45 protein-coding genes and 4 pseudogenes (1 of these 49 running past the window's edge) are annotated in these 57671 nt (G+C 53.7%); 23 read left to right on the top strand and 26 right to left on the bottom strand.

Features of this window, described 5'->3' with window-relative positions:
- The 5 genes from atpD to ACHZB8_RS16565 all read right to left on the bottom strand — a co-directional run.
- Window positions 1-47: the 5' portion of a F0F1 ATP synthase subunit beta gene (atpD, locus tag ACHZB8_RS16585; RefSeq protein ID WP_316861947.1), read on the bottom strand. Its footprint begins 1381 nt before the window's first position; the window shows 47 of its 1428 coding nt (coding positions 1-47); its start codon is at window positions 45-47; the stop codon falls past the left edge of the window.
- Between the two features lie 23 nt (window positions 48-70).
- Entirely contained in the window at window positions 71-958 is an 888-nt protein-coding gene (locus ACHZB8_RS16580) for a F0F1 ATP synthase subunit gamma (protein WP_316861945.1), read from the bottom strand.
- A gap of 31 nt (window positions 959-989) precedes the next feature.
- A complete protein-coding gene (atpA, locus tag ACHZB8_RS16575) occupies window positions 990-2519 on the bottom strand; it encodes a F0F1 ATP synthase subunit alpha (RefSeq protein ID WP_316861942.1) in 1530 nt (509 codons plus the stop codon).
- Window positions 2519-3079: a F0F1 ATP synthase subunit delta gene (locus ACHZB8_RS16570; protein ID WP_316861941.1), complete on the bottom strand. Its 561-nt coding sequence runs from the start codon at window positions 3077-3079 to the stop codon at window positions 2519-2521. The genes atpA and ACHZB8_RS16570 overlap by 1 nt, the downstream gene beginning before the upstream one ends.
- 255 nt (window positions 3080-3334) lie before the next feature.
- Window positions 3335-5551: a primosomal protein N' gene (locus tag ACHZB8_RS16565; RefSeq protein ID WP_316861939.1), complete on the bottom strand. Its 2217-nt coding sequence runs from the start codon at window positions 5549-5551 to the stop codon at window positions 3335-3337.
- Between the two features lie 167 nt (window positions 5552-5718).
- On the opposite strand from ACHZB8_RS16565, the gene fsa reads away from it, so the two are divergent.
- From fsa to ACHZB8_RS16550, 3 genes are all read left to right on the top strand, one after another.
- On the top strand, window positions 5719-6372 hold the full coding sequence (gene fsa / locus ACHZB8_RS16560) for a fructose-6-phosphate aldolase (protein ID WP_316861938.1): 654 nt from the start codon (window positions 5719-5721) through the stop codon (window positions 6370-6372).
- A gap of 166 nt (window positions 6373-6538) precedes the next feature.
- Complete coding sequence (locus ACHZB8_RS16555) at window positions 6539-7498, top strand: tyrosine recombinase XerC (protein ID WP_316861937.1); 960 nt, start codon at window positions 6539-6541, stop codon at window positions 7496-7498.
- Between the two features lie 331 nt (window positions 7499-7829).
- The gene (locus tag ACHZB8_RS16550; RefSeq protein ID WP_316861936.1) at window positions 7830-8240 is read left to right on the top strand and encodes a hypothetical protein; all 411 of its coding nucleotides are present in this window, start codon (window positions 7830-7832) and stop codon (window positions 8238-8240) included.
- A gap of 212 nt (window positions 8241-8452) precedes the next feature.
- Here ACHZB8_RS16550 and lpdA read toward each other — a convergent pair whose 3' ends face one another.
- The 18 genes and pseudogenes from lpdA to ACHZB8_RS16460 form a co-directional block, all read right to left on the bottom strand.
- Window positions 8453-9853, bottom strand: coding sequence for a dihydrolipoyl dehydrogenase (lpdA, locus tag ACHZB8_RS16545; RefSeq protein ID WP_316861935.1), 1401 nt, complete (start codon window positions 9851-9853; stop codon window positions 8453-8455).
- 101 nt (window positions 9854-9954) lie between these two features.
- Window positions 9955-11184 carry a 2-oxoglutarate dehydrogenase complex dihydrolipoyllysine-residue succinyltransferase gene (gene odhB / locus ACHZB8_RS16540; protein WP_316861934.1) on the bottom strand — a complete coding sequence of 410 codons (1230 nt, stop codon included), beginning with the start codon at window positions 11182-11184 and terminating at the stop codon, window positions 9955-9957.
- A gap of 33 nt (window positions 11185-11217) precedes the next feature.
- The gene (locus ACHZB8_RS16535) at window positions 11218-14208 is read right to left on the bottom strand and encodes a 2-oxoglutarate dehydrogenase E1 component (protein ID WP_316862073.1); all 2991 of its coding nucleotides are present in this window, start codon (window positions 14206-14208) and stop codon (window positions 11218-11220) included.
- Window positions 14209-14331: 123 nt separating this feature from the next.
- Window positions 14332-15243, bottom strand: a complete 912-nt coding sequence (gene sucD, locus ACHZB8_RS16530; RefSeq protein ID WP_316861933.1) for a succinate--CoA ligase subunit alpha — start codon at window positions 15241-15243, stop codon at window positions 14332-14334.
- Window positions 15244-15247: 4 nt separating this feature from the next.
- Window positions 15248-16445, bottom strand: a pseudogene (gene sucC, locus ACHZB8_RS16525) (ADP-forming succinate--CoA ligase subunit beta).
- A gap of 263 nt (window positions 16446-16708) precedes the next feature.
- Window positions 16709-17674: a malate dehydrogenase gene (gene mdh / locus ACHZB8_RS16520; protein WP_316861931.1), complete on the bottom strand. Its 966-nt coding sequence runs from the start codon at window positions 17672-17674 to the stop codon at window positions 16709-16711.
- Between the two features lie 148 nt (window positions 17675-17822).
- Window positions 17823-18971 (bottom strand): cell division protein ZapE, encoded by a 1149-nt coding sequence (zapE, locus tag ACHZB8_RS16515; protein WP_394706212.1) that lies wholly within the window; start codon window positions 18969-18971, stop codon window positions 17823-17825.
- 196 nt (window positions 18972-19167) lie between these two features.
- Window positions 19168-19758: an AprI/Inh family metalloprotease inhibitor gene (locus ACHZB8_RS16510; RefSeq protein ID WP_316861928.1), complete on the bottom strand. Its 591-nt coding sequence runs from the start codon at window positions 19756-19758 to the stop codon at window positions 19168-19170.
- A gap of 94 nt (window positions 19759-19852) precedes the next feature.
- Window positions 19853-20497, bottom strand: coding sequence for an AprI/Inh family metalloprotease inhibitor (locus ACHZB8_RS16505; protein ID WP_316861926.1), 645 nt, complete (start codon window positions 20495-20497; stop codon window positions 19853-19855).
- A 308-nt stretch (window positions 20498-20805) separates the two neighbouring features.
- Window positions 20806-21891 carry a class II fructose-bisphosphate aldolase gene (gene fbaA / locus ACHZB8_RS16500; RefSeq protein WP_316861924.1) on the bottom strand — a complete coding sequence of 362 codons (1086 nt, stop codon included), beginning with the start codon at window positions 21889-21891 and terminating at the stop codon, window positions 20806-20808.
- Between the two features lie 308 nt (window positions 21892-22199).
- Window positions 22200-22652 (bottom strand): hypothetical protein, encoded by a 453-nt coding sequence (locus ACHZB8_RS16495; RefSeq protein ID WP_316861922.1) that lies wholly within the window; start codon window positions 22650-22652, stop codon window positions 22200-22202.
- 331 nt (window positions 22653-22983) lie between these two features.
- On the bottom strand, window positions 22984-23766 hold the full coding sequence (locus ACHZB8_RS16490) for a succinate dehydrogenase iron-sulfur subunit (RefSeq protein ID WP_316861920.1): 783 nt from the start codon (window positions 23764-23766) through the stop codon (window positions 22984-22986).
- A gap of 106 nt (window positions 23767-23872) precedes the next feature.
- Window positions 23873-25720: a succinate dehydrogenase flavoprotein subunit gene (gene sdhA / locus ACHZB8_RS16485; protein WP_316861919.1), complete on the bottom strand. Its 1848-nt coding sequence runs from the start codon at window positions 25718-25720 to the stop codon at window positions 23873-23875.
- A gap of 7 nt (window positions 25721-25727) precedes the next feature.
- Window positions 25728-26102, bottom strand: a complete 375-nt coding sequence (gene sdhD, locus ACHZB8_RS16480; protein WP_316861918.1) for a succinate dehydrogenase, hydrophobic membrane anchor protein — start codon at window positions 26100-26102, stop codon at window positions 25728-25730.
- A 17-nt stretch (window positions 26103-26119) separates the two neighbouring features.
- Window positions 26120-26524 carry a succinate dehydrogenase, cytochrome b556 subunit gene (sdhC, locus tag ACHZB8_RS16475; RefSeq protein ID WP_316861917.1) on the bottom strand — a complete coding sequence of 135 codons (405 nt, stop codon included), beginning with the start codon at window positions 26522-26524 and terminating at the stop codon, window positions 26120-26122.
- A gap of 432 nt (window positions 26525-26956) precedes the next feature.
- The gene (locus ACHZB8_RS16470; RefSeq protein ID WP_316861915.1) at window positions 26957-28006 is read right to left on the bottom strand and encodes a MaoC family dehydratase; all 1050 of its coding nucleotides are present in this window, start codon (window positions 28004-28006) and stop codon (window positions 26957-26959) included.
- 195 nt (window positions 28007-28201) lie between these two features.
- Entirely contained in the window at window positions 28202-28420 is a 219-nt protein-coding gene (locus ACHZB8_RS16465; RefSeq protein WP_316861913.1) for a DUF1737 domain-containing protein, read from the bottom strand.
- A 2-nt stretch (window positions 28421-28422) separates the two neighbouring features.
- Window positions 28423-29312: pseudogene (locus tag ACHZB8_RS16460) on the bottom strand (HpcH/HpaI aldolase/citrate lyase family protein).
- Between the two features lie 132 nt (window positions 29313-29444).
- Here ACHZB8_RS16460 and ACHZB8_RS16455 point away from each other — a divergent pair.
- The 5 genes from ACHZB8_RS16455 to ACHZB8_RS16435 all read left to right on the top strand — a co-directional run bounded on the left by ACHZB8_RS16455 (window position 29445) and on the right by ACHZB8_RS16435 (window position 32331).
- Window positions 29445-30272, top strand: coding sequence for an FAD-dependent oxidoreductase (locus tag ACHZB8_RS16455; RefSeq protein ID WP_316861911.1), 828 nt, complete (start codon window positions 29445-29447; stop codon window positions 30270-30272).
- Window positions 30196-30612, top strand: a complete 417-nt coding sequence (locus ACHZB8_RS16450) for an FAD-binding oxidoreductase (RefSeq protein ID WP_316861908.1) — start codon at window positions 30196-30198, stop codon at window positions 30610-30612. Before ACHZB8_RS16455 ends, ACHZB8_RS16450 begins: the two co-directional genes overlap by 77 nt.
- Window positions 30613-30634: 22 nt before the next feature.
- Window positions 30635-30883 carry a hypothetical protein gene (locus tag ACHZB8_RS16445; RefSeq protein ID WP_316861907.1) on the top strand — a complete coding sequence of 83 codons (249 nt, stop codon included), beginning with the start codon at window positions 30635-30637 and terminating at the stop codon, window positions 30881-30883.
- 170 nt (window positions 30884-31053) lie between these two features.
- Window positions 31054-31482, top strand: coding sequence for a hypothetical protein (locus tag ACHZB8_RS16440; protein ID WP_316861905.1), 429 nt, complete (start codon window positions 31054-31056; stop codon window positions 31480-31482).
- A gap of 324 nt (window positions 31483-31806) precedes the next feature.
- On the top strand, window positions 31807-32331 hold the full coding sequence (locus ACHZB8_RS16435) for a carbonic anhydrase (protein ID WP_316861904.1): 525 nt from the start codon (window positions 31807-31809) through the stop codon (window positions 32329-32331).
- 83 nt (window positions 32332-32414) lie between these two features.
- Here ACHZB8_RS16435 and ACHZB8_RS16430 read toward each other — a convergent pair.
- Window positions 32415-33459: pseudogene (locus ACHZB8_RS16430) on the bottom strand (aspartate-semialdehyde dehydrogenase).
- Between the two features lie 444 nt (window positions 33460-33903).
- On the opposite strand from ACHZB8_RS16430, the gene ACHZB8_RS16425 reads away from it, so the two are divergent.
- The 4 genes from ACHZB8_RS16425 to leuB all read left to right on the top strand — a co-directional run bounded on the left by ACHZB8_RS16425 (window position 33904) and on the right by leuB (window position 37225).
- A complete protein-coding gene (locus tag ACHZB8_RS16425) occupies window positions 33904-34176 on the top strand; it encodes a hypothetical protein (protein WP_316861902.1) in 273 nt (90 codons plus the stop codon).
- A gap of 90 nt (window positions 34177-34266) precedes the next feature.
- Complete coding sequence (gene argC, locus ACHZB8_RS16420) at window positions 34267-35223, top strand: N-acetyl-gamma-glutamyl-phosphate reductase (RefSeq protein ID WP_316861901.1); 957 nt, start codon at window positions 34267-34269, stop codon at window positions 35221-35223.
- Between the two features lie 22 nt (window positions 35224-35245).
- Entirely contained in the window at window positions 35246-35851 is a 606-nt protein-coding gene (leuD, locus tag ACHZB8_RS16415) for a 3-isopropylmalate dehydratase small subunit (protein WP_316861900.1), read from the top strand.
- A 267-nt stretch (window positions 35852-36118) separates the two neighbouring features.
- Window positions 36119-37225 (top strand): 3-isopropylmalate dehydrogenase, encoded by a 1107-nt coding sequence (gene leuB / locus ACHZB8_RS16410; protein ID WP_316861898.1) that lies wholly within the window; start codon window positions 36119-36121, stop codon window positions 37223-37225.
- A 97-nt stretch (window positions 37226-37322) separates the two neighbouring features.
- Here the strand turns inward: leuB and ACHZB8_RS16405 are convergent, their stop codons facing one another.
- Window positions 37323-38564 carry an MFS transporter gene (locus tag ACHZB8_RS16405; protein WP_316861897.1) on the bottom strand — a complete coding sequence of 414 codons (1242 nt, stop codon included), beginning with the start codon at window positions 38562-38564 and terminating at the stop codon, window positions 37323-37325.
- A 110-nt stretch (window positions 38565-38674) separates the two neighbouring features.
- Here ACHZB8_RS16405 and ACHZB8_RS16400 point away from each other — a divergent pair, with 110 nt between their 5' ends.
- Together ACHZB8_RS16400 and ACHZB8_RS16395 are read left to right on the top strand one after the other, a co-directional pair.
- Window positions 38675-39601 (top strand): LysR family transcriptional regulator, encoded by a 927-nt coding sequence (locus tag ACHZB8_RS16400; RefSeq protein ID WP_316861896.1) that lies wholly within the window; start codon window positions 38675-38677, stop codon window positions 39599-39601.
- Window positions 39602-39838: 237 nt separating this feature from the next.
- A complete protein-coding gene (locus ACHZB8_RS16395) occupies window positions 39839-44668 on the top strand; it encodes an NAD-glutamate dehydrogenase (RefSeq protein ID WP_316861894.1) in 4830 nt (1609 codons plus the stop codon).
- Window positions 44669-44698: 30 nt separating this feature from the next.
- Here the strand turns inward: ACHZB8_RS16395 and ACHZB8_RS16390 are convergent, their stop codons facing one another.
- A complete protein-coding gene (locus ACHZB8_RS16390; RefSeq protein WP_316861892.1) occupies window positions 44699-44872 on the bottom strand; it encodes a hypothetical protein in 174 nt (57 codons plus the stop codon).
- A gap of 189 nt (window positions 44873-45061) precedes the next feature.
- Here ACHZB8_RS16390 and ACHZB8_RS16385 point away from each other — a divergent pair, with 189 nt between their 5' ends.
- The 9 genes and pseudogenes from ACHZB8_RS16385 to ACHZB8_RS16345 all read left to right on the top strand — a co-directional run.
- On the top strand, window positions 45062-46264 hold the full coding sequence (locus ACHZB8_RS16385) for an aminotransferase class I/II-fold pyridoxal phosphate-dependent enzyme (protein WP_316861890.1): 1203 nt from the start codon (window positions 45062-45064) through the stop codon (window positions 46262-46264).
- A 147-nt stretch (window positions 46265-46411) separates the two neighbouring features.
- Window positions 46412-49168: a DNA translocase FtsK gene (locus ACHZB8_RS16380; RefSeq protein WP_316861889.1), complete on the top strand. Its 2757-nt coding sequence runs from the start codon at window positions 46412-46414 to the stop codon at window positions 49166-49168.
- 503 nt (window positions 49169-49671) lie between these two features.
- Window positions 49672-50367 carry an outer-membrane lipoprotein carrier protein LolA gene (locus ACHZB8_RS16375; RefSeq protein ID WP_316861888.1) on the top strand — a complete coding sequence of 232 codons (696 nt, stop codon included), beginning with the start codon at window positions 49672-49674 and terminating at the stop codon, window positions 50365-50367.
- A gap of 170 nt (window positions 50368-50537) precedes the next feature.
- A complete protein-coding gene (gene xth / locus ACHZB8_RS16370; protein WP_316862071.1) occupies window positions 50538-51350 on the top strand; it encodes an exodeoxyribonuclease III in 813 nt (270 codons plus the stop codon).
- A gap of 163 nt (window positions 51351-51513) precedes the next feature.
- Complete coding sequence (locus ACHZB8_RS16365; protein WP_316861887.1) at window positions 51514-52860, top strand: transcription antitermination factor NusB; 1347 nt, start codon at window positions 51514-51516, stop codon at window positions 52858-52860.
- Between the two features lie 305 nt (window positions 52861-53165).
- On the top strand, window positions 53166-54815 hold the full coding sequence (locus tag ACHZB8_RS16360) for a heparinase II/III family protein (protein ID WP_316861886.1): 1650 nt from the start codon (window positions 53166-53168) through the stop codon (window positions 54813-54815).
- Window positions 54816-55003: 188 nt separating this feature from the next.
- On the top strand, window positions 55004-56617 hold the full coding sequence (purH, locus tag ACHZB8_RS16355; protein WP_316861885.1) for a bifunctional phosphoribosylaminoimidazolecarboxamide formyltransferase/IMP cyclohydrolase: 1614 nt from the start codon (window positions 55004-55006) through the stop codon (window positions 56615-56617).
- Window positions 56618-57014: 397 nt separating this feature from the next.
- Window positions 57015-57116: pseudogene (locus ACHZB8_RS16350) on the top strand (hypothetical protein); the annotation flags it as partial.
- A gap of 118 nt (window positions 57117-57234) precedes the next feature.
- Window positions 57235-57671, top strand: a 437-nt coding sequence (locus ACHZB8_RS16345) for an AEC family transporter (protein ID WP_316861881.1), incomplete at its 3' end; no start/stop codon positions are given.

Raw genomic sequence — 57671 nt, 5'->3', positions numbered from 1 at the left:
GCGCCGATAACCTGCGTGATACGTCCGGTAGCTTCAGTTGCTGCCATTCGTCTGTCCTCATCAATCGCCGTCAAAGCGCCTCAGCACCCGAGATGATTTCAATCAGTTCACCAGTGATCTGAGCCTGACGCTGACGGTTATATGAAAGTTCCAATTTCCCGATCATATCCCCGGCATTGCGTGTCGCATTGTCCATAGCGGACATACGAGCACCCTGCTCAGAAGCACCATTTTCAAGAAGCGCACGGTAAATCTGCACCGACACGTTTCTTGGCAAAAGATCCAAAAGGATTTGTTCCTCATCCGGCTCATATTCATAGATTGCACCGGATGATTCAGACCCATCGCCTTCATTCTCTTCAAAAACAGCCGGAATGATCTGTTGCGCAGTCGGCACCTGTGAAACCACAGACTGGAACCTCGCATAAAAGAGCGTGCAAACATCGAACTCGTCAGTCTCATATCGTGTGAGAACGGGACGTCCAATGCGTGCTTCGGCATCAGTAAACCGGATCGTCTTGACGTCGCGCATATCCACGACCTCAATAATATCCTTGCCGAATTCACTTTTAAGCGCGTCGTAGCCTTTGCTACCGACGCAGATCATCTTGACTGTTTTGCCCTCAGCTTTCAAAACGCGAGCCTTATCGCGCGCCAAGCGAGCGATAGAAGAGTTGAAGCCGCCACAAAGACCACGTTCAGCCGTGCAAACCAGAAACAGATTGGTCTGATCAGACCCGGTTCCAGCCAACAGCTTGGGTGCGTCATTGTCGATTGCACACCTGGAAGCCACGTTGGCCAGCACCTCTTCCATCCGTTCGGCATAGGGCCGCGCATTTTCCGCCGCGCTTTGCGCACGGCGGAGTTTGGCAGCCGCAACCATTTGCATGGCTTTGGTAATCTTCTGCGTCGCCTTAACCGAGGCGATACGATTTTTGAGGTCCTTAAGGCTTGGCATAATAGCCTCCGTTCCCCGTCAGTCTCAACATTTACGCGAAATTCTTCGCGAATGCGTCAACCGCCGCCTTCAGTTTGGATGTAATTTCGTCGTCCAGTGCTTTCTTCTCGCGAATCATATCGAGCACATCCTTGTGCTCGTTACGCATCACGGAAAGAAGACCTTCTTCGAAATCGTGAACCCGACCCACTTCAACATGATCCAGATAACCGTTCACACCGGCATAGATCACAGCAACCTGCTCTTCCACCTTGAGCGGAGAGAATTGCGGCTGTTTCAGAAGCTCGGTAAGACGGGCACCACGGTTCAGCAGGCGCTGGGTGGTTGCGTCCAGATCGGAGCCGAACTGCGCAAAGGCAGCCATTTCGCGATACTGGGCCAGCTCACCCTTAATGGGACCGGCAACCTGTTTCATAGCCTTGATCTGCGCAGAAGAACCCACGCGGGAAACCGACAGACCAACGTTCACAGCAGGGCGAACACCCTGATAGAACAGGTCGGTTTCAAGGAAGATCTGACCATCGGTGATCGAAATCACGTTGGTTGGAATAAAGGCCGAAACGTCGTTCGCCTGGGTTTCAATCACCGGCAGAGCGGTCATGGAACCAGCGCCGTTATCTTCATTCAGTTTCGCTGCGCGTTCAAGCAGACGGGAATGCAGATAGAAAACGTCACCAGGATAAGCTTCACGTCCCGGTGGGCGGCGGAGCAACAAGGACATCTGGCGATAGGCGACAGCCTGTTTGGTCAAGTCATCATAGACAAGGAGGGAATGCATCCCGTTGTCACGGAAGAACTCGCCCATTGCACAACCGGAAAATGGAGCCAGATACTGCATTGGAGCAGGATCGGACGCGGTCGCGGCAACAACGATGGAATATTCCAGAGCGCCATTTTCTTCGAGCGTTTTCACGAACTGAGCTACAGTCGAGCGCTTCTGGCCAACCGCGACATAGACGCAATAAAGCTTCTGGGACTCATCATCGGTATCGTTGACCGATTTCTGGTTCAGAATGGTATCGAGCGCAATCGCGGTCTTGCCGGTCTGACGGTCACCAATGATCAGCTCGCGCTGACCGCGACCGATCGGGATGAGCGCATCAACAGCCTTGAGGCCGGTCTGCATTGGTTCGTGAACGGATTTGCGCGGGATGATACCCGGTGCCTTCACATCCACACGACGGCGTTCATCGGCCTCGATTGGGCCTTTGCCGTCAATTGGGTTACCGAGCGGATCAACGACACGGCCCAAAAGGCCCTTGCCGACAGGTACGTCAACGATGGCGCCGGTCCGTTTGACCACATCGCCTTCCTTAACGCCGCGGTCGTCGCCGAAAAGCACGACGCCGACATTGTCCATTTCAAGGTTGAGCGCCATACCGCGCATTCCACCAGGGAATTCCACCATCTCACCAGCCTGGACATTATCCAGACCATAGACGCGGGCGATACCGTCACCAACAGACAGAACCTGACCAACTTCGGAGACTTCTGCGTCTGAACCGAAGTTTTTGATCTGCTCTTTGAGGATTGCGGAAATCTCCGCGGCCCGAATATCCATCAGCCGACCTCTTTCAGTGCAATCTTGAGCGAGTTGAGTTTAGTGCGCACAGAGGAGTCAATCATCTGCGAACCTACTTTGACGACAAGGCCACCCAGAATTTCTGCGTCAACCTTGGCATGAATTGCAATTTCCTTGCCCATTGCTTCCTTGAGCGACGCGGTCAGCGTCTTCAGATCGGCATCATCAAGAGGCTGCGCCGATGTGACTTCAGCCACTTGCTCACCACGATGACGGGAAAGAATTTTGCGAAAAGCTTTGATAATGCCGGGCAGGGAAGAAAGCCGGCGATTATGAACAACGACACGAACGAAATTTCCGACGATGCCAGTAATTTCAGCCTTCTCCAACAAAGCGGAGGTTCCGGCCAGTTGCTCGTCGGCAGTGAAGACCTGACTTTCGATCAGTCGCGCGAAATCTTCACTTTCATCGATGATGGCACCAACGCGAGCCATGTCTGCCTCGACCGCATCGATTGCCTTTTCTTCAAGAGCGAGATCAAACAACGCTTTTGCGTAACGATCAGCCACTCCTGATATCTCTGAATTAGTATCTGTCACTTGGTCGCTCTCTGACATTTGGAGAATGCTCCCAACATTCAATTTAAGGCGAAGACCACTATGAGGACCCACTGCCTTACTGGGAGTATGTCTCATCTGTCCGGGGATGTTTAACCCTGAAACCGCTAGCTCGTCTAGCACAAGCAATGAGCATGCGCAACATTGGGATCAAAGTCAAAAGTCTTAAATCGTGCCTAAAACACGATGGACAAAGCATTTTGTACACTAAAATCCTTATTCTGCAATCCGCATTTTCTAAACGAAAGACACCGGGTCTACATCAATTTGTATACGTAAAGATCCTGTGGTTTTGGGGCAGTCTTGAAGCCACTGACGAAGCCATTGAGACAGCGGAAAATTTCTGGGAGCACTGACAAGCAGACGAAAGCGAAAACGCCCGCGAAGCACAGAAAGCGGGGCTTCCGCAGGCCCAAGCACCCTCACGCCTTCGGTGTGAGGAACCGCCCGGATCATATCCCGACCATAGGCCAGAGCGGCCTCCCTGTGCTCACAGGACAAGATGACGGACGCCAGTCTTCCAAAAGGTGGCATGGCTGCTTTGCGACGTTGGTCTAATTCATATGTGTAAAACTCTTCCCGATCGCCCTTCGCAAGCGCAGCAATAACTGGATGATCCGGTATATAGCTCTGCAAAAAACCGCGTCCTTGTCCATGCAAGCGCCCGGCCCGACCCGTCACTTGGGCTAAAGTCTGAAAGACTTTTTCACCAGCACGCAGGTCGCCATGGGCAAGCCCCAAATCCGCATCGATCACCCCCACAAGGGTCATTGCCGGGAAATTATGTCCCTTTGCAACCAATTGTGTGCCTATTACGATGTCTGCCTTGCCCGAGGAAACCAGCTCCAATTCCGCTCGCAGCTGTTGCACACCATGGATGAGATCGCTTGAAAGAATCACGATACGTCGATCCGGCCACCGGCTCGCGGCCTCTTCGGCAATTCGCTCGACTCCGGGACCACAGGCCACGAGACTATGCTCATCGCCACACTGTGGACAGACAGGTGGGACCGCTTCCGTATGGCCGCAATGGTGACAAACCAATTGCTTGCGAAATCGGTGTTCGACCAGCCATGTCGAGCAATTCGGGCACTGAAAGCGATGCCCGCAGGTGCGGCACAGCGTCAGAGGCGCATAGCCTCGCCGATTGAGGAACAGCAGGCTCTGCTGCTTCGCCTCAAGCGTTTCATCAACCGCCTGCACCAGAAGAGGCGACAGCCAGCTACCCTTCTCGGGAGGATCGGCTCTCATATCGATGAGCGTGATGTCCGGCATAGACTGCCCACCGAAACGGCTGGGCAGCCTTATATGCTCATAGCGTCCAAGATCGGCATTGTTACGGCTCTCGACCGAGGGAGTCGCACTGGCCAGAATGACCGGAAAACCGGACAAGTGCCCCCGAACAACAGCCATGTCGCGGGCATTATAGATCACCCGGTCTTCCTGCTTGTAGGCGCCATCATGCTCTTCATCGACGACAATCAACCCCAGATTCTGAAAGGGCAGCATCAGCGAAGAGCGCGCGCCGACAACAACCCGCACGTCTCCTGTCGCAACGCCACGCCAGATCAGATTCTTGTAGCGCTGGGACTGACCGGAATGCCACTCACCGGGGCATACACCGAACCGCGCTTCGAAACGCTTGAGGAATGCATCGGTCAGGGCAATTTCAGGCACCATGATCAGCACCTGCTTGCCCTGGTCCAGCACCTCGGCCACCGCCTCGAAATAGACCTCCGTCTTGCCGGAACCCGTCACACCATCGAGCAGCACTCCGGCAAATTGCTGCTCTTTGACGATTCGGCGCAGCTCCGCAGCCGCACTGTCCTGCATTTCGGACAAGGAAGGTGGCGAGAAATTCGCCTGCGGAGGCTCCATGAGAACAGGGGCAGGCAGTTCACACATGGAGAGCGTGCCGGATTTGACCAGTCCATCGATGACGGAAGCAGACACGCCGCACCGCTCGGCAATATCAGACTTGGTCTCTGCCAATCCCCCCGCCATCGCCTCAAGAACTCGCGCACGCGCCTTTGTCATACGCTCCGGAGCATCTCCGATAAAGCGTAACGCCGAAACGGGTTTGGGAGGCAGAAGCGCGTCTTCCCCTCGCAGAACCATGCGTAGAACCATACCGCGCTGGGCAAGCGTATATTGCGCAATCCAATCGATGAATTTTCGAAAATCGCCGCTCAGGACCACGCCATCATAAACATGCTCGATATCCTTGAGTCGCGATTCGTCGGAGAATTCGCTCGCGTCATCCCACACCACACCAAGCACGGATCGTGGTCCCAAAGGCACCCTGACCACTTGCCCCGGTTCGATCCTGACGTCTGTCCCCTCTCCCGCCGCTTCATCAAAAAGTTCCAAACCCCGTGCACGAACGCGATAGCTGTAGCAACTATCCACATAGACAGGCACAAGAACTGAGACAATTTGGCATATTAACGACAAGATGATCCCTTTTATTTATTTCATCATACAAAATAAATGACTTATACCTTTGAACGGGGCTGACGCACCTAAAACTTTGGTTTATGGAACATATGACATTCCGTCTGCGATTTCCAATTCGGTTCTCGCAAGTATACATGGCTAACGGAAACGGAGCACTGAGGACAATGAAATTCTTCGTCGATACTGCTGATACCAAAGATATTCGCGAACTGGCATCCACCGGTCTTATTGACGGTGTTACCACCAACCCATCACTGATCGTCAAGTCCGGACGTGATTTCAAAGAAGTTATCGCCGAGATTTGCGGGCTGACCGACGGTCCGGTTTCCGCAGAAGTGACTGCACTGGAAACCGAAGCCATGCTCGCCGAAGCAAAGGAATTGCTGAAAATCGCAAACAATGTGGCGATCAAGGTTCCTTTGACACTGGATGGTTTGAAAACCTGCAAGGCTCTGACCGATGAAGGCCACATGGTCAATGTGACTCTCTGCTTCTCTGCCAACCAGGCCCTTCTGGCTGCAAAGGCCGGTGCCACCTTCATCTCCCCATTCATCGGGCGTCTGGACGACCTCAATATCGATGGCATGGAGCTGATCGAAGACATCCGCACCATTTATGACAATTACGGTTTTGAAACCGAAATTCTGGCAGCGTCCATCCGTACCGCCAACCACGTGAAAGAATGTGCATTGGCAGGTGCCGACGTGGCAACCATTCCACCAGCTGTCATCAAGGGTCTTGCAAACCATGCCCTCACCGACAAAGGCCTTGATGCCTTCATGAAAGACTGGGCAAGCACGGGTCAATCGATCCTGTAAGAAACACCATGGGCGTCAAGCAATGATGCGAGCGACTGCCAGAGGCCACAAAAGCGCCGCAAAACAATCAAATTGACGCCTTAAAGATTAAGTAAATCTTCTCCCCGATGCTGAATACAGCATCGGGGTTTTTATATTTCATTCCAGTTTGAAAGCGAGCTGAACCATGTCCAAAAAGCCGCTCACAGACGATTCGCCATTGATCATTGCAACACCATCCCTGCGCAAGGAACAGCAGGGCTGGCTCAAAAGTCTTGCCAATGAAAGACGGCTGTCCGATGCAACACTGGAAGCCTATGATCGCGACCTCGACCAGTTTTTTTCCTTTCTGACCATGCATATGGGTGAAACCGCTGATCTTGCGCTGTTTCCAGGATTGCGCCCCGCCGATATCCGCGCCTTCATGGCGCAGAGACGACGTGCCAACATATCCTCCAGATCCCTGGCCCGCAGCCTTGCCGGTATCCGCTCTTTCGTTCGGTATCTGGAAGAAAAGGGTCTGGCCGAAAGCGCCCCCTTCAACGCCATTCAAACCCCCAAATATTCGCGCTCCCTGCCGAAACCCCTTAGCGTGGAAAAAGCGCAAAGGCTGGTCAGCCCCGAACAGTCACTCGCAACCGAACAATGGGTCGTAGCACGGGACAGCGCCGTTATGCTTCTTCTTTATGCGGTTGGCCTGAGGATTTCCGAAGCTCTGGCACTGACACCCAAAACAGCACCCTTTCCGGGACAGGATGCCATGACCGTGACAGGCAAGGGCGGCAAGCAAAGGCGGCTCCCGGTTCTACCGATCGTTCAATCGGCGCTGCAAAATTATGTCTCATTCTGCCCGTTTGATCTGGACCCGGACGAGGCCCTTTTCCGAGGCGTCCGCGGTGGTCCGCTCAGCCCGAGAATCATTCAGAAAACCATTGCATCGATGCGCTCGTCGCTCGGCCTGCCCGATAGTGCCACACCGCATGCCTTGCGCCATTCCTTTGCGACCCATCTTCTGGCGAATGGCGGCGACTTGCGCACCATCCAGGAACTTCTCGGGCATGCAAGCCTGTCAACAACTCAGGCCTACACCGAGGTAGAAATGTCTGAACTCATGGATATCTATCAAAAAGCCCATCCCCGTTCCTGAGATTTGTCCACATGAGGGATTGCCAAATCTGGCGCAAATACAATCGAATAGACCCCAATTGACTATTCAATCACCCGTTTTGTTGTAGAAAGCCAATATTACAACGTTAAAAATTACAATTAGTGAGAGTTTTAAGGTTTGTTTTTGCTATAAGTCGATAATGCACAATAATAATCAATTAAAATTCGAATTAAACTGGATTTACTCGACTTTCATTTTATGGTTTTTTAACAACCCCGTAACAAATTTCGCTTTATAATGCTATTAATACCACAATTGAAGGCTCGAACGTCCTTCGAGACGACCTCACGAGATTTCGGTGGAACACAAAATGACTTATCGGGCAGTAATCCTATTCGCCTCCTTCATCTCCATGTCAGCATTGGCACAGGCAGGGGAATGTGTCACATCCCAGACTCTCGGTGTTTGGGAGAACCCATTTGCCGGTCACCGTGAAGATCTGACCAAGCTGGAAATCAAGGAAATCTGCAACGCCCATACCGTGCCCCATATTCAGGTCAAGGCCTATACGGCCTGCGCCCCTCGCGACTGCACCTGGGGCCGTTCAATTGCTCATCAGTCCAACGACACGAGCCTTGAAGTGGGTTACAACACCTTCTTCGCCCGCCGCACCGTCACTGTATCGATCAATGGCAAGCGCATGGACGCAACTGTCTATGACGACTTCCACGACCCCAGAAAAGCCAACACCAAGCGTTCCTTCGTGCTTTGGCGTAAATAGGGACAGGTGCGAGCAGCGGTGCAAACGCATCAGCTCACGAAACATTGCAAGCATTTATCGTCACATCGAAACCCCGATGATGTCCGGCATCGTGGAGAGCTGCGCGTTGGCTCGATATCATCAGCACGAAAAAAGCCGCCCAAATCTGAGCGGCTTTGTCTCTGTCCCGATCCGAAGCGCAAAGCGATCTGCGCCATCGAAACGATCACCAATTACATATGAATTGGCCGTTTATCGACCGCCAAAGCCGCTTCCTTGACGGCTTCAGAGAGCGTCGGATGGGCGTGAATGGTCCGCGCCAAATCCTCAGCAGACCCCGAGAAAGCCATCAGAACCGATGTTTCGTGAATGAGTTCACCAACACCAGCGCCGATCATATGCACGCCCAACACCTTGTCCGTGACCTTGTCGGCGAGAATCTTGACAAAGCCGTCAGTGTGACGCTGAGCCTTGGCCCGACCGTTGGCCGAGAAGGGGAATTTGCCGACATTATAGGCAATGCCCTCTTCCTTGAGCTTTTCTTCGCTTTTACCGAGCACCGCGATTTCAGGCATGGTGTAGACAACCCCAGGCACCAGATTGTAATCGACATGACCCGCCTGCCCTGCAAGGATCTCGGCCAGCGCCACGCCATCATCTTCAGCCTTGTGAGCCAACATCGGGCCTTCAATCACGTCGCCGATCGCATAGATGCCATCGACATTTGTCTTGAAATGCCCGTCAGTTGCTACCCGGCCGCGCTCATCAAGCGCAACCCCTGCCGCTTCAAGCCCCAATCCTTCGGTAAAGGGACGACGACCAATGGCAACAAGCACGATATCGGCATCCAGCTCGGAAGCGTCCCCACCCTTGGATGGTTCGATGGTTACCTTGAGACCTTTCTTGTGCTTCTCAACGCCCGTCACCTTGGCACCGAGCTTGAAGTCAAAGCCCTGTTTCTTGAACATGCGTTCGGCATTCTTTACGATCTCGCCATCCATGCCAGGCAGAATATGATCCAGGAACTCGACAACCGTGACCTCAGAACCCAAGCGGCGCCAGACCGAGCCCAGCTCGAGACCGATCACACCGGCGCCAACAACGACCAGTTTGCCCGGCACCTTATCGAGCGCCAACGCGCCAGTTGAGGAAACAACATGGCTTTCGTCGATATCAATGCCCGGCAATGTTGCAACATCAGAGCCGGTCGCAATGACGATATTCTTGGTTTCAACGATCTGAACATCGCCTTTGTCCGGCGTGACCTCAACCTTCCCGGCAGACAGAATCTTGCCAACTCCATGGAATGTATCGATTTTGTTCTTCTTGAACAGGAAGTCGATGCCCTTGACGTTGCCGTCAATGACTTCGTCCTTGTGCGCCATCATCGCCTTGAGATCGAGCGTTGGCTTGCCAACCTTGATACCCATATTGGCAAAATCATGCCCTGCTTCCTCGAACAATTCCGAAGCGTGCAGAAGCGCCTTTGAAGGAATACAGCCCACATTCAGGCAGGTGCCGCCATGGGTGCTTCTTTTTTCGACCACAGCCACTTTCATGCCCAGTTGCGCAGCGCGAATTGCGCAAACATAACCACCAGGGCCGGTACCGATGACGACAAGATCGTATGACATTTCATTCACTCCTGCACTATGCTGGATTATTGTGGCGAGCGTTGCGCCAAACGAAAAAAACGGGGCCCGCAAATCGAGCCCCGCCACCAATTTCTATCAGCTTACAGATCCAGAACGAGGCGCTGAGGATCTTCGAGCCCTTCCTTGACGCGAACAAGGAAAGTCACGGCTTCCTTGCCATCAACGATACGGTGATCATAGGAAAGCGCCAGATACATCATTGGCCGAATGACGATCTCGCCATTGCGAACCACCGGACGGTCTTCAATGCGGTGCATGCCCAGAATACCGGACTGGGGCGCATTGAGAATAGGGGTCGACATCATGGAGCCATAAACACCACCGTTGGAAACGGTGAAAGTGCCACCCTGCATTTCTTCAATCGTCAGCTGTCCATCGCGTGCCCGGCGACCGAAGTCGGCAATTGCCTTTTCAATCTCGGCAATGGACATCTGGTCCGCATCGCGAACAACCGGAACGACAAGACCGCGAGGTGAGCCAACGGCAACACCAAGATGGACAAAATGCTTGTAGATCAGGTCGGTACCATCGATCTCTGCATTGACGGCCGGAATTTCTTCAAGTGCCTTGCAGATCGCTTTGGCAAAGAAGCCCATGAAGCCGAGACGGACGCCATGCTTCTTCTCGAACAGATCCTTATATTCCTTGCGCAAGGACATCACCGCAGACATGTCCACATCGTTGAATGTGGTCAGCATGGCAGCTGTATTCTGTGCGTCCTTCAAACGACGAGCGATTGTCTGGCGCAGTTTGGTCATGCGCACCCGCTCTTCACGCTCCGCATCAACAGGTGCAGAAGCCGGACGGGCGACGGGCGCAGAAGCAGGAACGCCCGCAGGTGCGGTAGCCCCGGCAGCGATCGCATTGATCACGTCACCCTTGAGAACCTGTCCGCGAACCCCGGTACCGGAAACAGCGCTCGGATCGATTTTCTGCTCGGTCATCATCTTTGCAGCACTTGGCGCAGGTGGCATTGCGGTCGCTGCCGGTGCCGCGGCAGGAGCCGGAGCGGGGGCTGCCTTTGGTTCCCCTTTTGCCTCGGTTTTGGGAGCCGGAGCAGCTGCTGCTCCTTCCCCTTCCTGCAACATGGCAAGCAGCGCACCGACCTCGACGGTTTCGCCTTCTGCCGCAACGATATCGCCCAAGGTGCCGGATACCGGAGCGGGCACTTCGATGGTGACCTTGTCGGTTTCCAGTTCAACAAGAGGCTCATCAGCCTGAACAGCATCACCGGTTGCTTTGAACCACTGACCGATTGTCGCTTCGGTCACAGACTCGCCCAGAGTTGGGACTTTGATTTCCGTAGCCATTTATTTCTCTCACATATCACTTGGGTCAGCCGGTTACTCGGCAAACGCATCATCAAGGAAGGCCCGAAGCTGAGCCATATGTCTGCTCATCAGGCCGGTAGCTGTGGCAGCAGATGCCGGACGACCAATATAGGAAGGCCGCAAAACACTTGCTTCAATCTGATTGAGAACCCATTCCATATAAGGCTCGACAAAGGTCCAGGAACCCTGGTTTTTCGGCTCTTCCTGACACCAGGCGATATCTGCCTGCTTGAAGCGGCTGAGTTCCTTGACCAGGGTTTTGGCCGGGAATGGGTAAAGCTGTTCGACACGCATCAAATAGACATCATTGATACCGCGTTTCTCACGCTCCTCATAAAGGTCGTAATAAACCTTGCCGGTGCAGAGAATGACCCGCCGGATCTTGTCATCCGATGTCAGTTTGATTTCCTGACTCGGTCGGATTTCAGCATCATCCCACAACACACGGTGGAATGTGCTGCCAGCGCCCAGTTCAGCCAGATTTGAAATCGCACGCTTGTGGCGCAGCAGGCTTTTAGGTGTCATCAGGATGAGCGGCTTGCGGAAAGACCGCTTCACCTGCCGTCTCAGAATATGGAAATAGTTGGCCGGAGTGGTGCAGTTGGCGACCTGGATATTATCTTCGGCACAGGATTGGAGATAGCGTTCCAGACGGGCGGAACTATGTTCCGGACCCTGCCCTTCATAACCGTGAGGCAACAGCACGACCAGACCGGATGCACGGAGCCATTTGCGTTCAGCCGAGCTGAGGAACTGGTCAAAAACAACCTGCGCCCCGTTGGCAAAATCGCCAAACTGGGCTTCCCACATTGTCAGGCCTTTGGGCTCCGCAAGGGAATAGCCATATTCGAACCCGAGCACTGCTTCTTCCGAAAGCATCGAGTTGATCACTTCATAGCGGTTCTGACCCTCTGCGATATGGTTGAGCGGAATATAGCGTTCTTCGCTCTGCTGGTCATAAAGCACGGTGTGCCGCTGGGAGAAGGTGCCCCTTTCGCTGTCCTGCCCGGACAAGCGAACCGGATGGCCATCCTTGACAAGGGTACCGAAGGCCAGTGATTCAGCTGTTGCCCAATCGATTCCCTCTCCGGTTTCCATCATGTTGGCGCGGTTGTTAAGGAAGCGCTGAACTGTGCGATGCACGTTGAAATCATCGGGAATGGTTGTCAGCTTCTTGCCGACTTCCCGCAATTCCTCAACATCAACGCCGGTATTGCCGGAACGGCGATCATCTTCGGCGCTGGCGGTTGTCAAACCGGTCCATTTGCCGTCGAACCAATCCGCCTTGTTGGGCATGAAGCTTTGTCCGGCTTCAAATTCATCATCCAGCATCTTGCGCACATCAGCGCGCATCTGTTCAAGATCTTCCGGTTTGATCACGCCTTCAGCAATCAGCTTGTCCGCATAAAGCTGCAAGCTGGTCGGATGCTTGCGGATCTTCTTGTACATCAGCGGCTGGGTAAAGGCTGGCTCATCACCCTCGTTATGGCCGAACCGGCGATAACAGAACATGTCGATGACGACCGGCTTGCCAAACAGCTGACGGAATTCCGTTGCGATCTTGGCCGCAAAGACAACCGATTCAGGATCATCACCATTACAATGCAGAATGGGCGCCTCGATCATCTTGGCCAAATCCGAAGGATATGGTGAAGAGCGCGAGAAGCGCGGATAGGTGGTGAAGCCGATCTGGTTGTTGATGATGACGTGAATAGACCCACCGGTTCTGTGACCACGCAAGCCGGACAGGCCAAAGCACTCCGCAACCACACCCTGACCCGCAAAGGCCGCATCACCATGGATCAACAACGGCAACACAGAAGTACGATCAACTTCAGTCGTTTCGATGAAATTGCCATCCTCGGCGCAATGCTGATCCTGCTTGGCGCGAGCCTTGCCGAGCACAACAGGGTTCACGATCTCAAGATGCGAGGGGTTGGCGGTCAGAGACAAATGCACATTGTTGCCATCAAAGGCACGGTCGGACGACGCACCCAGATGATATTTCACATCTCCGGACCCTTCGACATCATCGGGAGTGATGGATCCACCCTTGAATTCATGGAAAATTGCGCGATGCGGTTTGCCCATCACCTGGGAAAGCACATTCAGGCGCCCACGGTGGGCCATTCCAAGAACAATCTGCTTGACGCCCATGGCGCCACCACGCTTGATAATCTGCTCAAGCGCCGGGATAAGGGATTCGCCCCCATCAAGACCAAAACGCTTGGTGCCGGTATATTTCAGATCGAGAAATTTCTCGAACCCTTCCGCTTCCACCAGTTTGTACAGGATGGCCTTCTTGCCATTCTCGGTAAAGGCGATCTGTTTGTCCGGACCCTCGATGCGCTCCTGAATCCAGGACTTCTCGGCCGGATCGGATATATGCATGAATTCCACCCCGAGAGTGGAACAATAGGTACGGCGCAGAATTTCGAGCATTTCCGGGATTGTCGCAAATTCGAGCCCCAGAACGTGATCGATGAAAATCTTGCGGCTATAATCTGCCTCGGTAAAGCCGTAGGACGAGGGATGCAGCTCCTCGTGATCTTTCGCTTCGGCCAGATTGAGCGGATCGAGATCCGCATGCAAATGGCCACGCATGCGATAGGCACGAATCATCATCAGGGCGCGAACCGAATCCCGCGTGGCCTGCTGGACCGCAGCATCGGTAAGCTCGACACCCTGACTTTGGGCCTTGGCCTTCAGCTTGTCGCCAAGCTTCTTCTCTTCGACAAAGAAGTCACCACCACCGGCAAGGGCTGAAACCATCTCACCATTGGATTCAACCGGCCAGTCAGCGCGTTTCCAGGAAGCACCCCTGGCATTGGCTTCGATATCGTTTTTGTTATCCTGAAGATCCCGAAAAAAGACCCGCCACTCTTCTTCGACTGACGTGGGATCTTTTAGATAACGGGCGTAAAGATCCTCAATATAGGACGCGTTACCTCCATAGAGGAAAGAAGATAACGCGAACGCTTCATTTGCGTCCTGACGTGCCATCGCCACCACCACCGGACCGATGTCCGGTCTCATTTTTCTGGTCCAGCACCATTGCTGACCCATCCTTGCGCCATAAGATAAGCACAAAGACTTACCTTATGGCAATTTCTTAGTGTCGCGCTTTTACTTACCCTTGAGCAAGTCAACCAAAGTGGTACCGAGACTTGCAGGAGAAGGAGAAACACGAATCCCTGCGCTTTCCATCGCAGCAATCTTGTCTTCAGCTCCGCCTTTGCCGCCAGAAATGACCGCACCGGCATGGCCCATGGTCCGGCCCGGAGGGGCGGTACGACCTGCGATGAAGCCGACCATTGGCTTTTTACGACCCTTGGCAGCCTCAGCTTTCAGCCATTCAGAGGCCTCCTCTTCGGCAGACCCACCGATCTCGCCGATCATGATGATGGATTCTGTTTCATCATCATCAAGGAACATATCGAGCATATCGATAAATTCGGTGCCCTTGACCGGGTCACCGCCAATCCCGACAGCCGTCGACTGGCCAAGGCCTTCATTGGTGGTCTGGAAAACCGCTTCATAGGTCAGGGTACCCGAACGCGAGACGATACCCACAGAGCCTTTCTTGAAGATGGAACCGGGCATGATGCCGATCTTGCATTCTTCCGGTGTCAGAACACCAGGGCAGTTCGGGCCAAGCAAACGAGCATCGGACTCTTCGAGACGACGCTTGACCTTGACCATATCCGCCACAGGAATGCCCTCGGTGATGCAGGTGATGAACTCGACGCCCGCTTCGATTGCCTCAATGATGGCAGCGCCAGCCCCTGCGGGCGGCACGTAAATGACCGAGGCGGTCGCACCGGTTGCCTCCTTGGCCTCCTTGACCGAGGCATAGATCGGCAGCTCGGCTGCGCATTCCATACCGGAAGACCAGGTTTCACCACCCTTTTTCGGATGCACCCCGGCAACCATCTTGGTGCCAAAATATTCAAGTGCCTGTTCGGTATGGAATGTACCGGTCTTGCCGGTAAGACCCTGAACGATGATTTTGGTGTCTTTGTTAACGAGAATTGACATCAGATCAGGCTCCCTTGACTGCGGCTACGATTTTCTGAGCAGCATCGTTGAGATCATCGGCTGCAATGACATTGAGATCGCTTTCAGCGATCAGTCGCTTGCCTTCCTCGACCCGCGTGCCTTCAAGGCGCACCACAAGCGGCACGCTCAGCCCGACTTCCTGAACGGCTGTCAGCACCCCTTGCGCAATCACATCGCAACGCATGATGCCGCCAAAGATATTGACCAGAATACCTTCAACATTCGGGTCGGATGTAATGATCTTGAAAGCTGCCGTTACCTTCTCGACACTGGCACCCCCACCAACATCGAGGAAGTTTGCAGGCTCTGCGCCATAAAGCTTGATGATATCCATCGTCGCCATGGCCAGACCGGCTCCCGTTGACCATGCAACCGATATTGCCGTCGAGAGCCACATAGGCCAGATCAAATTTGGATGCTTCAATTTCCTTGGCGTCTTCCTCGGTCAGATCACGCAAGTCCATGATCTCGGGATGACGGAAAAGAGCATTGCCATCAAAAGACACTTTGGCATCAAGCACGCGCAAACGGCCATTTTCCATGACGATGAGCGGGTTGATTTCCAGAAGAGACATGTCTTTTTCAATGAATGCCTTATAGAGGATCGGGAAAAGGAAAAGACCATCTTCCCTTGCGTCATCTTTCAGCCCGAGCGCATCGCACAGCACATGCGCATCGTCAGACGTGACGCCTGTTTTGGGATCGATTGGAACCGTAACGATCTTGTCGGGGGTCTCTTCAGCGACCGCCTCGATATCCATGCCGCCCTCTGTCGAGACCACGAATGCCACACGTCCGCATGACCGGTCCACCAACAGCGAAACATAAAGTTCGCGATCAATATCGGCACCATCTTCGATGTAGAGACGGTTGACCTGCTTGCCGGCTTCGCCGGTCTGCTTGGTCACCAGAGTGGAGCCCAGCATCTGCTGGACATACTGGACCACTTCGTCTTTGGAGAAAGCGAGCCGAACACCGCCTTTTTCGCCGGCAGCTTCTTCCTTGAATTTCCCCTTGCCGCGACCACCCGCGTGAATCTGGGACTTAACCACCCAGAGCGGACCGCCGAGCTTTTCGGCAGCCGAAGCTGCCTCGTCTGCTGAAAGAACAGGCACACCATCAGCCACAGGTGCACCATACTCCTTTAACAGAGCTTTTGCCTGATACTCATGAATATTCATGGGATCTCCCCTAGTCTTCAGATCGGCCCGACCACCCTTCACAGCGAAGGGTACCCAGACCGCTCGTTGCTTTTTGGTCTTAATGCGATTTGCCTGCGGGAAAGGCCAAATGAAGTGAGCATCGAGCTTTCACGCAACCAAGGCGCAGAAATCTTGACTTTTAGACAGCTCCGCATCGCCAACTGATGCAGAGCTGCCCAAAATCATTCATTCCCTCTCGAACGACCAACTTGCCTCAAGAGGGGGGATCTCACAGACTGAACTTAATCAGCCAGGTCAGGAGAAAGACGCTGGCAAGCCTCGATGAGGCCCTTCACGGCATCGACAGAATGGTCGAACTGCGCTTTTTCGTCTTTGTCCATTTCAATTTCGACAACGCGCTCGATACCGCCAGCACCGATAACTGTCGGCACGCCAACATACATGCCTTCAACGCCATATTCGCCGGACAGATAAGCGGCACATGGCAAGACGCGTTTTTTGTCTTTCAAATAGGATTCAGCCATTGCGATTGCAGAAGCAGCCGGAGCATAGAATGCGGAACCGGTTTTCAACAGCTTGACGATTTCAGCACCGCCATCACGGGTGCGCTGAACGATTTCGTCAAGACGGCTCTGCTCGATCCAACCCATTTTTACCAGATCTGGGAGCGGGATACCTGCAACGGTGGAATAACGAATGAGCGGCACCATGGTGTCACCATGACCACCCAGAACGAATGCAGTAACGTCTTGAACAGAAACATCGAATTCGTCCGCCAGGAAATAACGAAAACGAGAGGAGTCAAGAACGCCAGCCATGCCGACAACCTTGTTGGCTGGCAGGCCAGAGAATTTCTGCAAGGCCCAAACCATCGCGTCGAGCGGGTTGGTGATGCAGATTACAAATGCATCAGGGGCATATTTGCCAATACCGGCACCAACCTGCTGCATGACTTTGAGGTTGATTTCAACCAGATCATCACGGCTCATGCCAGGTTTGCGAGGCACACCGGCCGTTACGATAACAACATCAGCACCTGCAATCGCTTCATAGGTCTGGGTGCCAGACAATTTGGCATCAAACCCATCGACCGGAGACGATTCAGCAAGGTCGAGTGCCTTGCCTTCCGGCGTCCCTTCAGCAATGTCAAAAAGGACAATATCGCCCATTTCATTGAGCCCGGCCAAGTGAGCCAGAGTGCCCCCGATTTGACCTGCTCCGATGAGTGCAATTTTTTTCCGCGCCATATCAGTTTCCCTTAAGGTAAGGTTCTCCCAAAACTGGGAATGGATAGCCGTGAGTACCGCGTTTCCAGTGTGCTTTCAAGTCGCAGATAGTTTTAATTCCATAAAAAAGCTGAGACTTTTGGTGAATTTAACCCTTACGTTAACGTAATTATAAACTGGAACACGCATCGAGATATTCATCGGACTGCATTTCGATAAGTCGCGAAACAGTCCTGTCAAACTCGAATGCCTCCGTGCCGTTGAGATTTGAATTCAACTCTGCTGCCTTGGCAACCGCCGAAAGCACGAGCCGAACGTGATTGTCATAAAGCGTATCGATGAACAAGATAAAACGCTTGGCCTCATTTCGATTGTTACGACCGAAATGAGGAATATTTTCGACAAAAAAGGTGTGATAGATCTCGCAAAGCCTCAGATAGTCCGATGCAGCCAGCGGTCTGGCGCACAGATCCTCAAAGGCAAAACGCGCTGCTCCCATATAGGCCTGAGGAACGTGAATACTGCGCCCCTGATAGCTCACCGCATCGCTCGGCGCACAGGGTGCTTCAATCAGCTTCTGCCAGATGGTTTCAAACTGGTTCCTTTTCTCATCCGTGAGCGGATAGAGATAGACAGGAGCTCCCCCCAGCTTCTCGAGGCGGAAATCCGTCCGGGATGCCAAGCGGACAACATCGCAATATTGACCCAACAGATCAATGAACGGCATGAAAAGCTGGCGGTTCAAGCCATCCTTGTAGAGCTCGCCCGGCTCGACATTGGAAGTGGCAACCACCACCACGCCATCGGCAAACAAACGTGAGAACAGGCGACCGAGCAGCATGGCATCGGCAATATCGGAGACCGAAAATTCATCAAAACACAAGAGCCGAAGCTCTTGGCTCAGCATGTCCGCAACCGGCTTGATTGGGTCATCACCCTTTATCTTGCCTGCCGCGATATCAGCCCTCGCCTGTTTGATACGCGCATGGATGTCACGCATAAACTCGTGAAAATGGAACCGTCCTTTGCGTTTGACCGGTGCAATGTCATAGAACAGATCCATGATCATTGTCTTGCCACGTCCCACCTCGCCCCAGACATAGAGCCCCTTGACGGGATCATTCTGCGGTCGATGTTTGGCAAACAGCCACCCCAGCGAGGATGTTTTCCTTGAAAGACGTTGTTCGCTGATTTCGTCCAGAAGACCATCGAAACGGTGGGCCAGCTCGCGCTGACCGTGATCAGCATCGATCTCTCCCCGCCTGACCTTGTTTTCATACAAGTCAGACACTGAAAAAAGTCCAAGCTCACCGCTCAACTGTTTGCCTCACACCTGAATAAATCCAATTGTTCATGTGATCGATGACACATGAATGCAGTCTCAAGGGACCAGAATATCGATCCCTTTTTATAGAGGCATTCCAAAAAAGCGAATAACCATTTCGGATAAACACGAAAAAACAACAGCCTGTGACGACGGCCACAGACTGCTTTATGAGCGACAACGGTCCGGCTCAACGGAAAAAGGACAATGCACGGCCATCAAGCGCCGCCTGACCGTTGAAGCGTCCGGGCATGTCGGAATAGAAGCGGGCAATAACAGACACGCCATCCTCAGCCAGGAAGACGACAAGCTTATCAGCATCAAGCCGCCAGGCGTTGATGCGCTGCAAGTCGGAATCGTTGCAGCCGCGACTTGAAGCCCGATAACCGCCAGTCCAGTTGGTCAGATTGACATTGAGTTTACACTGTGAAGCGCCCGAGGTGAGCGTCCAGGCACCAAGCAAATCCGTCCGCTTCAACTCTCGTGCCGCCGCCGGAACAGACGCTTCCTGCGTATTGGCATCGCCATATGTCGGCGAAGCCAGTTCCGCTTCAGCCCCCATGGCGTTGTTGATTGGCTGACCCGAATTACCAACCATCGGATAGGACTGGTTCGGATATTGGTCATTCGGAATGAGCGCACCAAGCTGCTGGCTCTCGACAGGCGTTGTCGGTGCCGGATTAACCGAACTGGCATTATTTCCGCCGAACTGACCAAAGCCACCGGTCGCACAACCGGACAACAGCAGACAAATACCAACAAGTGCGCAATTGCGAATCATACCACTCTCCTTACGTCACCCCACCTGAGTGTTGATTCTATATGAATTTTATTCAAGTAGCATATCCCTCAAGTGTCGTTTTCGTAAAATAATATTACGATTTCTTGAGTGTAAGGGTCTTGCCCTCTTTGCTCACACCAACCCAGATGTTCCTGCCATCGGAACGCAGCTTGATGATCTCGTCGCCCATGTGATCGCGAAGAACAAGCCGGCCATCAAAGGCTACCCAGCTGTCAAGCATGAAAAGGCTGGTCGGACATGCCGAATTCCCGGTGGCCTTGAACCCATATTCGCTATGTGTCTCCTCAAGGGTCAACTCGCAGCGATTGGACAAGCCAAGATAGGATCCGATACGTTTGACCTTGCTACGCGCATCACTCGCCTGCAAGGTCCATCTGCCGACATAGGGCTTGAGATCGGCATTTTGGGTGCTGATCTGTAAATGCTCGCCCTGCCCCTGAAGATAGGCCTGCTCGGCCTGAACACCAAGTTCTGCGGATATCTCACCGCTCTTGATGCTTTCCTTCATCACAAGCATCTGCGTATCCGGATGTTCAAATTTCTCGGAGGATGGCGAGAGTGTCGAAGCAGTATCGGGTGCTTCAAGAGGCAAAGATGAAACCACCACATTACTCGTGGCTGGAGTTTGCTCACTTACCATCAAATCACTGGAAACCGCGCAACCACCAAGTAGAAGCGCGCAAGCCGACTTGATTATGACACTTGAAATGACTTTCACAATCAGTCCCGAATACCCGTAACAAAGCTTTAAAAGCAAAATCCAGGCCCGCCAACAAGCTTAAAATCTGAAACAAGTCAAATTTTGCAGCAAATATTCATCGGACCATAACCCTATTCTCCAAAACACCGATATCAGGGAAATGTGGCAAAGGCAAAATTTTTTTCAATTTTAACAATACGACTTTGATTACAGTTAATTATCGCAACAAAACAAGCCATCTCATAGAAGGAAATGCGTAAGAAAAACCCCTCAGGCCATAAATGCCTGAGAGGTCATAGACTCATGCATGCATACCTGCAAAGCGCTTAGCTGTCAGACACGACTGAGCGTCCGGCAGATCCAAGATCGTGCATGGCTTCTTCCAGGCGAGCAATCATGCCCAGCTCACCGGCACGCAGCCATTTGCGAGGGTCATAATATTTTTTGTAAGGGGTTGCATCTTCCGGATCGACCTGATGCTTGAAGGCAATCGGTTTTTCATCCACTTTCGCGGCAACCGCTTCAGCAAAGGCGAACTGAATATCCGTGTCGATGTTCATCTTGAAGACACCGTAGGACACGGCTTCAGAAATCTGCTCTTTTGGAGACCCCGACCCGCCATGGAAAACCAGGCTCAAGGGTTTCTCGCCAAGATTCCGCTCTTTGGCAACCATTTCCTGAGAAAGCTTCAGAATTTCCGGACGCAATTTCACATTGCCCGGAGCGTAAACGCCATGCACGTTACCGAAAGAGGCAGCAACCGTGAAATGACCGATCTTTGAAAGAATGTCATAGGCGTAAAGCACATCTTCGGGCTGTGTATAAAGACGGGGATCTGCGGCATCGCCTTCTTCCAGCTCTTTGCCGATACCATCTTCCTCACCGCCGGTGACGCCGAGCTCGATTTCCAGGCTCATGCCCATCGGAGCCATCCGTTCCAGATATTTGGCGCTGATGGAGACGTTGTCTTCAAGGCTTTCTTCGGACAGGTCGATCATGTGAGAGGTGTAAAGCGGACGGCCGTTCGCTTTGAAATATTTCTCACCTTCGTCAAGCAGACCGTCGATCCATGGCAACAGTTTCTTGTTGCAATGGTCTGTGTGAAGAACGGCACAAATACCATATTCCTCGGCCAGCAGATGAACATGCTGAGCGATCGACACGGAGCCGAGAACGCGCGCGCGCATCGCATCTGGAGCACCCTGCCCAGAGAAGAATTGAGCGCCGCCATTCGACATCTGAATGATGATATCAGATTTTGCTTTGGCTGCCGCTTCCATGACCGCATTCAAGCTGTTGGTGCCGGTGACATTGACAGCCGGCAGAGCATAACCACCAGTTTTGCAAGCCTCCAGAAGCTGCAAATATTCATCACCGGTGACGACGCCGGGGCGCAGTTTGATTCCACTCACGCTGATCTCTCCCATTAAGTTTTGAGATAAAAATAATTCTCGATATTTGAATAAGACAAACCGGTCCTTCAGTCCAGTATATATCATACAAGGACCAATTATAGGCACAAGGACCTAATCACTTATCCTATGTCGAACACAAGCATTTGAATCACTTTACTGACTTGCACTTAACGGAAAACAAAAAGCTTCAATTTTCCGTATCATATTGATCAGTCAATCCAAATGCGGTTAGCAGGCATGCAAGAAGCGGGCAGGCCAATCTCTTCACTTTGAAAAACCTGCATGAAAATGGACACTTCATAACCTCAAGCTGCAATGGCTCCTGGCAATTTGCCCGAAGCAACCGCACGATCAATAGACAATTTGAGATCCGCATAGCAGGACCGTACCGCTCTCTTGATCCCGCCCTCAGACACACGCCCCCGCGAATCCTCAACCGAAAGATGAAGAACGGCGGGATGATTCGGGAAGATCGGCAACTTGAAAGCACCACGCAGCGGCTTGAAGGCAACGATCAAATCGATCCTGGGGGAATAGGCCTGAAGAAAAATATCAACCGGCTTGGGACAATAGTCATCCGGACAGACCCCATCTGCCTTCAGAAGGTCATAGAGGTGCCGATCCAGTTGCTCAGCGGGCTCGAAACCTGCACTGGACGCCCGCGCCACATTCTTCAAGCCATGATTGTAATAAGCTTCTGCAAGAATGCTACGATCGTTATTCGTCTCGTCGAGAAACAAGATATTCGTTTGCAGCATGTGAGCCTCCTCTGCAACCAAACTCGAGCCGCCAACTAAACGAATTTTCCAACAGCACCATGACAAATCGGGAAAAATGTCAATCCTCTCCAAAGGCACGATTGGTTTGATCCGTCCGTGGCCAAATCCATCTCCTTACGCTCCAGATGGGCGACAAGTTTGACGATTTCAAGGCCCGAAACGGACATCCAGAAGCCCCTCCTGAAGTAAGCGACGAAAAGACAAGCGCCCTCGCAAAGCTTTCACAAAGAAGACCTTGAATAAAAAACGCCCCGACTGCACGAACAAGCGGCAACCGGAGCGTTGTTTCTATTTATCTTTTGCTCAGCGCTTAAACGGCGCGTTCCAGCAACATGCGTTTGATCTGGGCAATCGCCTTGGCCGGGTTCAAACCTTTCGGGCAAACCTTGGTACAGTTCATGATCGTGTGGCAGCGGAATGCGCCAAACACGTCATCAAGCTGATCAAGACGTTCGCCGGTATATTCATCCCGGCTGTCGATAATCCAGCGATAGGCCTGCAACAAAGCTGCCGGGCCCATATAACGTTCGCCATTCCACCAGTAAGACGGGCAGGATGTTGAACAGGACGCACAAAGAATGCACTCGTAAAGACCATCAAGCTTGGCGCGATCTTCATGAGACTGGAGCCATTCGGTTTCCGGCGCTGGCGTATCCGTTTTCAGATAAGGTTCAATCGAGGCATGCTGCGCATAGAAATTGTTGAGGTCAGGCACAAGGTCCTTAACCACTTTCATGTTTGGCAGCGGGAAGACCTTGACGACCTTGGACTTGCACTCATCCATACCGAAGGTACAGGCCAGAGTGTTGGCCCCGTCGATATTCATGGCGCAAGAGCCGCAAATGCCTTCACGGCAGGAACGACGCAGGGTAAGCGTCGCATCGATATTGTCTTTAATGTAAAGCAGTCCGTCGAGCACCATTGGCCCGCAGTTGTCACGATCAACAAAATAGGTGTCGATCTGAGGATTCTTGCCGTCATCAGGATTCCAGCGATAAACGCGGAATTCGGTCAAGTTGGTCGCGCCTTCCGGCTTGGGCCAAGTCTTGCCTTTCTTGATCACTGAGTTTTTCGGCAGCAAAAGTTCAACCATCTTTTCGCTCCGTAAGGTCTGGTCTCGCCCATTTTGCTCGGCTGTCGAGCATCGGGCATCGAATTAACAAAGGTCGGGCAGCATAGCTGCCCGAACAGAAGGGCTGTTAGTAGACACGTGCCTTCGGCGCGATCTTCGCAGGATCAATTCCGCCATCTTCTACTTTGGTCAGCGGGTCCAGAATGACAGGACGATAATCGAGTTTGACTTCACCGGCTTCGCTCACCCAGGACAAGGTGTGCTTACGCCAGTTCTCATCATCACGACCACCCAACGGGCCATCCTTGTAATCTTCACGTGCATGCGCACCGCGGCTTTCCTTACGTGCTTCAGCACCAACGACCGTCGGCAGGGCGTTGATCATCAGGTTCTGTAGCTCGAGGGATTCCATCAGGTCGGAGTTCCAAACCAGCGACCGGTCGGTCACTTTCATGTCGCCCAATTCACCCCAGATGGCAGCCATTTCCTTGCAGCCCTGTTCCAGCGTTTCCTGAGTACGGAAAACAGCAGCGTTGTTCTGCATGCTCTTCTGCATCTTCAGGCGCAACTGGGCAGTGGTCTGCGACCCATTGGCATGGCGGACCTTGTCGAAGTTGGCCATGATCTTGTCGAAGCAGGCCAGATTCGGGCTCGGCATCGGAGCTTCACGGTCGATCACTTCGCCAGCCTTGATGGCAGCGGCACGACCAAACACTACAAGGTCGATCAGCGAGTTGGAGCCAAGACGGTTTGCACCATGAACCGAAGCACAGGCCGCTTCACCCACAGCCATCAGACCAGGAGCAACTGCATTTGGATCCTCTGCTGTCGGGTTGAGCACTTCACCCCAATAGTTGGTCGGGATACCGCCCATATTATAGTGCACAGTCGGCAGCACAGGAATCGGATCCTTGGTTACGTCAACACCGGCAAAGATCTCAGCCGATTCGGAAATACCCGGCAGACGCTCGGCCAGCATGTCCGGATCAAGGTGATCCAGATGCAGGAAGATGTGATCTTTCTGCGGACCAACGCCACGGCCTTCCCTGATCTCGATCGTCATGCAACGGGAGACGACGTCGCGGGACGCAAGGTCCTTTGCACTTGGAGCATAACGCTCCATGAAGCGTTCGCCTTCGGAGTTGACCAGATAGCCACCCTCACCGCGAACACCCTCGGTGATAAGACAGCCCGCACCATAAATCCCGGTTGGATGGAACTGAACGAATTCCATATCCTGCAATGGCAGACCGGCACGCGCTATCATGGCGTTACCGTCACCGGTAATGGTATGAGCCGACGTTGCGGAGAAGTAACAGCGACCATAGCCACCGGTGGCCAGAACGACCATTTTGGCGTTGAAGCGGTGAATTGTACCGTCATCAAGGTTCCAGGCGACAATCCCTTCACACACACCATCTTCACTCATCAGAAGATCAAGACCGAAATACTCGATATAGAATTCGGCCTTGTTTCGAATGGATTGACCATAAAGAGTGTGCAGAATCGCATGACCGGTACGGTCAGCCGCAGCACAGGTGCGCTGTACGGCAGGGCCATCACCGAAATTCTGCATGTGACCGCCGAAAGGCCGCTGATAGATCTTGCCTTCTTCGGTCCGCGAAAATGGCACGCCATAATGCTCCAGCTCATAGACAGCCTTCGGAGCTTCACGCGCCAGATATTCCATGGCGTCGGTATCACCCAGCCAGTCAGACCCCTTGACGGTGTCATACATATGCCACTGCCAGTTGTCAGGTCCCATATTCTGAAGCGAGGCAGCGATACCGCCCTGAGCAGCTACAGTATGAGAACGGGTTGGGAAAACCTTGGTGACACATGCCGTGCGCAGGCCCTGTTCGGCCATGCCAAGGGTCGCGCGCAAGCCAGCGCCGCCAGCCCCCACGACAACAACGTCATGATAGTGGTCATGCACATCGTAAGCACGACCATTGATGCTGTAAGTATTTGCCATCTGATCATTAACCTCCGAATGACACTTTCAGCACCGCAACGACACAGGCGGCACATACGACGGTGGAAAAGAACATATCGCCAATCTTGGCGAGTGTCCGCCACAGCTGGCTCTGAAGGTAATCCTCGGTGATCGTCTGCACGCCATAGTGCATATGGATGCCACTGAACAGGATAGCCAACAGAAGGAAAGTCGAAATCAGCGGATTGCCGATCATCGCCTTGGCGCTCTCATAATCGGAACCAAGCATGCAGATGACAAGCCAGACAAAACCGATGCAAAGAAAAACAAGTGCAAGGGCAGTGATACGCATTGTCCAGTGATGTTCGGTGCCATGGTGCTTTTCGCCAAGACCGCGGACGGTTTTAAGAGGTGTTTTCATCATTCTCTCCCTGTCACTTACATCACGGCATAACCGATGATCCAGAGGATCAACGTCAGCACGATGCCGCCAACAACAGTCGCCACATAAAGAAATTCAATTTGCGGCTTTTCCATCATTGCGGGGATATCCCAGATGAAGTGGCGAATACCACCAAGCATGTGGTGCATCATTGCCCAGGTAAAGCAGAACAATACAAGGCGTCCAAGGATGGATCCCCAGAGCGACTGGACAAAATCGAATGCCTCAGGCCCCATTGCCAGTGCAATCAGCCAGGAAGCAAGGAAGAACATGCCGGCATAAAGAGCTGACCCACTCAAACGATGGCTGATGGAAGTTGCCATAGAAAAAGTGACTTTGTAAGCAGAATGCTGAACATGAGGAGAAATAGGGCGTTTGCCCTTCAGGTCGACGTCTGTCATATTTAAAGGCCCTCGACAGGTGACTCTTACGTAGAAGTAACCAGACTATTGGAACGCATGATTGAATTCATAACGACAATTCTGGACTTGGTCAAAGTGACCGCACCGCTAAATCGGAAAATTTCGCCCAAACTGCGCCTAACGTACAGTTTCGCACTTGAACAAAGAAAACCCAGAATTTGATTCGTTTAAATCAAAGAAGGAAATCCGGCGGATCACGGCGGAGTTTAGTGGCAACTCGAAGAAGTTTATATGACTTTTCGCAAATCCTCCCGACTTTTAGTTGCTCAGGTCCCAAACCCGCCGAGCGCGATAGCCCGTCGACGGATGAAAAAATCCATGAGATTTGTCGCCTGTCCTTGGTTCTGAGGCAAGGACTGAAATCGGCAGGAAAGCCCTTATGCTGCCTGCCGATAGGCGCATTTCAACTCACTATCGCGGCAGCAGCAACCACATGTCCATGTCCAGAATGACACTGGGATCATAACCCGCTTCCGCCTCACCGGGAAATGTCTGACAGGGAAAATCCTTACTAGCAAATAGTCTAACTCTGAGAGCACCAACATCATCACGCGCAGGCAATTCGGCCTTATCGAGAATCTTCGACCAGGCAAAGACGGTCTCGCCTGCAAACAAAGGCGCCACATGGCGACCGCCATTGATCGCGGCTACATGAAAAGCATTGGCAAGCCCGTTGAAGGACAGGGCGCGAGCCAGGGAAATCACATGCCCGCCATAGATCAGTCGCCGACCGAAACGCCCCTGCCCCTCGGTAAACTGGTTGAAATGCACTTTTGCGGTATTCTGGTAAAGACGTGTGGCCATCTGATGCTCGGCTTCCTCAACGGTCATGCCATCCACATGATCGATCTGCTCGCCAACTTCATAGTCGCCCCACAGATAGGGAGAACCAGACAGGCACACATCATACGCGTCGCGATCAAGTATGGGAGCAGCATCCCCGAGCGCATCGGCATGAAGAGCAGCAGGCAAGGTCGGAACCGAATTGTGGCCCGTCGGCGTTGCCGGATCCTTTTTGCGTACCATCACCCAGCGGACATAATCGAGAACCAGTTCGCCATGCTGATTTGTGCCGGTTGAGCGCACATAGACCACACCGGTCTTGCCGTTGGAATTTTCCTTGAGCCCAATCACTTCGGACATTGCCGTGAGGCTATCACCGGGAAAGACCGGGACAAGAAAGCGACATCCCGCATAGCCAAGATTGGCCACTGCATTGAGCGAGATATCCGGCACCGTTTTGCCAAACACGATGTGAAAGACCAGCAGATCGTCAACCGGTGCACGATCATAACCGATCCCCTGCGCAAAAGCATCCGAGGACTGCACTGCAAAACGCGTCCCGTAAAGCGCGGTGTAAAGCGATACATCCCCCGCCGTCACCGTGCGCGGCGTTGCGTGGTTGATGACCTGTCCCACATGAAAGTCTTCGAAATAGTTGCCCGGATTGGTCTTGCTCATACTGTCCTCCCTGATGCGCCTCGCAAAGAGCATTTCAGACGCCGATTGCAGCAGACTATATTGCACTGCAACAAAGCTGTCTCTTGGAGGAAAGGAGAAGGCAGATCAAGGAAGACGGAAGCAATCCCCTGAACCTTGAGCCAAAAATGGCAAAGCGGATATCCGTTCCGCTTTGCCCATGTCACATGTCTCGATCTAGATCGAGCCCAGAACCACTTCGCGGCTATAGGCAAAGGGCTCTACATCCTTGACCACGGCCTGACCACATTTCATCACTTTTGCTTCCGCGTCGAAGGCATAGCTCGGTGAGCCGTGAAGCACCCAGCCCTTGGAAAGGGCCTCTGTCACCTTGTGACAAAAGTCGGCATTATCCACGCCTGTGAGAAACCGGTAGACTCTTTGTTTTTCGTTCATGACTATTCCTCATTGCGTCTTGCAATGGCCTCTGCAATATCGACCACCCGACGGGCCATTTCGGCATGCAGCCGTTCGACCATTTTACCCATCGATTGTCATGACATTTTTAGAAAGATTCTCCGGCGCATCGAATTCCCAGATTATCTTGCGGCTCCACTCGACCAAAGCCTCGTCCGGCGAGAATATCCGATTGCAGTCGGCGATCTGTTTCGGATGAATGATGGTCTTGCCATCCATACCCATTTCCTTGCCCTGAACACATTCGTCGACAAAGCCATCGGCATCACTGAAATTGTTGAACACCCCGTCGAGAATATCGAGATTATAGCTGCGCGCAGCGGCAAGACAGGTCATCAACAAACCGTAAAATGGAGCACGCCCGGGCACCATAGACGCTCTTGTTTCCTTGGCCAAGTCGTTGGTTCCCAATATGAAACAGGAAAGACGGCGACCATGATATTCCTGTGTCGCCTCGGCGATTTCGAGCGCCCGCAACACGCTTTGCGGCGTCTCGATCATCGCCCAGATCTTGAGGTCCTGATCCGCTCCGGCATCATTGAGTTTGCGACCAATGGCAAACACATCCTCGGCAGAGTTGACTTTGGGCACCAGCACCGCATCGGGTTTGGCGGCAAGGACGGCCTTGAGATCATCTTCCCCCCACTGGGGTCTCGAGCCCATTGATCCTGATCACCACTTCGCGATGACCAAAGCCCCCGTCCCGGACAGCCTTGGCGACCTGCTCGCGAGCGGTCTCTTTCATGTCCATGGCCACCGAATCTTCCAAATCCAGAAGCAGCACATCCACATCAAGACCACGGGCCTTTTCAAGGGCACGGGCATTGGATCCTGGCATGTAGAGAGCTGAACGACGTGGTCTAAAAGACATTGAAATTTCTCCGATCTTTGATGCAGTATGCGTAGGCGCGCGACAACTTAAAACACTGAAAGACGCGCTGAGCCATCCCTTCCTTAGGCCAATCTTCCTCTAGGTGAACAAGAAGAAAAAACGGAACAGCAAATGAAACAGGCAGATATCGTCATCATAGGTGGCGCAATCATGGGAGCTTCAGTGGCCTATTTCCTGAAAAAGGATCTCGGCTTCGAGGGCTCTGTCATTGTGGTCGAACAGGACCCAAGCTATGCCAACAGTTCAACAACCCTTTCGGCGGCATCGATCCGCCAGCAATTCTCAACGCCTGAGAATATTTCCCTCTCCCAGTTCGGGCTTCAATTCTTTGGCGAGCTCAAGGACCGCTTCGGAGAGGACGCAGATATCGCCTATCATGAAGGCGGCTATCTCATTCTGGCCTCAGAGGCCGGTCTTCCAATTCTGCAAAACAATCACAAGACCCAGGTGGAATGCGGTGCAGACGTCGATCTGATGACACCCGGTGAGATGAAAAAGACCTTCCCATGGCTCAATGTCGATGACCTCGCAGCCGGAGCCTATGGCCGCTCTGGCGAAGGCTGGTTTGATGCGCACATGTTCCTCGACCTTGTCCGCAAAGGAGCCATTGCGGCAGGCGCGCACTTTACCAAGGGCACGGTTGTTGGCATGGATCAGCTGGGTGGCAAGGTGACAGCCGTCAAGCTGGCCGATGGCGAAACCATCGCCTGCGGTGCCGCTGTCAACTGCGCCGGGGCAAATGCCGGCAAGGTCGCAGCCATGCTCGGGATCGATCTGCCCATCGAGCCTCGCAAACGCACCATCTTCGTCATCGACAACAAGAAACCGCATCCGAACATGCCGTTGATCACCGACACCTCCGGTGTCTACATTCGTCCCGAAGGGGACGTCTACAATCTCCGGTTGCCCTCCACTGGAAGACCCGGCAGCCGACTATGAGGATCACGACCCCCACTACGACCTGTTCGAGGAGGTGATCTGGCCTTCGCTTTACAACCGCATGCCGGGATTTGACGCGATCAAGATGACCAATGCATGGGCCGGTCACTATGAATATTGCACTCTGGACCAGAACGCCTTCATCGGCGTGCATCCGGACATCACCAATTTCTACATGTGTGCCGGTTTCTCCGGTCATGGCCTGCAACATGGTCCGGGCGCTGGTCGCGGCATTGGAGAACTCCTCCTTTATGGCGAATATCGCTCGCTTGATCTGTCTATTTTCGGCTATGAAAGGATCGCTGAGAATAAACCGGTCAGAGAATTCAACATCATCTGACAAAGCAAGATCGAGTGAATGAATGAGTGAAATGACATCCCTGCCGGGCTCCCCGAACAATCCCAATGCTCCGGTCGAGGCAAAACCGGTGATTGTCATTTCCTCTCACGTCATGGCTGGCGCGGTGGGCAACCGCGCCGCTGCCTTTGCCCTGGAACGGCTCGGCCACCCGGTTTTGGGAAGTCCCCACCGTCATTCTCCCCTGGCATCCCGGACATGGCCCCGCCACACGACAACAGATAGATCCCGAGCTCTTTGCCAAAAGCCTTGAAGATCTATCCCGTCATCCCGACTTTGCCCAAGTGGGAGCGCTCTATTCGGGGTATCTGGGCTCAGTCGATCAGGTCGCGGCCATCGCCAGGTTGGCAGACAGCCTGAAAGCGGCAAATCCGGACGCTATCTTTCTCTGCGATCCTGTCATCGGGGATCGCGAGGGCTTATATGTCTCGCAAGAGATTGCCGAGGCCATTCAGGCACAATTGTTGCCGCGCGCCGACCATCATCACCCCCAACCGGTTCGAGCTCAACTGGCTGACACAATCGAACGAGGAGAATAATGACGGCCTGATCCGACAGGCTGCGAAACTCGGCTGCCAAACCACTCTGGTTACCAGTGCCTTTGCGATGATGCGCAATGCCATTGCCAATCTGTTGGTAACAAGAGCAATCGAAGGTGAAGCCGATTTGCCAATTCTGTGCGAACATCCGGCAGTGCCCAAACCGCAAAATGGCACCGGCGACATGACCGCTGCACTGTTTCTGGCACGCGTCATGGCCGGGAGCGCCGCTCGCTCAGGCCCTCAAACTGGCCTCAAGCGGTGTTCTGGAGGTTGTCTCCCGCTCCACCCGAAACGGCTATCGCGATCTTGAAGTCGCCCGTTTCTCTGATCGCTTCCAATCCCCAATGGCCATGGTTCAAATGCGCCAGATCGGAATGGTCAGTAAAGCCACTTCGGTCAGCAGAAGCAAAAAAGATTGACCCGAACGCCAGGAAATTTCAGTCTGCACCTTGATTTTCTGGCCAAGTAGCGCGAGATGTCATACGTAATATCCACTAACTTGCAGATGAGGATGCCATGGTCCAACTACCGCAACGATTGCTCGAAGGCTATGCCGAGTTCAAAAAGGGACGATTCCCGACCGAACAGGGCCGTTATCAGAAGCTGGCAGAAAAAAGGCCAAAGTCCGAAGATCATGCTTGTTGGATGCTGCGACAGCCGTGCCGCGCCTGAGATCATCTTTGATGCAGGTCCGGGCGAGATCTTTGTCATGCGCAACGTCGCCAACATCATCCCCCACAAGTCATCGCAGGATCATGGCATTCACGGCACCACGGCAGCCATCGAATTTGCCGTCAACGGCCTGAAGGTCGAGCATATCGTGATCATGGGCCATGGCCGCTGTGGAGGCGTGAAGGCCTATTTGGCCGAAGATTCAGAACCCCTGTCCGAAAGCGACTATATCGGACAATGGTCAGGCCAGCTTGAGGCCGCCGACAACCCGATCCGCTTCAAGGCCATGAACCGCCCCGAACTGGACCATTGCGGCATGTTGGAACGGACTTCGATCATCCATTCGCTGGAAAATCTCTATTCCTACAGATTCGTGAAAGACGCCGTCGCTGCGGGAACCCTCAGCCTGCATGGCGCATGGTTTGACATTTCCGATGGAGAGCTTGAATATTACGAGGAAGAAAAAGGCACCTTCATCAAGGTGTGATCCTGCCCGACAGCAACAACAAACAAAAAACGGCCTGACAAAATCAGGCCGTTTTTGCATTCAGGATCCGGGATCAAATGGCCTTAAGCCTCGGAACGCGGTTTGACCAGCCCCTTGTTGACGAGGGCTTCGGCAATCTGAACCGTGTTGAGCGCGGCACCCTTGCGCAGGTTGTCAGAGACCACCCACATATTGAGGCCATTATCAACGGTGGAGTCTTCACGAATACGGGAAATATAGGTCGCATCTTCACCGGCCGCTTCCACCGGGGTGATGTAACCACCATCTTCACGCTTGTCGACCACAAGACAGCCAGGCGCTTCGCGCAGGATATCGCGTGCTTCATCGGCGGAAATGGGATTTTCAAATTCAAGGTTCACAGCTTCACCGTGAGAGACGAATACCGGCACGCGAACAGCGGTGCAGGTCACCTTGATTTTCGGATCGAGCATTTTCTTGGTTTCGGCGACCACCTTCCATTCTTCCTTGGTGGAGCCATCATCCATGAATTTGTCGATATGAGGGATGACGTTGTAGGCAATGCGCTTGGTGAATTTCTTCACTTCGATCGGATCGGACACGAACACCGCACGGGTCTGGGTGAAAAGTTCATCCATGGCCTCCTTGCCAGCCCCGGAAACGGACTGATAGGTGGACACAACGACGCGCTTGATGGTTGCCTTGTCATGCAGAGGTTTCAAAGCAACCAGCAACTGAGCCGTTGAGCAGTTCGGGTTGGCAATGATATTGATGCGATCTTTTTTCTTGATCCACTCTTCCAGCACATGAGCATTGACTTCCGGCACGATCAGCGGAATACGCTCGTCATAACGCCATTGAGAGCTGTTATCGACCACGATACAGCCCTGTGCGGCGATTTTTGGTGCCCATTCGGCAGAGGTGCTGCCACCTGCCGACATCAGACAGAAATCGGTGTCTGAAAAATCATAATTGTCCAGCACCTGGCATTTCAGGTTTTTGTCTCCGAAGGACACATCCTTGCCCTTGGAACGGCTAGACGCCAATGCTACGACTTCATCAGCGGGAAAAACCGCGTTCGGCAAGAATATCGAGCATCTCACGACCGACATTGCCCGTGGCCCCGACAACTGCAACTTTATAACCCATTGTCAATGATCTCCTGATCCAAGTAGCTCCCCCTAAGGTTGCCGCCGGTCTCAAGCTTTTGCTTTCGAACAGGCGGTTCCGCTCCCCCTCACATCCCTGGGGGAAGCGAGCAGGGAGCGAGAGGGACTAAACCTTGGTGGTAGTTGTGGTTGTTGTCGGTGTGGTAAGGCCAGCGGCCATCGCATCGGCAGTCTTGCCAATGATCAGAGCCATCTTTGCTGATTTTACAAAAAGCGCCATATCACTTTCCCGAATGCGGCAACGCGTGCCCAACCCTCTCGGTTCACAATCAGCCTCTTAGCGGCATGGATTGCCGCAAGTCAAGACCAAATGCGGCAATAGTGCCTCTGGCGATACGAAAACGAACAAAAAGGTCACATCTCTTCATCTCTTCTTCGTATCTTTGCTTGAAACCGGAATGAAAAGAAGGCTAAAGATGCATTTATGACAAAGCAGAGCCATCAGTCACGACAACAGCGCAATGACGCTCGGCAGCAACAGGCCGAACGAGCGCTCAAGCGTGTCGAAATGGAAGGGGAGGCCCTTGGCACATCCGCCTTTGCCCGAACGGCAAACAAGGCCAAGGATCATCTTGGCGCGGCAGACATGGACCGAAATGACCCGATCGAGGTCTGGGGGACCAGAATTGGTCGCATCGGCGGCGCAATCTTTGCAATTATTTTGGTCCTGTGGCTGGTCAATCATTTCACCCGATGACAAACTCTCCTGCATGCTGTAAGCAATTCCCCATTTGGCGGCATTCCCATGCTGCAACAACAATGAAACCCACTATCAGGTTATAAGACAATGAGCGCAAAAATATTCATCGATGGCGAAGTAGGCACAACCGGATTGCAGATTCGGAACCGTCTTGAAGGCCGCCAGGATGTCCGACTGCTGCGCCTTCCCGATAACCTGCGCAAGGACACCGAAGCCAGGGCACAGATGCTCAACGAGGCCGATATCGCAATCCTTTGCCTGCCGGATGCGGCGGCAATCGAGTCTGTCAGCCTGATCGACAACAAGGACACCTGCGTCATCGACGCGTCGACAGCGCATAGAACTGCGGACGGCTGGGCCTATGGCTTTGCTGAAATGACACCGGGTCAGCGCGAGGCGATTGCCAGCTCCAAGCGCGTGGCCAATCCCGGCTGCTATCCGCAAGGCTATATCGCCATCATGCGTCCCCTTGTCGATGCCGGTCTGATCCCGCAGGATTTTGCCGCCACGGTTAATGCCGTTTCGGGCTATTCCGGCGGCGGCAAAAGCATGATCGCCGATTATGAGCGCGAGGAAGCGCCGGTCTCGGTGCCCTACTGGCCCTATGGCCTGACCCTTCAGCACAAGCATGTACCGGAAATGCTGGCCTATGCAGGCCTGTCGCATCCACCCGTTTTCCAGCCTGCCGTTGGTCGCTATGCGCAAGGCATGATCGACGCCGTCCCGCTTAACCTGTGGGCGCTTGAACAGGCTCCGAAATTAGGTGAATTGCATGACTGCCTGTCTCAACGCTATAAAAACGAGATTTTTGTCAAGGTTGCGCCACTGCAAGCGGCAGGACGCCTGGAAGCCATCACACCGGAACGCCTGAACGGAACGAATTCGCTTCATATCCATGTACACGGCAATGATGAAACCGGCCAAGCCGTCATTCTCGCCGTCTATGACAATCTGGGCAAAGGGGCGTCAGGCGCCGCCATACAGAATATGAACATCATGATGGGAATCGATGAAACCACTGGTCTCGTCGCTGCCGATCTCTAAATCGCAAAGGACCGCCAAGAGAATGGAAAAATTCACCACCTTGACTGCTGTTGCAGCACCAATGCCGCTGATCAATATCGACACCGACATGATCATCCCGAAACAGTTCCTGAAAACGATCAAGCGCTCGGGACTCGGCGTCAATCTATTCCATGAAATGCGCTATAATGAAGATGGCACGGAAAATGCCGATTTCATTCTCAATCAGGATGCCTATCGCAAGGCGGAAATCATTGTTGCCGGCGACAATTTCGGCTGTGGCTCCTCGCGCGAACATGCCCCTTGGGCACTCAAGGATTTCGGCATCAAATGCGTCATCTCCACCAGCTTCGCCGATATCTTCTATAACAACACCTTCAAGAACGGCATTCTGCCAATCATCGTCAGTGAGGAAGATCATGCCAAACTGATGGATGATGCGGAACGCGGTGCCAACGCGACCTTGACCATCGACCTTGAAAATCAGGTCATCAAGGGCCCGGATGGCGGCGAGATCAGCTTCGAACTTGATCCTTTCAAGAAAAAATGCCTGCTCGAAGGCCTCGACGATATCGGCCTGACCATGGAAAAGATCGACCGCGTCGAAACATTCGAAGGTAAAATGCTCAAGGAACGCCCCTGGGTCTAGGGTCTGGCATCGTTTGCCTCGCAAAATGCGCAGCATTGAGCAGGTGGTTTTGGCTGAGTAACCACTGAGCTTTGCTCTATACAAGTCAAAGCCAAACCTTGGGGTTTGGCTTTTTTGTACCAAATCGCGGGGCAGCGGCGCGGAACCTGCTGCTTAATGCTTGCATTCACGCCGAACCGGTATTAATCGAATGCAAAACGACCTTTATCTTTTCGATCCTTGCGTCCGCGCAGTTTCGAAACCCCAATCGTAACTGGAATGGAACCCATGTCCCACAAACTCTTTCTTCTGCCCGGCGATGGCATCGGCCCTGAAATCATGAATGAAGTGAAAGCGATCATCGACTGGATGAACGCCAATCTTGATGTCACTTTCGAAACAGATGAAGGTCTTGTGGGCGGATCCGCCTATGATGCCCATGGTGTGGCCATCTCGGAAGAAGACATGGCCAAGGCCATGGCGGCAGACGCCGTTATCTTCGGCGCCGTCGGCGGCCCGAAATGGGCAGACGTACCGTATGAAGCCCGCCCCGAAGCGGGCCTGCTGCGCCTCCGCAAGGATCTGGGCCTGTTTGCCAACCTGCGTCCGGCTTTGTGCTATCCGGCTCTTGCAGATTCATCATCGCTGAAAAAGGAACTGGTTGAAGGTCTTGATATCCTGCTCGTTCGCGAGCTGACCGGTGGCGTCTATTTCGGTGAGCCAAAAGAAATCGTCACGCTGGAAGATGGCCAGAAACGAGCCGTTGACACTCAGCTCTACACCACATCGGAAATCGAGCGCATTGCTCGGGTTGCCTTCGACCTTGCCAAAACCCGTTCGAACCGCGTTGCGTCTGCGGAAAAACACAATGTCATGAAATCCGGCGTGCTTTGGAAAGAAGTCGTGACCCGCATCGGTGCCAAGGAATATCCGGAAACTCCGCTCGAACATGTTCTGGCCGACAACTGCGCGATGCAGCTGGTCCGCCGCCCGAAACAGTTTGACGTCATCTGCTGCGACAACCTGTTCGGCGACATCCTCTCCGACGTTGCTGCCATGCTGACAGGATCCCTTGGCATGCTGCCATCGGCTTCCCTCGGCGCACCGGATGCAACCACCGGCAAACGCAAGGCCATGTATGAACCGGTTCACGGTTCTGCCCCAGACATCGCAGGCAAAGGCATCGCCAACCCCATCGCCATGATCGCGTCCTTCTCCATGGCGCTGCGTTACAGCTTCGAAATGATCAAGGAAGCGGACATGCTCGACAAGGCCATTGCCAACGTTCTGGAAAAAGGCCTGCGCACCGGTGATATCGCCAAGGAAGGCGACACGGTCGTAACCACCAGCGAAATGGGCGCAGCTGTTCTTGAGGCAATCAAGGCTCTGCAATAGATCGCTCGACTGCGAGACTGAAGTCTGCATACTGAAAAGCCGGATGGGAGACCATCCGGCTTTTTCATTATTCATGCCAGCTGACAAGCAAAAATGGTCAGGTCCGGGAGATTTTCAGACGTGCCGAAATGTAAACGGCCAGAAGCGAGATCGCACAGGTCAGGATCGAAAGGCCGGGCCAGCGGCCAAAATGCCAGAACCAGCCACCGAGATAGCCGATGATGCTCGCGCCCATATAATAGAACAGCAGATAAAGAGACGACGCATGGCCATTATTGCCTTTGGCCAGCAACCCAACAAGACCGCTTGCCACCGAATGGCCAACGAAGAATCCGATTGTGGTCATGGCAATACCGACGCAGATCAGGAAAAGCGGTTCGGCTTGTGTGATCAGGACACCAAAGAAGATGAACAGAAAAGACACGATCAGCAGGGGCTTGGAACCAATCCGGTTGATGAAAGCCCCTGTATAGGAAGAGGAAACCGTTCCGAGCAGAAAGAGCAGGAATATCAGGCTCACCTGAAACGGTCCCATATTGTAGGGCTCGGCAAACAGGCGAAACGACAGATAGTTATAAATCGTCGAAAAGACACCGATCAGACAGAAGCCCAGCGCATAAACTCTTTGCAGTGACGGGTTTTTTAAATGCCCCAGCCATGTCTGCAAATGGAAACGGACACCGACATTGCGGGTTTTGTGAAAATGGCGCGAGGGCGGCAGCAGAAAGGCAAAGGCACAGGCTGAAATCAGACAGAGCACGCCAAGAATTTCCATCGCCTGTTGCCAGGTGACAAATTCGGTCAGCGTCCCCATGCCGACACGGCCGAGCATCGCCCCGAAGGCCGTTCCTGCGATGTAGATACCCATCGCCTTGGGCAAGTCCTTTCGCTCGATTTCCTCCGCCAGATAGGCCATGGCTACCGCGGGCAAGCCACCCAATGAAAATCCTTCCAGCGCCCGGGCCAGCAAAAGGGTGTTCCAGTCAGGTGCAATCGAGGCAATCAGATTGAGAATGGCCGCTGAAAACATTGAAAACAGCATCAGATTCTTGCGTCCGATCTGTTGCGACAGGGCACCCATCACCATGATCGAGCAGGCTAGACATCCGAGGGTCAGAGACAGAGGCAAGGAACTGGTGGCCGCCATCACATGATAATGCTCGGCGAACAGCGGCAGCAATGGCTGCACACAATAAATCAGGACAAAGGTAGAGAAACCGGCGAAGAAGAAAGAAACCGCAATGCGATAAAATTCGGCACTGCCCGCCTGCACATAGGGAGCGATGTCGCTTTCATAGTCGTCAGCAAACTCGCCATTTTCGGAAATAGTCGTTGTCATGGTCTCATACCTGAGATTCTTTTTCTTTAGAGGAGTGGCGACTATAGCCAACTCGGTGTAATTTATCTAATATATGATAACTGCAATCTTCATATGAAAAACATATACCGATGGAACTCCGTCATATCCGATATTTTCTTGCCGTCGCCGAAGAGGGAAATTTCACACGAGCGGCCGAAAAGATCGGTATCGCCCAGCCGCCCCTGAGCCAACAAATCCGGGATCTTGAAAAGGAAATTGGCTTCCAGCTGTTTCACCGCATTCCCCATGGCGCGGAACTGACGACTGCCGGAGAAGTCTTTCGCGAGCGCGTGTTGGCCATACCCGCAAAAGTGAACGAGGCAACCGAAGTGGCGCGCCGCGCGGCACGCGGTGAAATCGGATCGCTCAATCTCGGTTTCACAGGAGCCTCTCTTCTCAACCCGATCGTGTCTCGTCTGATCCGCACCTTTCGGCGTGATCACCCCGATGTCACTTTCAAACTGGAAGAAGGCAACTCGGTAGAACTGCGTGACGACCTGCTCAACGGAACTCTTGACATCGCGATATTGCGGCCAAACGTGAATGATCCAGGCTCAATTCTGACCTACCCTCTTTCATCGGAAGCCCTGATCGCAGCGATTCCCAAGTCCCGCGATCCTCAACCGGACTGCGATGAAATCGATCTGCTTTCGCTCAAGAATGAACCCCTGGTCCTGACGCCACGGACAATCGGCCTTAGCCTGCATGACACAGCAATCGCGACGTGCCGCCGTGCCGGTTTTGAACCTATTCTGGGCCAACCGGCACCGCAAATCACCTCGATCATGGCCATGGTGTCTGCCGAGCAGGGCATATCCCTTGTTCCCGAATGCATGCGCCAACTGGGTCTGGACAATGTCAGCTACAAACAGCTCAGGACACTCGATATCAAGGTGTCCATTGCAACCGCCATTCTGAAAGATAACAGTTCGCCAACAGCGGCCGCTTTCGTCGCTCTGTCCCGCAAGATATCCCGTGTTGGCAAAAGTGAAGCCAAACACCCTGATGAAATCTGAAGGCACCCGACCGATCAGGCACACTGAGCCGCACAACACTGGAAAAGGTGGGACTTAAATCCTGTTCATTGCGCCCGATTCTATACGAAAGTTTATACCGTATCTTTGACAAGACCTTAAAGAATTCAGCCTAGGGTGAATGAACAGATTGCCACTGGGGATCACGAAGACCACATATCTGGTTACGACAACCCTGACAAGGCGAAGCAAAGCGACGGCAGCGCACCGGAGGAAACCATGGCACCGGAACCCGCAAACACTCACGAAAACCTAATTGCTCAGGCAAAAAAGCTGGCAGAAAAGAACGGCCCGCTTGAAGCCGAGTTTCTCGAGAAATTCTTTGATCAGGGTGATCGAGAGGATCTTTCCTGTTATTGCGCTGAAGAAATCGCACAGATCGCACATCAGACCTTTGGCAAATTCGCTGATCACTTCGAAGGCAAGCATCGCATCGATATTCTGGATCCCAAATTCCCCGCCAATCCCGAAGCGATGCTCAACCAGATATCGATCATCGAGCTTCACAATGTGAACAAGCCGTTTCTGGTCGATTCCATCATGGGCGAATTGCAGAATGCCGGTCTGGAAATCCACCTTGTTCTGCACCCGATCATGAATCTCCAGAGAGACAAGGACAAGAAGCTTACCGCACTGAAGACCCGCCGCGACACGCAAATGGATCCGAAACTGAAGCGTGAGAGTCTGATCCATGTTCATGTTTCCCGCTTTTCCAGCGAAAGCAAAAAGGCCGATCTGAAACAGAAACTCGGTTCCATCCTCGATGATGTCACGGCCGTTGTCAGCGACTGGAAACCGATGTTGCTGCGTCTGGAAGAAACCATTGCCATCCTCAAGATCACGCCTCCTCCCCTTCCTCAGGAAGACATCGAGGAAACCGTCGAGTTCCTGCGCTGGCTGGTCGACAACAATTTCACGCTTCTGGGCATCCGTGAATATTCCTTTGACAGATCTTCCTCTGAAGGTGATCTCAAACGCACCGAAAGACCGGGTCTCGGCCTGTTGCGCAACCCGGAGGTAAGGGTCCTGCGACGCGGCAACGAGCTGGTCACCACGACCCCTGAAATTCGCGATTTTCTGATGCGGCCCGAACCATTGTTCATCACCAAGGCCAACGTCAAGACAACCGTCCATCGCCGCACCTACATGGACTATATCGGCCTCAAGCAATATGACGATGAAGGCCAGTTGACAGGCGAAATGCGGATCGTCGGCCTGTTCACCAACACGGCCTATAACCGTTCTGTCACCAACATCCCCTTCCTGAGACGGAAGGTCGCCAGCATCATTGACGCCACCGCCGTAGACCCGGCAGGCCATTCAGGCAAGGCCCTGCTCAACGTCTTTGAAAACTATCCACGTGACGAGCTTTTCCAAGTCGACAACGAAACGCTGTTGGCGAACGGCCAGGAAATTTTGCGCCTGCATCAGCGCCCACGCGTGCGCGTGCTTTCCCGCGTCGACAAGTTCGACCGCTTCGTATCCTGCCTCGTCTATGTCCCGCGAGACCGCTATGACACCAACGCCCGCATCAGGATCGGAGCGTTTCTCAAAAAGATCTATGAGGGTCGGATTTCGGCCGTCTATCCGGAATTCCCCGACGGACCGCTCGCCCGTGTCCATTACATAATCGGACGCAGCGAGGGAAAAACGCCAAATCCATCGAAAACCGAGCTCGAGGATGCCGTCAACGCGATTGTTCGAACCTGGACCGACAGCCTTTGCGAAGTCATTCGCAGCAAATACCCGGTCAAGCGTGCATCGCAAAATATCAACCGCTACTGCTCGGCCTTTTCCGATGCCTACCGGGACACCTTCTCGCCAGAAGATGCTCTTCATGACATATCCATCATGGAAAGTATGAACAGCACCATTGATACGGCGATCCAGTTCTATCGTGACGAGATGGAAGAGGTTCACAAGATTTCGCTCAAGATCTTCCACCAGAACACCCCCATCCCGCTATCGGAGCGGGTTCCCATTCTCGAGAATATGGGCTTCCGCGTCATTGACGAACGCTCCTATGAGATCGTGCCGCAAGACAGCAACTCCAAACTCTGGCTTCATGACATGGATCTGGAACGCGCCTCCGGCAAGGCAATCCCGTTCAAAGAGGTTCAGGAAGATCTTGAGGAATGCTTCATCGCGGTATGGAACGGTGAAGCCGAGAATGACGGCTACAACCGTCTCGCCATGGCCGCTGAACTTCCCTGGCGCGACATCACGATCCTGCGGACCATTTCCCGTTACCTGCGTCAGATCCGGATACCTTATGATCAGGATTACATGTGGGCTACGCTGAACACCTATCCCGACATGGCCGCACTGATCATTCATCTCTTCCATGCGCGATTTGATCCAGCCCAGTCGAACCGGGAACAGGAATGCAGTCGCCTCTCGAACGGCTTCCTGACAGCGCTTGAGCAGGTGGAAAATCTCGACGATGACCGTATCCTGCGCAAGTTCCACAATGTCATCAAGGCCACCTTGCGCACCAACTTCTACCAGCGGACAACGGAAGGCAATTTTAAGCCCACCCTGTCCCTCAAGCTTGATCCGCGCGCCATGGACGATATGCCCGAGCCGAGGCCTTTCCGCGAGATCTTTGTCTATAGTCCACGTGTCGAGGGTCTGCATTTGCGGTTTGGCAAAGTTGCCCGAGGCGGCCTGAGATGGTCCGACCGACCACAGGATTTCCGCACCGAGGTGCTGGGACTGGTCAAGGCCCAACAGGTCAAGAATGCCGTGATCGTGCCTGTCGGATCAAAGGGCGGTTTCGTTCCCAAGCATCTCCCCACCGAGGGCGGCAGAGAGGCCTACATGGCCGAAGGCATTGCGTCCTACAAGCTCTTCATTTCCGCCCTTCTCGATGTTACCGACAATATCGAGGGTCAGACCATCGTACCACCGGTCAATGTCACTCGCCACGATGATGATGACCCTTACCTCGTCGTCGCGGCAGACAAGGGAACGGCAACCTTCTCCGACATCGCCAACAGCATCTCCGAAGATCATGATTTCTGGCTCGGCGATGCGTTCGCCTCTGGCGGCTCGGCAGGCTATGACCACAAGAAAATGGGCATAACCGCCCGCGGCGCCTGGGAAGCGGTCAAGCGCCACTTCCGGGAAATGGATCGCGACATCCAGACAGAGAGCTTCACCACCGTTGGGGTCGGCGACATGTCAGGCGATGTCTTCGGCAACGGCATGCTGCTCTCCAAGGAAACCAGACTGATTGCTGCCTTTGACCATCGCGATATCTTCATCGATCCCGATCCTGATCCGGCCACAAGCTGGAAAGAGCGCAAACGGGTCTTTGATCTGGGACGATCTTCCTGGCGAGACTATAACGACAAGCTGATTTCCAAGGGCGGCGGCATCTTCTCCCGCACGGAAAAATCCATCTCGCTGTCCAGGGAAGCAAAGGAAGCGCTCGGTATCAGCAAAACCAAGCTGACACCTCAGGAATTGATGAAAGCCATTCTGATGGCCCCGGTCGATCTGCTCTGGTTCGGTGGTATCGGCACCTATATCCGCGCCAGCTTCGAAACCGATGCAGACGCCGACGATCGGGCCAATGACGCAATCCGTGTCATCCCGAAAGACCTTCGGGTTAAGGTCATCGGCGAGGGGGCGAATCTGGGTGTTACCCAACAGGCCCGCATCGAATTTCTCAATCTGGGCGGTCGCTGCAACTCCGACGCTATCGATAACTCCGCAGGCGTCAACAGCTCGGATATGGAGGTCAACATCAAGATCGCCCTTGGTGCAGCCATCCGGGCAAACAAGCTGGACCTTGCGGCCCGCAACACGCTGCTCTCGGACATGACCGACAATGTCGCTAATCTGGTCTTGCGCAACAACTATCTCCAGACCTTGTCGATATCCCTTAGCGAGCAACGGGGAATGGAGGATTTCGGTTATCAGATCCGCCTGATGGAAAGCCTTGAAGAAAGTGGCGAGCTAGACCGCGCGGTCGAGTTCCTGCCAGACAATGAAGCCATCAAGGAAGCAAGAAAGAAAAAACAGCCCCTAACCAGAGCGGAAATCGGTGTGCTGCTCGCCTATGCGAAAAATTCGCTCTACGAAGACCTGCTTCACAGCGACCTTCCCGATATCGATTTTCTGGAACAGGAACTCATGCGCTACTTCCCGGAGAAAATGCGGGAAACCTATGAGGAGGAGATCAAGTCTCACCGTCTGCGTCGGGAAATCATTTCAACCGTGATCACGAACTCGATGATCAACAGGGGTGGGGCGACGCTGATCCCGCGCATCGCGGACAAGACCGGCGCATCGATCCCCGAAATCGCCCGCGCCTATATCATGGTCCGGGACTCCTTCGATCTGATCAAGCTCAATGCTAGCATCGACGTTCTGGACAACAAGATCCCCGGCGCGCTGCAACTCGAACTGTATGAAGAGGTTCAAAAACTTCTGCTCAGTGAAATCGAATGGTTCATGCGACATATCCCGGCTGCCGCCTCGATTTCGCAAACCGTCGCACTCTATAGCAATGGCATCCAGAAGCTATCGACCAAACTGGAGAAATATCTGCCGCAGGATCTGACGGATCAGCAGAATGAAGACAAGCAGCGCTATGAGGCAAACGGCGTTCCCAAAGCACTGGCAAGCCGCATCGCAAATCTGAGCCTCTGGGCCCATATCCCGGACATCGTGCAGATTTCCGAACAGACCGGCCAGTCGCTTGATGCAACGGCAAAAGCCTATTACACCATTGCCGGTTACTTCAAGATTGGCCGTATCGATGCCTTGGCCGAAGAGCTGGATGTCTCGGACTATTATGAAAGCCTTGCACTGGATCGCATCCGCGTTTCATTGTCCACCGCTCATAATCAGATGACATCCCACATTCTCGGTCTGGCCAGCAAGACCAAGAGCGGAATCGAAAACTGGAATGACAAGGATGGAGACGCCATCGCCAGAACGCTCAAGGCTGTCGAGGCGATCACCGAAAGCGACGATCTGACCGTGGCCAAATTCTCGGTTGCAGCCGGACTGCTTTCAGATCTCGCCCGGAATGTCTAGGGCGCAAAGCCAAGCAACGCCCACCCGGCTTCAGATGCGGGGTGGGCATTCCTCAAAGTCATTCAGATCGGATATTTGATCAGCCATCAGGCTCTTGCAGGCGACCACACTTTCGACCATGCTTGAAGGCGAAAGCCCGGAATAGTTCGGGCTTGACGCCCGCAATTCATATTGCGGACAAATCCCGTCAATCACATCAACCAAAACGCGATCGCTCCTTTTCCCAGTGAGGCTGCTGACAGGAAATTGCAAGGTTCCGATACTCACCGGACCTCATTTCTTTTCCAAGTCTTAGGGGAATTTTAAGAGTTAAAGCCGCTTTAACCAAGATGGCACTAAACTGCGGCCCGACAATCGCAACACTGCAAGGCTCCCGAAAGGCCTCATCCACCAATGAAAGATGATCGATCTCCATTCCAGAAACTGAATGACTTGCTGGACGGTGTTGTTCCGGCCAACCAGCCGGAAAAAGAACCTCTCAATATGACGGTTGGCGAACCGCGCCACGCCTTCCCGGATTTCATATTGGATGTCATAAACCAGAATGCGCACAATTTCCGCCCCTATCCGCCGATCACGGGAACGGACGAGTTCCGCCAGTCCGTCGAAAACTGGCTCAACTGGCGCTATGATCTTGGCGGACTGGCTCTGGCAGACGGGAATATCGTGCCACTGAACGGCACGCGTGAAGGCCTGTTCCATGCCTGTGTTGGCGCGCGCGACTGGGCTCGTTCCCATTTCGGCAAGGACACCAGCAACGCCGCTGTTCTTCTGCCAAACCCGTTCTATCACACCTATATCGGTGCCGCGCGCGCGATCGAAGCCGAAACGGTGTTTCTCAATGGTGCCGCAAATTCCGGCTTCCTGCCAGATCTTGATGACTTGTCAAAGGACACCGATCTGCTTGATCGCACCATCGCCTTCTTCTATGCCTCTCCGGCCAACCCGCAAGGCAACATCGCCGATATCGAAACCTGGAAACAGCTGATCGGGCTTGCCCGCAAACACAACTTCCTGATTCTCGCCGACGAATGCTATTCCGAGCTTTATCGCGAAACGCCTCCTCCCGGTATTCTTCAGGCTTGTGAAGGCGATCTCAGCAATGTCATCACCTTCCATTCCCTTTCCAAGCGTTCCAATCTTGCGGGTATGCGCTGCGGATTTGCCGCAGGCGACGGTGACTTCATGACCCAGTGGATCAAATACCGAAATCTGGTTGCACCGCAGGTCTCCATGGCCTTGCAGGCAGCAGGTGCCGCGGCCTTCCGGGATGAAGAGCATGTGAAGGAAAATCGCCGTCTCTATAACGAGAAATTTGACGCGGCTCGCCGCATTCTTGGCAATGATTTGCCTTATGAGACACCACCAGCAGGCTTTTTCCTGTGGCTGGATGTCTCCAAGTTCGGTGATGATGAAAGCGTAACACAAAAACTCTGGCGCGATGTTGGCGTTCGGGTCATCCCCGGTTCCTATCTGGCCCGCGCAGACAAGAACGGCATCAACCCCGGCGACGGCTTCCTGCGGATCGCACTGGTTGGCAGTCTGGAAGAAACACAAGAGGCGCTCCATCGCTTGCGTGATTGCCTGATCGGCTAACCACGCTTGTGAGGAACCTGTTGGGATCCAGAGGTGCTTTTTTCGGGATGGCCAAGGAATTGGGAAATTGGGGCGAAAGAAACTGAAAATGAGGTTATTATGACCACATTCGACGAGTATAGAGCCGCACCCGGCAAAGGCGGACCAATGAAAAGACAAGATCGCGACAGTGCTCTCAAACGTGCAATGCGTCGAAATGCCTATGCAGGCTTCGGCCTGCTGGGTCTTGTGCTATGTGGTGCCGTATTGATCAGCCTCGCGACTTGGCGCGTCTCGGACCCCAGTCTTTCAAACGCCACGGAAACCATCCCCCGCAACATGCTGGGACAAGCCGGGGCCATCATATCCGATCTCATCATTCAGGCATTCGGCCTCGCATCGGCCTTCTTGCTGATACCGCCCGCAATCTGGTTCTTGCGTCTTGTGCGGATGCGCCCCACAGGCCTCAACCGGCAACGAGGTATGGCCTGGTTCGTAGCCTTGTGCCTGTTGTCCATCGCCTGCGCGACCATTCCGGCTCCCTCGGGCTGGCCCTTGCCTCTGAGCCTTGGCGGCATGGTGGGCGATGCCTTCAAGACCATCATCAATGATATAGACGCCCGGTTCATGCAAGGCATCTGGGCGGTGCTTGTCGGAGTGGTGACATTTGGCATGGGCTTTCTTCTGCTCCTCAACGCCGCCGACCTCAGCTTCCGCTCGTTGCTATCCGGCGGGCGAAAAGCACACAAGAAGGCAAAGGCCGAAGAGTTGTACGCGACCGACGAGCCGGAAGAAGAGGATTGGGATGATCAAGAAGAGGAGGATCTCGTTTATGCAAGAGACTCCGACAATACTCTTGATCGCACCAAGGGGCCGGACTCCAAGCCATTCTCCATCTGGTCTATCCCGCTCGGTGCTCTGAGCCACTGGTTCCTTTCCCGCAAGGCCTCCAGACAGCGCAAGGCGATGGACCGTGGGCATGTCCAGAGCAAAACCACATCCCAAACATCCTGGTGGGGCAAAATCCTGGGTGAAGAAGACGATGGCCTGTCCCATCTTGAAGATCGGCTCGAGCCGCATCTGGATGCTGGCAATCACCAGCAGAAGCCTGGCGCCGCCTCGGGCATGGGATATCGCGGCCCGCAGGACTTTGCGCCGCAAAAAGCTGCCCATTACGAGTCCGAACAGGACACCGATTATAATGAAGACTGGTCAGAAGACGACGACTTTATGGCGGAAAACGGCGAACCGATGGGAATTGCTTCCCCGGATCTTGATCGCTCTTCAAACCAGTCACAACATCGCGCCGTCACCAATGAGACGGCAAAATCCAAACCTGTGGCAGGTGGTGCAAAAGGCAAGAACAAGCGGATGGTCAAGGCCCCGCAGGGCAATCTCTTCACGCGCAAGGACGAGTATCAATTCCCGTCTCTCGAAATATTGTCAGAGCCGGAAACCCTTGGCCCCAATGCAGGCCTCACCGCCGACCAGCTTGAGCATAATGCCCGCCTGCTGGAAGGTGTCTTGTCCGATTTCGGCATTCGCGGAGAGATCATCAAGGTTCGCCCCGGCCCGGTCGTCACCCTTTATGAGCTTGAGCCTGCTCCAGGCATCAAGTCATCCCGCGTGATCGGCCTTGCCGACGACATCGCCCGGTCCATGAGCGCAATTTCCGCCCGTGTTGCCGTTGTCCCCGGCCGCAATGCCATCGGCATCGAGTTGCCAAATGCGCGCCGCGAAACGGTTTATCTGCGTGAAATCCTGTCCTCCAAGGATTTCGAAAAATCAAAAGCCAAGTTGCCCATCTGCCTTGGCAAGAATATCTCGGGCGATCCGGTGGTGGTTGATCTGGCACGCATGCCCCACGTTCTGGTTGCCGGGACCACCGGGTCCGGTAAATCCGTCTCGATCAACACCACGATCATGTCCCTGCTCTATCGTCATCGTCCCGAGGAATGCCGCCTGATCATGATCGATCCGAAGATGCTTGAACTCTCGATCTATGACGGTATCCCCCATTTGCTGACCCCGGTCGTCACCGATCCATCCAAGGCAGTGGTGGCCCTCAAATGGGCGGTACGCGAAATGGAAATGCGCTACAAGAATATGTCCAAGATGGGCGTGCGCAATATCGACGGCTTCAACAAGCGTGTCCGTGACTTCCAGGCCAAGGGTGAAGAGGTTACCCGCACCATTCAGACCGGCTTTGATCCCAACACCGGCAATCCGATCTATGAACAGGAAACGCTCGATCTCGAGCCGATGCCCTATATCGTCATCGTCGTGGACGAAATGGCCGACCTGATGATGGTGGCCGGCAAGGATATCGAGGGAGCCATTCAGCGCCTCGCGCAAATGGCCCGTGCCGCCGGTATCCATCTCATCATGGCGACCCAACGTCCGTCCGTTGATGTTATTACCGGTACCATCAAGGCCAACTTCCCGACCCGCATGTCCTTCCAGGTCACGTCCAAGATCGACAGCCGAACAATCCTTGGCGAAATGGGAGCAGAGCAACTGCTCGGTATGGGCGACATGCTCTATATGGCCGGAGGCGGGCGCATTCAACGTGTCCATGGCGCTTTCATCTCCGATGAGGAAGTCGAGGACATCGTCTCCCATCTCAAGCTTCAGGGAACTCCGGACTATCTCGAATCGGTGACAGAGGAAACCGAGACCGATCAGGACGAAAGTGATGGCGGCTCTGGTGGCGGCAGCGATGCCGAGACCCTGTATGACAAGGCTGTCGACATTGTTCTTCGTGATCGCAAGGCCTCGACCAGCTATATTCAGCGACGGCTTTCCATCGGCTATAACCGCGCGGCAACGCTTATCGAGCAGATGGAGAAAGAAGGCGTCATCAGCCCGGCCAACCATGCTGGCAAACGCGAGATTCTCGTCCCGGAAGAAGGCTCGACAATGTAACCCTTCAGAAGGGGAGAGCTGCGGAAAGGAGATCTGAATCTGGCATCTGGCAAGGTCTGGGCTTACGGTCCATCTCGACCCGAAGACAGCGAATCCTGAAGCAAACACGATTTGACCGCCCCCAAAGTTGCGATTCGGCCTTGAACAAAAGCGATGGATCGAACCTGTTTCTTTTGCCAAGGGTCTCGATCTCTTCTGGGGATTACGTCCCTTGACACCCATTTTGCCCCGTTCAATTTCTTTCGATTGTCCCACTCTGTTGACAACATGCCACTGTAGAACAAAAACTGCCGAGTAATCGCCTCATTCACTTCGTGTTTTCGCCTTATTGAGGTGATAACCACAGCGACAGGAAAGATTTGAAAAGAACAAAGGCACATGCGGGCTGGTTCCGAACCGCACGGCGCTTTGTCTTGAGAATTCGAAACGATTCCGCAAGCATGGTGAAGCTTGAGGAAAGGGCTTTGCAAGTGAGAAACCGCGACCACAACAAGGGTATATCAATGCACGAAATGCAACGACACGGCGTCATATCCCGTCATCCAGCAAAATCGAGCGCCGGTTTGATGGCACTTTGGAGAAACGGGCAACTGCGTCTTGCCAGCCTCTCCCTGTTCTTCATGCTTTGCCTTGTTCAGGTCTCGCATGCGGCCCTGGACCAAACCGCAATCGATGCGCTTGATAAAATTTCGCAGTCTTTCAACGCCACCAAAACCATGAATGGCGAGTTCATTCAGACCGCGCCCAATGGTGAAACGCTACAGGGATATTTCTTCATCGAGCGTCCCGGCAAGATCCGCTTCTATTATTCAAAACCCTCCTATACCGACATCATCTCCGATGGGAAAACCCTTTCCATCGAGGACCGCAAGCTGAAAACCCAGGATGTCTATCCGCTCAATAAGACACCTTTGCGCGTTCTGCTTTCAGAAAAGCTCGACCTTGCAAAGGACGAACGGGTGCGACAGGCCAGCATCGCCGATGACATCGTCTCGGTTATCGTGGAGCAGGAAAGCCTTTTCGGGGATGGGATCCTGACGCTCATTTTCGAGAGAGAAACCTCGCTTCTGCGCCAATGGACAATCCGCGATGCCAACGGCAATGACACGACGGTCACCGTTTTCAACATCGAGACCGGAAAACCGATCAAGCCATCCGTTTTCAGGATCAAATATGACCTGAGCATAGAACGGGAGTGATCGCAGTTCTCGCAAAATGACAAATTGTCGAACGGGGAAAGCATCGCACAATGAAAAGCGGTGCTTTTTTTGTCGGCTCAGCCTGCTATAAGGATAAGAGAAATGATCGAGGGGCCGAAGGTCGCGGTATCATTCATATTTTCCTTTATTCTTGCCAGAAAGCATCGTCCGTGACCATTACCCTTGCCACCTGGAACATCAATTCCATTCGCCCCCGCCTGCACCATGTTGAGAGATTTGACTCCGATCGCGCACCGGACATTCTGTGTCTTCAGGAAACCAAGGTCATGAATGACCAGTTTCCGGCGGCCGCGCTCAAGAAACTGGGTTATGAGCATTTGGCGATCAACGGGCAAAAAAGCTATCACGGCGTTGCCATCCTTTCGCGCCTCCCCTTTGCAAGCGTCGACATGCGGTCCTTTTGCAGCAAGGAAGATGCCCGCCATCTGGAAGTGACCATCGATACCGATCACGGACCGCTCCGCATTCACAATTTCTATGTCCCGGCAGGGGGTGACATCCCGGACCCGGAGGAAAATGACAAATTTCGTCACAAGCTGGACTTTCTCGATGAAATGAAAGCCTGGCTGACCGGAGAAGAAACCGCTGGCGCATCAATATTGGTGGGCGATCTCAATATTGCCCCGCACGAAAATGATGTCTGGTCGCACAAGCAGCTTCTCAAGGTGGTCAGCCATACTCCCGTCGAAGTGGAAGCCTTGAATGCAGTGCAGGCCGCAGGCCCCTGGCAGGATGCCGTACGCAACCGGATTCCGGTTGAACATCGCCTTTATAGCTGGTGGAGTTATCGCTCTCGAGACTGGTCCAAGGCTGACAAGGGCAGACGCCTTGATCACATCTGGGCGACCGATGCCGTTGCCGACAAGATCAGCCATGTCGAAATATACCGAGACGCGCGCGGCTGGGAAAAACCTTCCGATCACGCACCGGTCATTGCAAAACTCGATCTATCCCATTCCTGAGCACGACCGCGCATACCAGCTTTCCCTTGCAACGGCGTCGACGATGTGATGTATAGCGTCCCACGCAACCTGGCGATAGCATAAGCTGCTGAACGCCAGGCTTTCCCGCGATCAATCGCGAACAAGACCGATCGGCAACGACCCGATTGCAAGGGCGCAAGAAATGACCGAAAACAAAGCCCAATCCTCAAAGAAAAGCGGCATGGCTGCCCGTGAGGGAGCCCTGCGCCTGATCCATACTGTGCTCAGTGAAAAGGCGCTGCTTGACGACGCCTATGCACACGAAATCAAAGATGGCCCTTTGCGCAAGCTGAACGGCAATGACCGCGCTTTTGCCAAGCGCATAGCCATAACCGTGTTGCAGCATCTGGGCGAAATTGATCAATTGCTCGCACGCTTCATGGAACGCGGCATGCCGAAAAAATCCGGTCCCTTGCGCAACATCCTGCGCATTGGTACCGCCGAACTGCTTTTTCTTAATACCCCTCCGCATGCGGTGGTCGACTGCGCAGTTTCCCATTTTCGCACCTGGCGCAAATATGCAGGCTTCAAGGGCCTGACCAACGCCGTCCTTCGCCGCATCGCCAGCGAAGGAGAAAAGGAGCTGCTGACCATCGATCCGGCCAAGGCCAATCTGCCCGATTGGATGTATCACGCGCTTTGCTCGACCTATGGAGCCGAAACCACAGCAGCGATGATGCACCAGTTCATGCGCCCACAAATCCCGCTTGATCTGTCCCTCAAGGATCCTCATGACATCGACCAGTGGGCCGAAAAACTGGGAGCAGAAAAAACACCTGCCGGCAGCCTGCGCCTTGCAACCCATGACCGGGTGGATCTCATCGAGGGATTCCAAGAGGGGGCATGGTGGGTGCAGGATGCAGCAGCCACGCTACCCGTCAGAATGCTGGGAGATGTAAAAGACCAGCGCGTCCTGGACCTCTGCGCAGCACCAGGCGGCAAAACCATGCAGCTGGTGGCCCAAGGGGCCCGGGTTACCGCGCTCGACATCTCAAAGAAACGGTTGCAACGAATCGAAGAAAACCTCAGCCGCGTCGGCCTTCAGGCAGAGTTGATTGCCAAGGATCTGTTCAAGCAGACATTTGACGAGAAATGGCCCTTCATCCTTCTTGATGCACCCTGCTCGGCAACAGGAACCATTCGCCGCCACCCCGAGCTGATCCATCAACGCACCGAAGACGACATCGCGCATTTCTCCAGACTACAGGCAAAGATGCTGAATCATGTCGCGACATTGTTGGCACCGGGCGGGAAAATGGTCTTTTGCACCTGTTCCCTGCAACCGCAGGAAGGACCAGAGCTGATCGGCGATTTTCTGATGCAGAATCCGGATTTTGCCATAGATCCCCTAAGCGCCGAGGAAATGCCGGAACTGGCTCTCTTCATCCAGGAAGACGGAAGCTTGCGCACCCGTCCTGACCAGTGGTCGGACATCGGCGGAATGGATGGTTTCTTCGCCATCAGGCTTTCCAATGAAGCCAATCCTTGAGAACGGGGCTTAGCCAAATGATCCCTTCAGTGGATAGACCTTGTTAACCCTAACTTGATAAAATCCTAACCAAATTCTTACTGGCAAATGCGTAGTCTGGTTGTGTATTCCTGATTTTCTCAACCATTCTGACAGCTGATCCCATGTAAGGAATCCCAATGCGTAACCTGTTTAAAATCAAATGATTGACTACAGGACCAAACAGAACAATTCGGATTTTGCTCGAAGCCTTGGCCATGCAAAGAATCTGACAAGTAACGGGTAGCAATTGCGTGTCACACAATTGGCAAAAATTGCGGATTTCGATGGCAGCCTTAACGCGCCATTTCAAGCGTATTCCGGCAAGACGGCCAACCTGTAGCAAACGCTATTTCCCCGGCTGCCCGGATCGCCTGCTCATCGCTCCACAAGACTTACGCACTGCCGATCCGATCATCGCCGATGACATCTATTCCGGTCTCTATGTCTTTGCTGGGCAGGTCGAGAACTGCAAAACCCGCTCTCCGTTCATGCACCAGCCACCCAATCGCGAATGGGCCAGGGAATTGCACGGATTCCGCTGGTTAAGGCATTTGAGTTCATCGGACCGAACGGTAGCCCGCGCCAAGGCTGCCGCACTCGTTGAGGACTGGATCAAGCACTCCCATCGATTCGGACCTGAAGCTTGGGAAACGTCGGTTGTCGCCAACAGGGTCCTTGCCTGGCTGAACAATTCTCCCCTCATCTTGCAGGATTCCGATCACGATTTTTACCGGGCTTTCCTGCGCGCGCTCTATCTTCAGGTTCGTTATCTCAGAGCCCGTTATTCAAGCATGCCCTGCAACCTTGATCGGTTGAATCTGGTTATTGCCGAGCTTGCAGGCTGGCTGTGCTTTGCAGGAAGAGAACGATTTGTCCGTCTCGCATCCAGACGGCTGGAAGCAGAACTGAACGAACAGATTTTGCCCGATGGTGGCCACGCATCCCGTAACCCGGCGACCATCATCACTGTCCTTCTCGAATTGCTCCCGCTAAGGCAGACCTTTTTATCCCGCGATATGGTGCCGCCGGAAGGAATGTCACTGGCAATTGAACGCATGATGCCAATGCTGCGTTTTTTCCGTCATCCAAATGGCAGTTTCGCCCATTTCAACGGAACGGGAGCAACTCCGGCAGATTTGCTGGCAACCATTCTGGCCTATGATGATATCAGAGGAGCACCGGTCTCTGACGCTTCCTTCTCCGGCTATCAACGCATGGAGGCAGGCCAGTCACTGCTCATCATGGATACCGGCGATTGCCCGCCACTTGAACAGTCCGTGCAGGCCCATGCCGGCAACCTGTCTTTTGAATTGAGCGTCGGCAGAGCACCCATTGTCATCAATTGTGGCGCTCCGGCCTGCCAGCTTGAGAGCTGGCGGGAACTGGCGCGAAGCACAGCCGCCCATTCCACCCTGACCATTCAGGATCACTCGACCTACAAGATTTCGGACCAGTGTCTTGACCTCGGCGGAAAACCGCTTCTTGGTGGCACGGCAAAGACGGTCTATGAGCGCTCGCTCGATCAGGCGCAAGAGACCATTCGCGCCCATCACGACTGTTACGAACATCCCTTCGGCATCCGCCATTGCCGCCAGATCTGGATGGCGATCGATGGTCGGCGTCTTGATGGCCGGGATGAAATGCAGTCCATAGGAAATGGAATAAGGAAGGGACAGGACAGCTTCACCCTGCGCTTCCACCTGCATCCGTCCGTTCAAGTTGAAATGTCCGACGATGGCGATCTGGTCTATCTCGGGCTTGCCAATGGCGAAATCTGGCAATTTGTCTCAAAGGAAGTAGACGCCACGATAGAGGAAAGCGTTTTTCTTTCTGACATTCATGGCATCAGACCCACCACGCAACTCGCCATCTATGGACATGCAAGCCATGTCCCGACCATCAATTGGTATTTCGAAAGACTGGCCAGAAGCTGACGACCAGTCGCCCTGCCAGCAGGCCATGCTATCCATCACACAAAGGGAAGCTTTGGTGAAAGGCTCTATTTGTTGCCAATACGGCAACATAGTGATGCCTTTTTATACCAAATGGGTTATTTTACTGCCTCGTAAAACATGCTATCGAACGGTGTAATTTCCCCCTTTCCAACCCAGCAGGATGGCCGATGTCCGTAGCTCCTCTTTCTGTCACCGCGCCGGAGATTGTCTCTGTCAAGCGCGCGCTGCTCTCTGTTTCCGATAAAACCGGTATTGTTGATCTCGCCAAGGCCCTCGCCGAGAATGGCGTCGAGCTTGTCTCCACAGGCGGTACATGCAAGGCGATTGCCGATGCCGGCATCAAGGTGAAAGACATTTCCGAGATTACCGATTTTCCTGAAATCATGGATGGCCGCGTCAAGACCCTTCACCCGCGCGTGCATGGCGGTCTGCTTGGTGCCCGGTCCGTTGATGCTCATACAACAGCGATGAAAGAGCATGGCATTCCGGAAATCGACCTGCTGGTCGTCAATCTCTACCCCTTCGAGGAAACCATCAAGAAGGGCGCCGACTATGCCACCACGGTAGAGAATATCGACATCGGCGGCCCCGCCATGATCCGTGCAGCGGCCAAGAATCACGCCTTTGTCACCACACTGGTTGATCCCGCCGACTATGCCGAGATCCTCGCCGAGATCGGAGAGAAGGGCGGTATTTCCTATCCTGTGCGCAAAAAATTCGCCGCCAAGGCCTATGCTCGCACAGCGGCCTATGATGCCGCCATTTCGGGCTGGTTCGCAGCCGAACTTGAAATCGAATCTCCCACTTTCCGCGCCTTTGGTGGCGAGCTTGCCGAAGTGATGCGCTATGGTGAGAACCCGCATCAGAAGGCTGGCTTCTACAAAACAGCCTCCACCCGCCCCGGCGTTGCCACCGCCGTGCAGGTACAGGGCAAGCAGCTTTCCTACAACAATATCAACGATACGGACGCCGCCTTCGAGCTGGTCTGCGAATTTGATCCCGCGATCTCGCCAGCAGTTGCCATCATCAAGCATGCCAACCCGTGCGGTGTTGCAACTGGTTCTAGCCTGAAGGATGCTTATGAAAAGGCCCTTGCTTGCGATCCGGTTTCCGCATTTGGTGGCATCGTTGCGCTGAACGGCACGCTGGATGAAGAGGCGGCAGAGGAAATCACCAAGATCTTCACCGAAGTGATCATCGCTCCGGACGCCACCGAAGCGGCAAAGGAACTGGTTGCCAAAAAGAAAAATCTGCGTCTTCTGCTCACCGGCGGCCTTGCCAATCCGCGTGAGGAAGGCGTCACCGTCAAGTCCGTTTCCGGTGGTCTTCTGGTTCAGAACAGGGACAATGGCAATGTCGATGATCTTGATCTCAAGGTTGCCACCAAGCGTCAGCCAAGCGAACAGGAAATGGCCGACCTCAAATTTGCCTTCCGCGTTTGCAAACATGTCAAATCGAACGCCATTGTCTATGTCAAGGACGGAGCGACAGTTGGCGTTGGTGCGGGTCAGATGAGCCGTGTTGATTCAGCCCGCATCGCTGCTCGCAAGGCTGAGGATGCCGCTGAGGCAATGGGCCTTGCCGAACCGCTCACCAAGGGCTGTGTCGTTGCATCAGACGCCTTCTTACCCTTCGCCGATGGCCTTCTGGCCGCCGCAGAAGCAGGCGCAACAGCGGTCATCCAGCCCGGCGGCTCCATGCGCGATCAGGATGTCATCGACGCCGCCGACGAGGCAGGCCTTGCCATGGTCATGACCGGCATGAGGCATTTCCGGCATTAGTAGCGTTTGGTAAAGCCAAACGCATATTGATGCCGCCAATCATGATGCCTTCTCGACGAGGGATGCCTTTCCAAGAATGAGCACCGATAGCCTGACCGAAGACGACAAGAACAAAGAAAAGCCCGAAGCATGGCAGCTCCGGGCTTTTCTTTTTGCAACCACCAACTGAGACACTCTTGGGCCTTCACTGTCTCGTTAAAAATGGCAGGCCCGTCAGAGCCGAACCGCTTGAAACTGAAGACATGCAGCCTTCAATCCAGTTGACAGCACCGCAGAAAGAGACGACAAATCAGTTCCAGATCCAAATTGATCCAGAAGGCCCAGCAGTCGATCTCCCTCTTTCTGGATTGACCTGCCTCCCCATACCCCCTTCGCAAGAACCAGCCCCCAAGACGTCATGACCAATATTCTTACCATCATCATACCCATATTCCTTCTCATCGGCGTAGGATATCTGGCTGTACTTGCCAAAATTCTCAGCCCGTCCGACATCGCCGCGATTGGCCGTTTCGTGCTGTATTTCACCTTGCCAGCCCTGATCATTGTGGCCTTTCAGAACCATCCCATAGGACAGATCCTCAATTTGGGACTATCTGATTGTCTATGGCGGGGGATCGATGGCTTCCTACTGGCTGACCGTATTTTGCGCAAGTTACATATTGAAAAAGGATTTTCCGACAAGCGCCATTTATGGCCTTGGCACGAGCGCTTCCAACAGCGCCTACATAGGCTATCCCGTTGCGTCAGCCATTGTTGGACCGGCAGGAGCCATTTGCATGGCGCTCAATTTCATCATTGAAAATATTCTCATCACCCCAATGGCGTTGATTTCAGCCGATATGGGCAGTGAGAAGAGTGGAAGGCTGTTGACGCTCATTCGCCAGATTCTGTTTCGTCTGGCAAAAAACCCGATCATCATCGGTATCATTTTGGGTTTGGGGATATCCCTCACAGGCATATCCCTGCCCGAGCCGATCAACAAGGCCCTGTCGCTTCTGGCAGCAATCGCCAGCCCGACCGCTCTGTTCGTCATTGGAGGATCGCTCTTTGGGCT

Source organism: uncultured Cohaesibacter sp., from assembly GCF_963556055.3.
Classification (GTDB): Bacteria; Pseudomonadota; Alphaproteobacteria; order Rhizobiales; family Cohaesibacteraceae; genus Cohaesibacter.
The sequence above is the reverse complement of the archived record's forward strand: the minus strand, read 5'-3'. Positions and strand labels throughout refer to the sequence as shown.

Coding starts and splice junctions, on each gene's coding strand:
- ACHZB8_RS16580 (WP_316861945.1), bottom strand. CDS start 958: ATGCCAAGCCTTAAGGACCTCAAAAATCGTATCGCCTCGGTTAAGGCG.
- atpA (WP_316861942.1), bottom strand. CDS start 2,519: ATGGATATTCGGGCCGCGGAGATTTCCGCAATCCTCAAAGAGCAGATC.
- fsa (WP_316861938.1), top strand. CDS start 5,719: ATGAAATTCTTCGTCGATACTGCTGATACCAAAGATATTCGCGAACTG.
- ACHZB8_RS16555 (WP_316861937.1), top strand. CDS start 6,539: ATGTCCAAAAAGCCGCTCACAGACGATTCGCCATTGATCATTGCAACA.
- ACHZB8_RS16550 (WP_316861936.1), top strand. CDS start 7,830: ATGACTTATCGGGCAGTAATCCTATTCGCCTCCTTCATCTCCATGTCA.
- lpdA (WP_316861935.1), bottom strand. CDS start 9,853: ATGTCATACGATCTTGTCGTCATCGGTACCGGCCCTGGTGGTTATGTT.
- odhB (WP_316861934.1), bottom strand. CDS start 11,184: ATGGCTACGGAAATCAAAGTCCCAACTCTGGGCGAGTCTGTGACCGAA.
- ACHZB8_RS16535 (WP_316862073.1), bottom strand. CDS start 14,208: ATGGCACGTCAGGACGCAAATGAAGCGTTCGCGTTATCTTCTTTCCTC.
- sucD (WP_316861933.1), bottom strand. CDS start 15,243: ATGTCAATTCTCGTTAACAAAGACACCAAAATCATCGTTCAGGGTCTT.
- mdh (WP_316861931.1), bottom strand. CDS start 17,674: ATGGCGCGGAAAAAAATTGCACTCATCGGAGCAGGTCAAATCGGGGGC.
- ACHZB8_RS16510 (WP_316861928.1), bottom strand. CDS start 19,758: ATGATTCGCAATTGCGCACTTGTTGGTATTTGTCTGCTGTTGTCCGGT.
- ACHZB8_RS16495 (WP_316861922.1), bottom strand. CDS start 22,652: ATGCTGCAAACGAATATCTTGTTTCTCGACGAGACGAATAACGATCGT.
- ACHZB8_RS16490 (WP_316861920.1), bottom strand. CDS start 23,766: ATGGTTGAACTTTTGCTGCCGAAAAACTCAGTGATCAAGAAAGGCAAG.
- sdhA (WP_316861919.1), bottom strand. CDS start 25,720: ATGGCAAATACTTACAGCATCAATGGTCGTGCTTACGATGTGCATGAC.
- sdhD (WP_316861918.1), bottom strand. CDS start 26,102: ATGAAAACACCTCTTAAAACCGTCCGCGGTCTTGGCGAAAAGCACCAT.
- sdhC (WP_316861917.1), bottom strand. CDS start 26,524: ATGACAGACGTCGACCTGAAGGGCAAACGCCCTATTTCTCCTCATGTT.
- ACHZB8_RS16470 (WP_316861915.1), bottom strand. CDS start 28,006: ATGAGCAAGACCAATCCGGGCAACTATTTCGAAGACTTTCATGTGGGA.
- ACHZB8_RS16465 (WP_316861913.1), bottom strand. CDS start 28,420: ATGAACGAAAAACAAAGAGTCTACCGGTTTCTCACAGGCGTGGATAAT.
- ACHZB8_RS16455 (WP_316861911.1), top strand. CDS start 29,445: ATGAAACAGGCAGATATCGTCATCATAGGTGGCGCAATCATGGGAGCT.
- ACHZB8_RS16445 (WP_316861907.1), top strand. CDS start 30,635: ATGAGTGAAATGACATCCCTGCCGGGCTCCCCGAACAATCCCAATGCT.
- ACHZB8_RS16440 (WP_316861905.1), top strand. CDS start 31,054: ATGTCTCGCAAGAGATTGCCGAGGCCATTCAGGCACAATTGTTGCCGC.
- ACHZB8_RS16435 (WP_316861904.1), top strand. CDS start 31,807: ATGCTTGTTGGATGCTGCGACAGCCGTGCCGCGCCTGAGATCATCTTT.
- ACHZB8_RS16425 (WP_316861902.1), top strand. CDS start 33,904: ATGACAAAGCAGAGCCATCAGTCACGACAACAGCGCAATGACGCTCGG.
- argC (WP_316861901.1), top strand. CDS start 34,267: ATGAGCGCAAAAATATTCATCGATGGCGAAGTAGGCACAACCGGATTG.
- leuD (WP_316861900.1), top strand. CDS start 35,246: ATGGAAAAATTCACCACCTTGACTGCTGTTGCAGCACCAATGCCGCTG.
- leuB (WP_316861898.1), top strand. CDS start 36,119: ATGTCCCACAAACTCTTTCTTCTGCCCGGCGATGGCATCGGCCCTGAA.
- ACHZB8_RS16405 (WP_316861897.1), bottom strand. CDS start 38,564: ATGACAACGACTATTTCCGAAAATGGCGAGTTTGCTGACGACTATGAA.
- ACHZB8_RS16400 (WP_316861896.1), top strand. CDS start 38,675: ATGGAACTCCGTCATATCCGATATTTTCTTGCCGTCGCCGAAGAGGGA.
- ACHZB8_RS16395 (WP_316861894.1), top strand. CDS start 39,839: ATGGCACCGGAACCCGCAAACACTCACGAAAACCTAATTGCTCAGGCA.
- ACHZB8_RS16385 (WP_316861890.1), top strand. CDS start 45,062: ATGAAAGATGATCGATCTCCATTCCAGAAACTGAATGACTTGCTGGAC.
- ACHZB8_RS16380 (WP_316861889.1), top strand. CDS start 46,412: ATGAAAAGACAAGATCGCGACAGTGCTCTCAAACGTGCAATGCGTCGA.
- ACHZB8_RS16375 (WP_316861888.1), top strand. CDS start 49,672: ATGCACGAAATGCAACGACACGGCGTCATATCCCGTCATCCAGCAAAA.
- ACHZB8_RS16365 (WP_316861887.1), top strand. CDS start 51,514: ATGACCGAAAACAAAGCCCAATCCTCAAAGAAAAGCGGCATGGCTGCC.
- ACHZB8_RS16360 (WP_316861886.1), top strand. CDS start 53,166: ATGGCAGCCTTAACGCGCCATTTCAAGCGTATTCCGGCAAGACGGCCA.
- purH (WP_316861885.1), top strand. CDS start 55,004: ATGTCCGTAGCTCCTCTTTCTGTCACCGCGCCGGAGATTGTCTCTGTC.